This window comes from Galactobacter caseinivorans (genome assembly GCF_003640665.1).
GTDB classification, from domain to species: Bacteria; Actinomycetota; Actinomycetes; order Actinomycetales; family Micrococcaceae; genus Galactobacter; species Galactobacter caseinivorans.
In genome coordinates this window covers 225,772-282,036 of sequence record NZ_QQXL01000005.1, presented here as the reverse complement: position 1 = coordinate 282,036, position 56,265 = coordinate 225,772, and the positions used below count along the sequence as shown (strand labels likewise).

The window sequence follows — 56,265 nt, the reverse complement described above, 5'->3', positions numbered from 1 at the left end:
CAGGGCGTCGAAGGCCTTCTGATCCATGGTGCGGGCATCCTCACCCGCCTCCACGTCCGGTCCGGCGCCCATCTCGCCCATCTCGCCCATGCCAAGGAGTTCCCCCTGCCCGGTCGGCTCACTGCGGCCCACGTTGTCAGGGCTTGAATCGGGCTCAGTTGTGGGGTCAGGGGCTGGTTCCTTGCGGCGTGGTGAGGTGTACGCATCCAGCACGGCGCGGATCGCAGCGCCCTCTAGCTCTGGGGCGAACCCTGTCATCCGCCACCCACCACCGCGGGCCATGCTGATCTTGAACGATCGAGCCTTCACCTGCTTCTCGTAGTCCGGCTCCACCCCATCCGGGTCAATCGCGTTAGCCCACGCCCTAGCGACCTGAGCCAGCGCAACACTCTCAAGACGCCGACCACCCCAAGCATCCACGGCAAACTCCACCCCGGACTCACACCCAAACCCCGGCTCACCCTCCACCGGGAGCACCCGCCCTCCACTGGCCTGAGCCACGAGCGAGGCCTCGGCGAACTCCAACATCCCCGCCGTTTCAGGGTCCTCGGAAGTGTCAGGCACCTCCTGCGGCAGTTCCCGGTGAATGGTCAACGCCTGCTCAGCGGACACTTCCCCGGCCTCCAACCCCCGAGCAATCCCCGGCCGCAACGGCGCCAACACCCCAGAAGAGAAACCATTCCTAGGGGTAACGGCTCCGGCCACGGCGATCCACCCCTGCGCCGTCTGAGCCGGGACCCCAAAGAGCTGCATCAACAACGCCTTGGACCCGCGCGCACCCACCCGGTGAGCCAACGAATCCGGACCGGCCCTGCCCACACCACCGTTCAAACCCTCAGACCTAGACACCACCGCAGCCGCGGCACGCACCCGCAAAGCATCCACCACCACCGAAAGCCCAGCCAGCTCACCCAACACCGCCACCACCTCAGCATCGCTGGCTTCCTCAACCCACCGCACCGAATCAGGCAACACCGTCCCCCGCAGCACTCTGACCACGGCAGCGAGCGCCCCGCCGGCATCATCAACGTTTAGATCCACGACCGCTCACCCCCCCAGGCGACTGGCGTTCCCCCTTGAACACCTCAAGCGTCTCGTGACCCCCTGACACTTTGCTCCGCTTTTGAACCGTTTTCGGCCAGATCCACCAAAGAATATTTCAGACCCACAGAAACAGGGTTTATCCACAGGTCCCGTCCCTCACAGGCCACCCAAAAACACCACACCCACCCGCTAGCCTTATTCCATGCCCTCCACTGACCACACCCCCTACCGCATCATGACCGTCTGCACCGGCAACATCTGCCGCTCCCCCATGGCCCACTACGTGCTGGAACAGGCCCTCAAGGACGCCGGGCTGGCCGCCGCCACGGAGGTCACGAGCAGCGGCGTCAGCGATGAGGAAGCCGGCAACCCCATGGACCGGCGCGCATCCGCGGAGCTGGACCGCCTGGGTTACAGCAACCACCACGATCACCAGGCCCAGCCCTTCCCGGATCTCGCGTGGGAGAACACCGACCTCTTCCTGGTGGCAGATCTCAACCACCTGCGCACCCTGCGCCGCTGGGCCCCCACCCCGGAGCACCGCGAGCGTCTGCACCTGCTCCGTTCCTTCGACCCCGCCTCAGCGGAGCTCCCCGAGGACCAGCAGGGCATGGCGGACCCCTGGTACGGCGACGATTCCGACTTCGTCATCACACGGGATCAGGTCCTGGCCTCGGTCCCCGGCGTCGTGGACCACGTCCGCGCCCAGCTCACGCCATGACGCGTCCCCTGCTCCTCGCGATCGACGGCCGCTCCGGCGCGGGCAAGACCACCCTCGCCCAGCGCCTCCTCGAGGACCTCACGGCCCAGGGCCACGAGGCCACTCTGTTCCACCTAGAGGACCTCTACCCTGGCTGGCACGGCCTCCGTGCCGGCATCGACGCGTACGTGGGCACCGTCCTCGCCCCACTCAGCCAGGGCAAAACCGCTCACTGGACCCCCTGGGACTGGACCACCGACGCACCCGCCGCGCAGACGCGGCAGACCCCCGCCACCGACGTCGTGCTCTTGGAAGGTGTGGGCGCCGCGGACCCCGCCGCGCTCCCCTACCTGTCCGCGAGCCTGCGCCTGCGCGCTTCCCCGGAGCAGCGGCGTCGGCTCGCTTTGACGCGCGACGGCGCCAGCTACGAGCCGTGGTGGGACATTTGGGCGGCGCAGGAGGCGGCACTCACAGTGCCCGACGACGCGCCTTGCGACCTGTCGCTGCAGGTCACCGATCCGGCGGATCCGGCGCTGCGCGCTGCCGCTGTGGCATGGGCGCAGCGGGCGCTCGCCAAACGCGCTACTGAAGCACAGCGGTAAGCCGTCCCACGTTATCCAGCCAGCGCTGACCGCGCGTGCGCTGCTCCCACACCTCTGAGGTGAGCAGGGTGGATTCCTCTTCGTAAGAGTCCATGACCTTATTGAGCTCTCTCACGGAAGCGGATCCCAGCAGCATGGTGGTGATTTCCGCGTTCAGGGAGAAGGAGCGCATATCGAAGTTGGATGAGCCAAAAATGGCCACTTCATCATCCACGGTAAAGCACTTGGTGTGCAGCACCATGGGCGAGCGGTAGCGGAAAATCCGCACCCCGGCATCCAACAGCGACTTGTAATAGGACTGCTGCGCGTGGTTGGTCAGCGCATGGTCCCCCGCCTCGCAGACGTACAGATCCACCCGCAGCCCGCGCTGAGCGGCGGTGGTGATGGCATACAGCAGCGAGTCATCCGGGACCAGATAGGGGCTGGTCATGCGCAGGGAATGCTGCGCGCTGTAGATGAGCGTATTAAAGAGGCGCAGGTTGTTCTCCTCCGGGAAACCGGGGCCGGAGGGCACCACCTGGCCAACCACCGTGCCCGGGCGGTCCCGGGTGTCCAGCTCCAGCTCGGAGAACAGGTTCTCGTTGGCCTCCAGCATCCAGTCGGTCGCGAAGACCAGGTCAAGGTGGTCCACGAGCGGGCCCTCGATGCGCGCCAGCAGCTCCACCCACTCACGGCCTATCTTGCGACTCTCTGCGCGTTTGTAGCCGGGCTCAATGAGGTTTTGCGAGCCAGTAAAGGCCACTCGCCCATCCACCACAACGATCTTGCGGTGATTGCGCAGATCCGGGCGGCGCCAGCGCCACTGCAGCGGCGCCAGCGGCAGCATGCGGTACCACTCGATACCCGCGTCCGTGAGGTCCTTCTTGAGTTGGGCGTAGCCGGGAATGCGCCAAGAGCCCATCTGGTCAAAGAGGAAACGCACGTGCACGCCGCGCGCGGCGGCCCGCTTCATGGCCTCAATGACCGGGCCCACATACTCGGGATCGTTGCCCACAATGTAGAACTGCACGTGCGCGTAATGCTGCGCGTCGTCGATGGCGCGCGCCACGCTGTGCAGGCCCTCGCCGTAGTTCGTATAGAACTGCAGGGCGTTCCCGGTGGTGGGCGGGAAGGCGCCCAGCTCGCGATTCAGGCGGACGGCGGAGTGGATCCACTCGGGATAATCCTCCGGAACCAGATCCGGGTGGTCGTCATCGCGGGTGGCGTGAAGGATGTCGTCATTGATCAGCAGCTGGCGTTTGCGACGGCGGCTATTGAGCTTGTTGGAGCCAAAGAGCAAGAAGATGGCCAGGCCAACATACGGAATGAAGAAGATCGTCATGAGCCATGCCATGGCGGTGGTGGGGCGCCGGTTACCGGGAACAATGCCGAGCATCAGAATACGAATGCCAATATCCACCACAAGGAAGAGGGTGGAGACCCACGCGGGCCAGCCGTCAAGCAGACCAGTAAAGTCGATCATTCATTTCCCTTCCGCAAACCCCGTGGTGCCCGTCCTGAGTCTATCCGGGAGCGGTAATCTGGCCGCATGAGTCCCATTGCCGTGATGCTGACCCCCGAACACCCCGAGGGCATCGAGGTGGATCCCACCCAACCACAGTTGTTGCTGACGGATCAGGCGGCAACCCGGGGCGACGGCGTGTTTGAGACCCTGCTGTACCGTCACGGCCGCCTGCGGGAGGCGGAGGCGCACCTGCGCCGCCTGGACGGTTCTGCGGAGGCGCTGGGTTTGGTGATTCCTCCGCAGACGCGGTGGGAAACCGCGATCAGGCTGGGGTTGGGCGCGTTCTTGGCTCAAACGGGCGACGACGCGGAGGCGACGGTCAAACTGGTGGCCTCGCGTGGCCCCGAGGATGGGCCCGGGAGCTTCTGGGTTTTTGTCTCCCCCGTTAAGCGCACCGCAGCCACGGCCCACGGGCCGGAGAACGGGCTGCGCGTGCTGCTGCTGGATCGCGGGTATGACTCGGGGGCCGCGGACCGCGCGCCGTGGCTGCTGGCCGGGGCCAAGACGCTCTCTTACGCCGTGAACATGGCCGCCCAGCGGTGGGCCAAGACCCACGATGCGGACGACGCCATCTTCATCACCAGCGACGGCCGCGTGTTGGAGGGCCCCACGTCCTCCGTCCTGCTGGCCCGCCGCGGCCCCGACGGCACGGTCACGTTGCTCACGCCTGAGCTGGAAACCGGCATCCTGGCCGGCACCACGCAGGCCGCCGCCTTCGATGTGGCCCGCGAGGCCGGATGGGAGCTTGGTTATGGACCGCTCACACCCGCCCACCTCATGGAGGCGGACGCGGTGTGGCTGGTGTCCTCCGTGCGGCTGGCCGCGGCCGTGACCATGATCGACGGCCAGCCGGTGGCAGCGGACCCCGAACTGCACCAGATCCTGGTCAGCGGACTGGACGCGCAGCTGTAGCTTGGCCGGTGCCCTTCAAGGGGCCCTCGCCCGCTACAGCGTGAGCAACACCTTGGTGGCCCGGCGCTCATCCATCGCCTGGTAGCCCTCCGCAGCTTCCTCCAGCGGAAGGGTCAGGTCAAAGACCTTGCCGGGATCAATCTTGCGATCCCAAATGAGCTGGATCAGCTCCGGCAGGAAGCGGCGCACCGGGGCGGGCCCGCCGTGCAGGTGAATGCCGGTGAAGAACAGCTCCAGGCCGTTCAGCTCCACTCCATGCCCCACCCCCACGTAGCCCACGTAACCCCCGGGGCGGGCGGAGTTGATGGCCTGCCACATGGATTCCTGCGTGCCAACGGCCTCCACCACACCGTGCGCGCCGTAGCCGCCGGTCATCTCCTTGATGCGAGCCGCACCCTCCGCGCCGCGCTCCTCAACGATGTCAGTGGCGCCAAACTCTCGCGCCAAAGCCTGCCGCTCCGGGTGGCGGCTGAACGCGATGATGCGCTCGGCTCCCAACTGCTGTGCCGCCAGGATCGCGCTGAGTCCCACCGCGCCGTCGCCCACGACAGCAATGGTCTTCCCCGGCCCCGCCTCCGCAGCGACGGCCGCAAACCAACCTGTACCCAGGACGTCGGACGCAGCCAACAGCGACGGAATGAGGTCCTCATCCGGCTGCCCCGGGGTCGCCACCAGCGTGCCGTCCGCCAGCGGAATGCGCGCATACTCGGCCTGCGTGCCGATGCCACCCATCATGACGTTGTGGATGCAACGCGACTGGTAGCCGGCCTGGCAGATCTCGCAGCTGTTGTCTGAGGCAACGAACGAGCCCACCACAAAGTCACCCACGGCCACGGTCTTCACGTCCGCGCCAATCTGCTCCACCACGCCCACGTACTCGTGGCCCATGGGTGCGTGATCGGCGTGCTCAATGCCGCGGTACGGCCACAGATCGGAGCCGCAAATACACGTGGCGCTGAGGCGAATGATCGCGTCGCTCGGCTCAATGATGCTCGGCTTCTCGCGCTGCTCCACCCGGACATCGCCGGGCGCGTGCATGATGACTCCACGCATGTGGGTCCTCCTTCAAATAGGTGATTGATGCCATTTAAGTACGCATCTTTCACAGCAGGAAGCCCCTCCTGAGAGGTGTACCCGCAGGGCACCCCACCGCCCGCCCACGCCACGTAGGGTCTGTGGCATGGCCATTGACAACCAAGCCGACGTGCGCGAATTCCTGATGACCCGCCGCGCCAACGTGAGCCCCGAGCAGGCGGGGCTGCCCTCCGGACCCCACCGCAGGGTACCAGGATTGCGCCGCAGCGAGGTCGCCACCCTGGCCGGCGTCAGCGTGGAGTATTACGCCAAGCTGGAACGCGGGGCCATCGCTGGCGCGTCCTCCTCCGTCCTTGACGCCCTGGCCAGCGCCCTTCAGCTCAACGACACCGAACGCACCCACCTCTTTGACCTGGCCCGCGCGGCCGACGGCGTACCCCTTTCCGGGCGCCCGCGGCGCCGCTCAAGCAAGGCCACCACCAGCCGCCCCAGCCTGCAGTGGATGCTGGATTCCATCACCGACGGCGTGGCCATGGTGCGCAATCAGCACCAGGATCTGGTGGCCACGAACCGCTTGGGGCGCGCCTTTTACTCACCGGTTTTTGGAGAGGGCGACGGCGGCCGCACACCAAACCTGGCCAGGTTCCAGTTCCTGGACCCGGCGGCACGGGATTTTTACCCCGATTGGGAGCGGTTCGCGGGGATGTGCGTGGCGATCATGCGGGCGGAGGCCGGCCGGGACCCGCACGACAAGGACCTCCAGGACCTGGTCGGGGAGCTCTCCACCCGCAGCGAGGTATTTAGGCAGCTGTGGGCGGCGCACGATGTGCGCACGCACGGCTCCGGGACCAAGCGCTTTCACCATCCCGTGGTCGGTGAGCTCACCTTGGCTTACGAGGAGCTGGCGATCACCGCAGAGCCCGGCAGCGTGCTGCTGGTCTACACGGCGGAACCCGGGTCCCCCAGTGCGGAGCGGTTGCGGTTGCTGGCGAGTTGGGAGTTTGCCGCGCGCAGGACCGAGTCCACCTTGGCCTGATGCTCTGCGGCCCACTCATCCAAGGACTGGGCCGCCTCCTGGCGAGCCTTGTTGTCCACCGCCTCCATCACGTCCTCGATGTCCGCAGCCGGCACCGCGACGATTCCTTCCTCGTCGGCGACCACAAAGTCACCAGGGCCCACCAGGACCCCGCCGCAGGTCACTGGCTCCTGCAGCGGCAGCACTACTTCCTTCACTCCCGGCTTGGGCACAATGGCGCGGGCAAACACCGGGAAGCCCAACTCGCGGATCTCTTGCACATCGCGAATGGCCCCGTCCACGATCAGCCCGGCGATCCCCCGCCGGTGCGCCACCGCACAGACATTGCCGCCGGCAATCGCGTGAGAGGCATCGCCGCCGTCCACCACCAACACGGAGCCGGCGGGCGCGCGGTGAATGGCCGCGTGCAACATCAGGTTGTCCCCCGGCGCACACCGCACCGTGTAGGCGGGCCCACTCAAACGGGCTCCCTCCCACAGCGGGCGTAGCTCGGCGGAGAGGATCCGCGAGCGCGCCACCTGCTCGGCGACGGCGGTGGGAGAGACGAACTGCGAGGTGGCTGACACGTGGGCTCCTAGTGGCTGTGGTTACCCGGCTATCCTACGAACCCTTCCAGACACCTACCAGACCAGATTCCACGCCCCACTTCCGACCGAAAGCGCCACGGCGCCCAAGGCAACAGCAACAGCGCAAGCCACCAGCACGACGTCGGGCGCTGAGCCCCGCACCGGCCGCGCCCAGGTGCGCCCCGGGGCCCCAAAACCCTTCGCGTCCATCGTGACGGCAAGCCGCGTGCCGCGGCGGATGGCCTGGACCAGCAGCGCAAACAGGGCAGAGAACACGCCCCAGCCGCCCAGTCCGCGGGCTCGGCGGGCGCTCGCGAGCACGCGCCATTCCTCCATGAGGACGCCGCCCAGGCGCATGGCGCCCAGCGCCCCGAGCACAAAGCGCGCGGGCAGGCGCAGGCGTACGGCCAGGGAATCGGCCAGGCGGGTGGCGTCGATGGAGCCAAGCAGCACCACGGCGGGCACGGCGACGGCGAGCGCGCGCAGGCCCACGAGCAGGCCGGAGCCCAACGAGCCCTGCGACACGGTGTAGGCGCCAAAGGAGAAGAGAGTGGCCCCGGAATCTTGCGCAATGAGCGCCGTGCCCCAGATGGTCAGGAGCCCACCCAGCAGGAACACCCCCACACAGGCGAGCAGCCGCCGGGCCGGAACAGCGGAGAACGGCGCAAGAATCAGGGCGGCCAAGAGGACCACCCCGCTGGTCACCGGATCCAGCGACACCACGATGGGCACGCTGAGCACAAGGGAGGCAAGCGCCACGGCGAGGGGGTCCCGCCGGCCAAGCCAGGCACGCGCGGGCAAGGCCGGGAGCGCATCCGCCGGAAGGGAGTGCGCCACCAAGGGTGCGCTCATGCTGCCGCCCCCTTCAGTTGGGCCCGGCCGCCATCCACCAGCAGGGCCCGTGCACCCAGCGCCTCCACGAAGGCGTGATCATGCGTCACGGCCACGAGGCAGGCGCCGCGCTCCAGTTCCTCGCGCAGCAACTTCACGAGCCCCACCCAAGTGACAGCATCCTGTCCAAAGGTGGGTTCGTCCAGCACCAACACCCGCGGCTGGGCGGCCAGCGCCGTGCCGACGGAGAGCCTGCGTTGCTGCCCTCCGGAAAGCGAATACGGGTTGGCCTCCGCCAGCCGTTCCAGGTGCAGGCGCCGCAAGAGCGCCCCCACCCTGGCCTCAATCTCTTCAGGCTCCACCCCGGCCCGGCGCGGGCCAAAGGCCAATTCCTCCCGGACGGTGCGCGCCACGAATTGGTGCTCCGGATCCTGAAAGACCATGCCGATGCGGCTCACGAGTTCGCGCGGACGCAACGCCCGCGCGGTGCCGCGCGGGGACCCGCCACGCAAAGCTGGCAAGAGCTCCACCGTTCCGTCCACGGGGCGCGCCAGCCCGGCCAGAGTCAAGGCCAGCGCCGTTTTGCCCTGGCCGTTGCGCCCCATGAGGCACGTGGCCTCCCCGCCGGTCAGCGTCAGCTCCACGCCACGCACCGGCACCACATCGGGAAGGGCCAGCATTCGGGCGCGGGCCCCGGCGCCGCGCGGGACCGCGTGCCGGGTGGCGGCCACGCCGCGCGCGGCCAGCAGCGCCTCGCCGGCCGGAGCCCCGGGGAACCGCGCCCCGGGGAACGGTTCCAGCGCGGGACGGTGCCCAGGCACCCACACGCCGTGTTCCATCAGGGACTGCACCACCTCGCTGTGGCTGAGCAGGTGCCCAGGCGCGCCGTCCGCGACGACGGCGGCCGGAGCGCCCCCGGTACTGGCGGCAGCGGCACCCAACACCACCATGCGATCGATCCCACCGACCCAGAGATCCAGGCGGTGCTCCACCACAATGACGGTGGCCCCAGTGGCACGTGCGGTCTCCAGGACCACGTCCCGCACCTGCTCGGCGCCCTCCGGGTCCAGATTGGCGGTGGGCTCATCCAACAACCACAGCCCGGGTTCCATGGCGAGCAACCCCGCCACGGCCAGGCGCTGCTTCTGCCCACCGGAGAGCGCAGCGGTGGGATGGTTCAGCGGCAGCTCCCCCAGCCCCACGGCGCTCAGAGCGGCGCGCACCCGCGGCCAGATCAGCTCCGGATCCACGCCAAGGTTCTCCGCGCCAAAGACCACGTCGTCGCCAATGCGCTGCAGCACCACCTGCGTCTCCGGGTCCTGCTGCACCAGCCCTGCACGCCCGGAGACCTCCAGCTCACCCCACGTGCGCAGGCCGTCCCCCGAGTCCTCGTCCTGCGCCAGCAGCCCAGCCAGCGCGTGCAATAGCGTGGACTTACCCACCCCGGAGGGCCCGGTCAGCAACACCACCTCTCCGGGTTCCACGCTCAGGTCAAGCCCATCCAGCACAGCCTCGGTGGCCCCGGCCGGGCGCAGCCCAAAGCCACGCAGCGCCACTGCCGCGCCACCGGCCTGACGCACAGCGCCGTCCGCCATCACGCCCTGAGGTTGCTTGCCCACCGAGGCCGCCGCGCTCACTTGCCGGAGACCGACTCGCGGTTGGCGCCGCGGGAACGCAACGGGCCAAGCACGCCGGTGGCGGCCAGGCCGCGGGTCACGAACCACATGAGAATGCCGATCACCAGGCCGGAGAGCGAGACGCAGGCGACGTACGCCCAGAGCCAGGCGTCCGTGTACTCGGGGTACCAGCGCATGATGAACGCGTCGTTCACGGCGCCGAAGAAGCCGGTCAGCGTGCCTGCGGCGATCGCGACGGGCAGGCCAAAGCGGCGGTAACGGCCAAGCAGGGCCGCGCCCAGCTCGGCGCCGAGCCCCTGCACCAGCCCGGAGAGCAGCACCGTGGCGCCAAAGGAGGAACCAAAGATGGCGGAGATGACCGCGGCGACCATCTCAACAAAGAGCGCGGCGCCGGGCTTGCGAATGACCAGCGCGGCCAGCACACCGGGGAAGAGCCACAGCCCAGTGATGAGCCCGGAGCTGGGCGGGAAGCCAAGGAAGAGCGGATCAAGGACGTGATAGGTCCAGTTGACGATGGCGAAGATGACGCCACCGACCACCGCAAGCACGGCGGCGATGACAATGTCCACGGTGCGCCAACGCAACGAGGTGCCGCCGGATGTGGCGGGCTGGGGCGTGCGGGGGGTGGCTTCTGTAGCCGACATGCTGTTCCTCCTTGAGCGCATCCAACGGATGCCCAGGAGGGGAGGTGCGCGGCGCGCACCCGAGAACTCGACTCCCTAGCGCCGGAATGACCCGGATCAGGTTCGAGGGTCTGCGGCCAATTCGCCGCACTCTCAGCACCATGGCGTGACCGCCCGGGTGCTCCCCTGTCGTTAATGTGATGCCTAGCCTAGCCGCACTGCGCACTCCGGAGCACATCCGCGCCACTTCCGGCATAGGCTGGGGCAAGCACGTCATCAGTTTTCGACACCCAGGAGTCCGTAGTGAAGCCGTTGGTCAAGATCCTCTCCACCGTCGTCTCCCTTGTTGCGGGCATCGTCGGTTCCAAGGTCCTGGACTCCACCTGGAAGCAGGTGACCGGTCAGGACGCGCCCAAGAAGAAGAACAAGGAGGCCCGGGAGGATCAGTCTGTGGTCCGTGTGGCCACCTTCGCCGCCATCTCCGCCGCCACCGCAGCACTGATCAAGATCGCCACCGAACGCGGCGCCAACAAGCTGGTCAACCGCACCAAGTCACGCCCCGAAGAGGTCTAAGCACCGCCTTCACCGGCGCGCTGGGCCGCGGGGCTTCCAGGCAGGCCTGACCAGCAGGCCTCACGACGGGGGTCGTCATGGGCATGGATGTGTACGTGGGACCGCTGCGGCGCTACTTTGCCCGCGACTGGCTCACGGCGGCGCAGCAAGCAGACGCCGCCGCGGGACTTTCCGTGACCGCGACGCGGGCCCCGGCGGGCCGGCTGGCTGGCCGCCCAGCGGATGAATCCACGCCCAGTCCCGCGCAAGTGGAGGAGGCGGTGATGGCCTGGCAGGCCTCGCTGTTGGCCTCGCTTGGCCGCGACGACGCCTGGCCGGAGGACCCCGCCCTGCCGTACTGGACGGACAAGCCCGGCTGGGACGGCTTCGGGGCGCTGGTCCTGCTGGCCGCCTACGACGAATGCCCCGAGCTGCGCCCGGCCAAACGCGGCCTGTTCAGGCGCGCGGGCACCCCGGACGGCCCTCGACATTACGCCTCCGCGCCCGCGGTGCGTGAGGCCGCCAAGAATCCGCGCCGCTACCCCAGCCTGCTGCTCGGCACCGAATGGTGGCTTCCGCTGCCCGGAGCCCCCAGCCTCTTTTCCGGCCGTCTGCCCACGGGGCAGGAGACGGTCCTGAGCACCGTGGAGCAGCTGCGCACGGAGCTGGGCACCCTGGCCACAAACCTAGGGCTCGACGCCGCTGGGTTGGCTTCCCTGCGCCACGCCGGGCCACCGCTGCAGGCGCCACGGGACGAGGACCAGCTGGCGCCTGCCCCGGATGTGGACGCCTTGGGGCGCAGCGGGCTGGCCATGCTCAGCGCCCTCGCGGAGCGGGCTGGCCACTCCCACCAGCCGCTGGTGCTGGACTACTAGCGGCCGCCTTTCCGCGGCCTGGGCTACTTGTCCTGCACGCCGTGCTGGCGCTCGGCAAATCCCTCTGCGGCGCGCGCGGCCTCCGCTGCCTTGACGATGTCCGCCAGGTCATCTTGCACCAGCAAGCCGGACTTGAGGTGCTTGGAGCGGTAGGCGGCACGGCCCACCATGTGCGCGCTCACCGGCGCGGTCAGTAGCTGGAATACCCAGATCAGCACCAAGAGCGGCACCCACATCCACTGCCCCGTGTTCAGTGCCACGGCGAGCAGCAGGCACAAGAGTCCCAGGACCTGCGGCTTGGTGGCCGCGTGCATTCGGGAGAGCACGTCCGGGAAGCGCAGCAGGCCAATCCCCGCGGCCAGGCTCATGAAGCAACCAAGGATGAGCAGCACCGCAACAGCGATGTCCTTCACGAGGAACCAATCCATCCCGTTCACCCCTGTTCCCGAGCCGCGACGGTGCGGGCCACAGTGACGGCGCCAAGGAAGCCGACCACGGCCACAATCAGCACAAAGACCAGGTCAATCAGGTCACCGGTCAGCGCCGCGCGCAGCAACAGCGCGGAGGCGATGATGATCAGCAACACGTCAGAGGCAAGCATGCGGTCCAAGAGGCTTGGCCCCTTCACGATCCGCACCACGGCCGCGGCGCCCGCCAACGAAAGCAGCACCCCACACACCCACGCCACGATGGTCATCATCATGAATCCCTCCCACGGCGATCCCCGGGCAGGTCCCAGCCGTCTGCCCTGCGGCGTGCTGCCACGTTTTCTTGGGCCACGCGCAGTTCCTCCGAGCGCAGCAACTGAATCTCTTCCTTGTTGCCCATCACGTGGATCAGGCGGCGCTCAATCTCCAGCACATCCGCGCGGAAGCTATCCGCACCCTTGCCGTCCCTGACGTTGAGCACGTGCAGGTATAGCGTGCCGTGGCGCCGGTCCACGTCCACCACAAGCGAGCCCGGAATGAGGGAGGCAACGTGGCCAATCGCCGTCATCATGAGGTCCTCACGCGTGCGCAGCGGCACCTCGATCACCGCGTTGTGCACGTGCGGTCCCTGGCGCAGCGCCACCCAGAGCACCTGGAAGGAACCGCGGACCACCTGCCACACGAACCAGAGGAGGAAGGAGACGCCGCGGGCCAGGTCAAAGCGGCCGGAGAGGCGCACGGGCGGCAGCCGGAAGGCCCGGACCAGCACCATCGCCAGGACCAGCCCAAAGATCAGGTTGGCTGCGGAGAAGTCCTGCCACAGCGCACCCCAGACCAGCACCAGCCACACAATCAGCGGCAGTTCAATCCAGAGCCGGCGCCATGCGGCGCGGGTTCCGGCTCGTTGCGCGGCGTTCACTTGGCCTCACCCCCATGGGTGCTCGGAACCTCGTGGTCGTGGCCCAACACGGCTTCCACATACGGCGTGCGCTCGCGCAGCTGCGAGGCGGCCTGATCGGCGAGTTGGAAGAGCGGGCCGGCAAACACGGTCAGGGCGATACCCACGGCGACCAGGGCGCCGGTGCACCAGACCATCACGTTGGGCAGCACCTTCACGTCGCCGCGATCCGAGTACTTGGAGTCGGGGAAACTGGCCACCGCCTCGTAGGTGCGCACCGTCACGCCGTCGTTCATCTCTGCCAGCAGCATGGGATCAGCCGCCTCCGCGTCCTCAGCCCGGCGCCAGAACGCGCGGTTCCACACGCGGGCCACGGCCAGCAGCGTCAGCAGGGAGGTCACCATGGACGCGGCGACCAGCACCCAAGCCAGCCACCCGCCGTCGCTCACGCCCGCCTCCAGCAGCCCCAGCTTGCCCAGGAACCCGGAGAACGGCGGGATGCCGGCCAGGTTCATGGCGGGGATGAAGTACAGCACGGCCAGGATGGGCGCCAGCTTGGCCAGCGAACCCAACTTGTCCAGGTGGGAGCTGCCCGCGCGGCGCTCAATCAGGCCAACCACCAGGAAGAGCGAGGTCTGCACCACGATGTGGTGGGCCACGTAGTAGATGGTGGCGGCCAGGCCAAGCTGCGAGTTCAGCGCCAGCCCAAAGACCATGAAGCCGATATGGCTGGTGAGCGTGAAGGAGAGCATGCGCTTGATGTCGTTCTGCGCCACCGCACCCAAGATGCCGACCACCATGGTCAGCACCGCCACCCACATCAATAAGGTGTCCAAATCATCCTGCGGGAAGAGCAGGGTCTCCGTGCGGATGATGGCATAGACGCCCACCTTGGTCAGCAACCCGGCAAACACCGCGGTGACGGGGGCGGGGGCCGTGGGGTAGGAGTCCGGCAGCCAGAAGGACAGCGGGAAGACCGCAGCCTTAATGCCAAAGGCAATGAGCAGCATCAAGTGCAGCACCGTCTGCGTGCCGTGTGGCAGCTCCCCCAGCTTCACGGCCAGGTCCGCCAGGTTCACGGTGCCAGCGGCCCCGTAGATCATGGCGATGGCGGTCAGGAAGAGCAGGGAGGAGATCACGGAGACCACCACGTAGGTGGTTCCGGCGCGGATGCGCTCCGGGGCGCCGCCCAACGTGAGCAACACGTAGGAGGCGGTCAGCAGGATCTCGAATCCCACGTAGAGGTTAAACAGATCCCCGGCCAGGAAGGCGTTGGAGACGCCGGCCACCAGGATCATGTACGCCGGGAAGAAGACCGAGACGGGCCCGTCCGAGTCCCCGTCCGCGCTGCCCTGCGCCGTGGCATAGATGAGCACAATCAGGGAGACCACGGAGGAGACCACGAGCATCAGCGCACTGAACTCGTCCACCACCATGGAGATGCCAAAGGGCGGCGCCCAGCCACCCAGCAGCACCGCGCTGGCGCCGTGCTGCCAGGAGGCGGCAAGCATGAGGCACTCCAGCAGCAACACCACGGAGAGCGTCACGATGGAGATGGTGCGCTGCGCCACGGGATGGCGACGCAAAACAAAGGTGAAGGCCGCCCCAAGGAAGGGGAGCATCACGGCCAGTGGTGCCAGTTGGGTGATCTCCGGGCTCACTGCGTGCCTCCTTCCTTGTTCTCAGCGTCGGGCTCTGCAGCGCCACCGGGACCTGGCCCTCGGCGTTCCTGCAGCTCACGGATGGCCTCGGCCAGGGCTCCGGCGTGGGCCTCAGAGGCCCGCCGCTCGGCGGCACGTTTGGCCAACGCGCCCGCTGGGGTGGTGCAGCTGGGGTCCTCGCCCAGCCCTCCGTCGTCGTCCGCTGCGACCTCGGCGGCCGTAGCAAACTCGGAGGTCTCCGTGGGCAGATCCGCGTCATCCTCCGCGTCCCAGGCCACCGCCTGGCCCACGCGACGATCCTCGTCATCATCCTGGACGTCGTCCTTGCGAGAGAGCCACCAGGAGCGGTAGATGATGCCAAGCATGAAGGCCGTGACGGCGAACGTAATCACGATCGCAGTGAGGATCAGTGCCTGGGGTAAGGGATCGGAATAGTCCTCTGCCGCCACACCGTCCGTGACCATGGGCGCCTTGCCAGGCGGGCCGGCCATGGCCAGGATCAGCAGATTCACGGCGTTGCCCATGAGGACAATGCCCAGGAGCACGCGGGTGAGCGAGCGCTCCGTCAGCAGGTAGATGCCACAGGCAAAGAGCACGCCCATGATCACCAAGAGGGTGATGTTCACGCTCATCCCATGGCCTCCCCTGCGTGTTCGCGGACGGCTCTCGGGGCGGTGTCCCACCGCCGGTCAAGCTCGGCGCCAAGGGAGGTCAGCACATCCAGCACCAGGCCAACCACCACCAGATACACGCCGATATCGAAGAACGTGGAGGTCACGAACTTGTGCCAGCCAAGGAACCAGAAGTCCACGGCCAGGGACTGGAAGACCGCTCCGCCAAAGAACACGGGCGCCAGGCCAGTGATCGCGGCAATCGCCAGGCCGGAACCAAGCAGCGTGCCCGGGCCAAGCCGGATGGACTCGAAGAGCTCAATGCGCCCGCCGGCCAGGTAGCGAAGCGTCAGCGCCAGCCCAGCGACCAACCCGCCGGCAAAGCCGCCGCCCGGGGTGTTGTGGCCGGCCAGGAGCAGGTACACGGAGAGCAGCAACAGGGTGTGAAAGAGCAGGCGGGTGACGACCTCGATGATGATGGAGCGCCGCTCCGGTGCCAGCGTGCGCCCGGCGACCAACCAGTTATCCCGCGGTGCGTCCCGGGAGATGTCCGCGAACGCCGCCGCCAGGCGCTGATGCGAGCCGTGCACTGGGCGCTCCACGGTGCCCGGGTCAAAGTCGGCGACGTCGCCGATGTTGCGGATGCGATCCCCGCGGCCCACCACAAAGATCAGCGAGGCAACGCCGGTCGCGGCCGCGGCCAGCACCGTGATCTCACCGAAGGTATCCCAGGCGCGGATGTCCACGAGCGTCACGTTGACGATGTTCTTGCCGTTGCCGCCCTCATAGGCCAGCTCCGGGAAGCGCAGGGAGACGGGCTCCGCGCTGCGCGAGGCCATGGCGATGGCGGCAATCGCCATCATGGACACCCCAAATCCGATGGCCACGATCAGGCGCACGGCCTTCTTGCCCACGCCGCTGGAGTGGCCAAGCCGGGAGGGAAGCACGCGCAGCGCCAGGAAGAAGGCGACCAACACGATGGTCTCCACCAACACCTGAGTCACGGCCAAGTCCGGCGCGCCCTGGAAGGCGAAGATGGCGGCCATGCCGTAGCCGGTGATGGAGACCATCAGCACGGCCATGAAGCGCTTGCCCGCGCGCACGGCGCCGATGGCGCCCACGATCATGGCGACGCCGATCACCGCTTGGGCCGGGGAATCCGCGAGCAGCAGCTGATCCCAGCCGGGCCACGGCGTGCTCAGCAGCAGCGCCGCGAGGGCCGGGACCACCAGGGCGGTGATCAGGATGACCATGAGGTAGTAGGAGAGCTGGCCGCGCTGGATCAGGCCCGTGAGGCGCACGGCCACCCAGTCGATCCCCGCCATGACGGAGCGGTAGGAGCGCTCCGCGTCCACCAGCGGGTACACCTTGTCCTGCCACGCCTCCACACGGCGCCGGGCCAGGAAGAGCGCAACACCCACGGCGATGGTCAGGGCGGTGAGGCCAAGGGGCAGCTTGAAGCCGTGCCACAGCGCCAGGTGCTCCAGCTTGCCCTCATGCGGCAGCGTCAACGCGTAGGGCCCAATGATCCACTCGACGGCGCCCGGGAGGAACCCGAGCACCAGCGTGAGCGCGGAGAGCACGACCGGCGCGGCCGCCATCTCCCAGGAGAGCGGGTGGCTCGGCGTAGGCTCGACGCCCGGCTTCAGTGCGAAGGCACCCCACACAAAGCGCGCCGCGTAGGCGAAGGTCAGCATGGAACCGATGACCACGCCTGCGGTGACCCACGCGGCCAGCGCGCCGGGCAGCTGCAGCGTGGCCCCCAAGACGGACTCCTTGGCCACAAAGCCGAAGACGGGTGGCACGCCGGCCATGGAGGCGGCGGAGATGAGCGCTGCGGCAAAGAGCACCTTGTGCTGGCGCCACAGCCCGGAGAGCTTGCGCAGATCACGCGTGCCGGTGCCGTGGTCAATGATGCCGACGATCAGGAACAGCGCCGATTTGAAGAGGCCGTGAGAGACCATGAGCGCCAAGCCGGCCATAGCGGCGTCGCCCGTTCCGAGGCCCGTGATCGTGACCAGCAGTCCCAGCTGCGAGACCGTGCCGTAGGCCAGGATCAGCTTGATGTCATGCTGGCGCAGCGCGCGCCAGCCGCCCACGAGCAGGGTCAGCAGGCCAAAGCAGATGATGAGCGGGCGCCAGGGCTCCGCCTCCGCAAAGCCCGGCGCCATGCGGGCCACCAGGTAGATGCCTGCCTTGACCATGGCGGCGGCGTGCAGGTACGCGGAGACGGGGGTGGGCGCGGCCATGGCCCCGGGCAACCAGAAGTGCAGCGGAACCAGCGCGGACTTGGAGAAGGCGCCGATCAAGATCAGGACCACCGCGGCGTCTATCACGGGGTTGCCCAACAGTTGCGGCGCGGCGGCCAGCACCTCGGAGAGCCGATAGGTGCCAGCGGTGACCCCCATGGCCACAAGTCCCACCAGCATGGCCAACCCGCCGGCGGTGGTGACGATCAGGGCCTGCAGCGCGGAGCGCCTGGCAAACATGCGTGAACGGGAATATCCGATCAGCAGGTAGGAGAGGATCGTGGTGACCTCCCAGAAAACGAACAAAATGATGAGGTCATCGCTCATCACCAGGCCAAACATGGCGCCGGCAAAGGCCGTCAGCTGGGCCGCGAAGGGGCCAATGCTGGCGTCCTCGCTCTTGAAGTAGCGGGCGCAATAGGCCAGAACCAGCGCGCCAACGCCGAGCAGAAGCAGGCCTAGGGTGGCGGAGAGTGCGTCGAGCCGGAAGGCGAGCTCCACGCCCAGCTGCGGGATCCAGGCCACCTCTATGCCCGGCGGGGCATCTACGGATCCGGTCGGGGCGGTTTGGTTGGCCTGCACGACGGCGGGTAGTTGCGTCAGCAGCCATACGAAGCCAGCCGCGGGGGCCAGTGCCAGGACGTAAAACGCGCTGCGACCGAACCAACGCACCAGGAGCGGCGCCACGAGGGCCGTCGCGAAAAGGGCGGACAGCACGATCAGCACGGGCGTGTTCTCCTCACGTCGGGTTGCAACCACGACATGACTGCAGAGCGTCACGTCCCGGCGGGGAGATTCCATTCTACTGGACGCCGGTTAACCTCAGAACATGAGCACCCACGGGTCCGCGGCTCCTGCCGCCCGGCCGCACCTCAAAATGGACCGTAAAATTTTTGCCTGGGCCCTGTGGGATTGGGGCTCGGCGGCCATCAACGCCGTGATGACCACGTTCGTCTTCACGGTCTACCTGACCTCCTCCCTCTTTGGGAACAAGGACGAGAACGCCGCCGCGCTGGCCGCCGGCCTTGGCATCACCGGCGTCGCCATCGCGCTGGTGGCCCCCGTGCTTGGCCGCCGCGCCGACTCTGGCGGGCGCCGCAAGCTCTGGCTCGGCATCCACACCGGCGTGATTGTGCTGGCCTCCGCTGCCTGCTTCTTTGTGCGTCCGGAGCACGAATACCTGATCCTGGGCATTGTCCTGCTCTGCGTGGCCACCTTTGGCGCGGAGCTGGCCAGCGTGAACTACTTCGCGATGCTCCCCCAAATCTCCACCCAGGCCACCATGGGCCGCGTCTCCGGCTTTGGCTGGGCCTGCGGGTATCTGGGCGGCATTGTGGCCCTGGCGCTGGTGCTCTTTGGCTTTGTGCAGCCCATCATCCCCTGGGCAGGTTCCAGCGACGTGGACGGCCTCAACCTGCGCCTGGTCGCCGTCTTCTGCGCCGCGTGGACCCTGATCTTTTGCCTCCCGGTGCTGTTCGCGATTCCTGAGCTCCCGGTCCAGCGCGCGGCCAAGGTCAGCGTGCTGGATTCCTACAAGGAACTCTTTGCCCGCATTGGACGCATGTGGCGTGAGGATCGGGACACCCTGTGGTTCCTCATCTCCTCCGCCGTCTATCGGGACGGGCTGGCGGCCGTCTTCACCTTTGGCGGCGTTATTGCCGGGGCGGTCTTTGGCATGAGCGCCACCCAGGTGATCCTCTTTGCGATTGCGGGCAACGTGATTGCCGCGGCCGGCGCCCTGCTGGGTGGCTGGCTGGATGACAAGGTGGGCCCGCGCAAGGTCATCCTGGCCTGCCTCATCGGCCTGCTCTGCACCGGGGTCGGCATCTTCCTCTCCCCCGGGGCCGCCGGCTTCTGGGTCTTTGGCCTCATCATGTGCGCCCTGGTGGGACCGGCGCAGTCCGCCTCCCGCTCACTGCTGGCACGCCGCGCCACCCCAGAGAATGCCGGCGAGATCTTTGGGCTCTACGCCACCACCGGGCGGGCCGTCAGTTTCCTGGCCCCCAGCCTCTTTGCCCTGTGCACCTCGCTTGCGCTCTCCGCCGGCATCGCCGGGGGCGAGGAAGGCGGTGCGGCATCCCGCTACGGGATCGTGGGCATCATGCTAGTGGTCGCCGTCGGGCTGGTGCTCTTTGTGCTGGGACGCGACCGGCGCACGGTGCCGGCCCCGCGCTAGCTCTCCAGCGTGGTGCGGTGAAAGTTCAGGTGGCTGCGAGAGGCCGTTGGCCCGCGCTGGCCCTGATAGCGGTTCAGGTACTGACCGCTGCCGTAGGGGTGCTCCGCCGGGGAGGACAGCTGGAAGAAGCACAGCTGGCCAATCTTGGACCCAGGCCACAGCAGGATCGGCAGGGTCGCCACGTTGGAGAGCTCCAGCGTGACGTGCCCGCTAAAGCCCGGATCAATGAAGCCGGCAGTGGAGTGCGTCAGGAGGCCAAGCCGGCCCAGCGAGCTCTTGCCCTCCAGCCGCGCCGCCACGTCGTCCGGCAGAGTGACCTTCTCAAAGGTGGCGCCAAGCACAAACTCCCCCGGGTGCAGCACAAACGGCTCCGTGGGGTCCACCTCCACCAGGCGGGTCAGCTCAGACTGCTCCTGCGCGGGATCGATGTGCGCGTACTTGTGATTGTCAAACAATCGGAAGAATCGATCCAGGCGCACGTCCACCGAAGAGGGCTGGACCATGTCTTGTTCCAGGGGCTCCAGACCAATGTGGCCGGAGGAGAGCGAGGAACGAATGTCGCGATCAGAGAGAAGCACGTGCTACACGGTATACGCTCTTGCCTATATCACTCGCAGATCATCCTTTGGGGAGGATACTTATGACGTCTCTTACCGTGGCATCACGTGAGCAGCGCCCTGCCCTGCTCCGCCTTGGCACTCTCCTTGCGGCCATGCTCTTTGCCTTCACGCTGGTGCTCGCCGGCTCCGTGAGCGCGGAGGCAGCACCCAAGGCGCCCAAGGACCCCAAGAACATTGGCGTCCTGGTCAACAAGAACCGCCCGCTGAAGCCCAAGACCTACGTGCCCAGGGACCTGACCAAGATCGGCTCCGCGAAGATCCGCAAGGAGCCGGCCCGGCACATGCGCTCCATGATGTCCGCGGCGAAGAAGGCAAAGAAGCCCGTGACCATCGTGTCCAGCTACCGCTCCTACAAGAGCCAGAAGACGCTGTTCTCCCAGTACAGCCGCTGGTACGGGGCCAAGTACGCCTCCACCGTCGCGGCGCGCCCGGGCTACAGCGAGCACCAAACCGGCCTGACCGCTGACCTGGGCACCCCCGGCGGCGGCTGCGCGCTTGGCAAGTGCTTCGGCAATACGAAGGCCAGCAAATGGGTTGCCTCCAACTCCTGGAAGTACGGCTACATCATCCGCTACCCCAAGGGGTACACCAAGGTGACCGGCTACGCCTACGAGCCCTGGCACGTGCGCTACGTTGGCAAGAAGATCTCCAGCAAGATGCACCACAAGAAGATCCGCACGCTGGAGCAGTACTACGGCCTCAAGCGCTGATTCACTGCGCCACTGCGAGGCATCCTTCCTGGACGGCCTAAGATAGTGAGCCGCTCGTCTTCACGGGCGCCCACTTCGTCGCACACACCAGGAGAACTCGCGTGCCCGTCCCAGCACCGCCACGGCCCGTCATGAGCCGTGGCGTGCTGGGACGCCTTGTTGTCACGGCCGCCATTGTGGTGATCATGCTGGCCGTCGCGGTGATTGCCCTGAAACTGGGGGTGCGGGACGAACCGGACCCCACGGCGTCGGGCACCGGAACCGCCGCCGCATCCGCGCCGCCCGCCGCTTCCGCACAGGCCAACTCCGCCCAGGCCAACTCCGGACAGGCCACCCCCGCGCCGCCAGCGAGCGCCCGGATCCAGGCGCCCGTCACCTCCGCCGCTCCCAAGCCGCGGGATGATTCCCCGCAGATCCCTCGGGACCCGGCGGATCTGGGCGTGCTGGTCAACAAGGACCACGGCCTGGAGCCCACCAGCTACGCCCCGGAGAACCTGCGCACCCTCAACGGGCAGCAGTTGCGCGCAGACGCTACCGGCGCGCTGGAGAAGCTGATGCGCGGCGCGGCCAAGGACGGGCACAACCTGAAGCTGCTGAGCGGCTACCGTTCCGCTGCCGAGCAGGACGCGCTTCGCAATAGCTACGAGCAGCGCTATGGGACCAGCTACGCCAACACCATCTCCGCTCCGGCCGGTTTCAGCGAGCACCAGACCGGCCTGGCCGCTGACGTCGGCAACGGGCGCTGCGACCTGGAGAAGTGCTTTGGCCAGACCCCGGCAGGCAAGTGGGTCGCCAAGAATGCCTCCAAGTACGGCTTCACGGTGCGCTACCCGCTGGGGCAGGAAGAGAGCACGGGCTACGCCTACGAGCCGTGGCACCTGCGCTACCTGGGATCAAAGACCTCCAAGGACCTGGTCAAGTCCAAGGCCAAGACGCTGGAGCAGTACTACGGGCTCAAGCCGTAGCTTCGCGGTAGCGTGGAGGTGCAGGAGCCTGAGCACATCCAGCCAACAACCAGCAGGAGCACCATGAGCGAGCAGCAGCCCGAGTCCACCCTGGGAGAGAACCCCAATGAGCCGTTTAATGACGTGGAGCGCGCCATCGTTGACGGCGCGGAGGGCAAGCTGGGCAATAACGATGTGCTCTCCAAGATCGTGACGTCCTCGCTCTTTTTCCTCACGGCGGAGGAGGTCACGGATGATTCCAAGGTGGTGCAGCCGCTGATCCTGCAGGGCCCGGATGAGAAGCCGGTGCTTGCGGTCTTCACGCACCCGGCGCGCGTGGCGCAGAACTTCATTGACTCCGCCCCCTACGCGGTGACGATCAGCGGCGGCGAGGCGCTGCGCCAGGCGGAGGGCCTGGGCGTGGCGATCAATCCCGGGCACCCCATTGGCTTGGTCCTTGACGAGGAAAACGTCAAGGCTCTGAAGGAGCTCTTGGAGGAAAATTAGGCCCGACGCCGCCTGGTGCGGGTGGGGTGCGCGCGGCACGGTTGGCGCGGGGAGGCCTCACAAGCGGTTATGCTTGTTCAGGTCGAAGCGGCTCCGGTCGGAACGGCGCAATGCGGGCGTAGCTCAATGGTAGAGCGCCAGCTTCCCAAGCTGGACACGCGGGTTCGATTCCCGTCGCCCGCTCCAAGAAAAGGTCTCTCACGCGAGTGGGAGGCCTTTTTATATGTGAGGAGGACTCTTTGTTTGGCGTACTAGAAGGCTTTGCCGCCATCTGGGTCGTGATCGGCGTGGGCTACTTTGTGGGCCGCCGCGGCGTCCTTGGTCCGCAGGGCCGGCAGGTGCTGAACAAGCTGACCTTCAACGTGGCCTCCCCCGCCCTGCTCTTTGTCACGCTCGCCACGGCGGATCCGTACTCGGTGCTTGGCGAGCAGCTGGTCGTTGCCGGCGTCTCCGCCTTCCTTGTCCTGGGGATCTTCTGGCTCGCCACCCGCTGGTGGCTCAAGCGCGACGCCGCCGAGCGCACCATCGGCGCCATGGCCGCCTCCACCGTCAACTCCGCCAACCTTGGCCTGCCCATCGCGACGTTCGTGTTGGGGGACGCGTCGCTGGCCGCGCCGGTGTTGCTCTTCCAGCTGGCGGTCTTCACGCCGCTGAACCTCTCCCTCATGGACGCCGCCACCGCCCGCGCCGGATCCGGCGTGGTGGGTGTGCTCAAGGGCCTGGTCACCAACCCCATGATCATCGGCTCCCTCCTGGGGCTCGCGGTCTCGCTTGTGCACGTGAGCGTGCCGGAAATCCTCATGACCCCGCTGAACCTGCTGGCCGGCGCCTCAGTGCCCGCCATGCTCCTGGCCTTTGGCATCTCCCTGGTGGGCTCGCGCCCGCTGCGCAAGGAGGATGCCCGCCGCTCCGACATCCTGTTCGCCACGGGCCTCAAGCTGATCATCCACCCGCTGATTGCCTGGGCGCTCGCGGTTCTGGTCTTTGGGATGGAGGGCACGGCGCTGTACGCCGCAGTGGTGCTGGCGGCCCTGCCCACGGCACAAAACATCTTCGTCAACGCGTCCCGCTATGACGCCGGCGTGGTGATCGCCAAGGACACGGTCCTGGCCACCACCGTGCTGGGGATTCCGATCATGTTCCTGGTCGCCGCACTGCTGGGATAGCCCCCACGAGCCACCCGGCCTGCATACACTGGCGCCATGACCCAGCAGAAGTCCGCAGAAGAGCGCGTCGCCACCATCCGCGACGGCTACGCCAATGACGCCCCCACGCTCACCCTCGGCGCGGCCGTGGTGGACGGGACCACGTACGCGGACGCCCCGGTGCGCCTGCCGCTTGGCATGATGAACCGCCACGGGCTGGTGGCCGGCGCCACGGGCACCGGCAAGACCATCACGCTGCAGGTCATGGCGGAACAGCTCTCCGACGCCGGCGTCCCCGTCTTTGTCTCTGACATCAAGGGGGACCTGACCGGCCTCATCACCGCGGGCACCGCCAGCGAGAAGCTCACCGCCCGCACGCAGAGCGTGGGCATGGACTGGAAGCCCACCGCCTACCCGGTGGAGTTCTTTGCCCTGGGCGGGGACGGCAAGGGTGTGCCCATCCGCGCCTCCATGACCTCCTTTGGCCCGCTGCTGCTCAGCCGCGTCATGGACCTGAATGAGACGCAGGAGTCCAGCCTGCAGCTGATCTTCCACTACGCGGACCAGAAGGGCCTGCTGTTGGATGACCTGAAGGATCTGCGCGCCGTCATCTCCTTCCTCACCTCGGATGAGGGCAAGCCGGAGTTGAAGAGCCTTGGCGGGCTCTCCTCCGCCACCGCCGGCGTGATCCTGCGCGGCCTGGTCAACCTGGAGGCCCAGGGCCTTGATCAGTTCTTTGGCCTGCCGGAGTTTGATTCCGCGCAGCTGCTGCGCACTGCCCCGGACGGGCGCGGCGTGATCTCCGCCCTTGAGCTGCCCACGCTGATGCAGAAGCCGCTGCTGACCTCCACCTTCATGATGTGGCTGCTCGCGGATCTGTTCTCCGAACTCCCCGAGGTGGGGGACGCGGACAAGCCCAAGCTGGTCTTCTTCCTGGACGAGGCCCACCTGCTCTTCAACGGCGCCTCCAAGGCCTTTTTGCAGCAGATCGCCACCACGGTGCGTCTGATCCGTTCCAAGGGCATTGGTCTGTTCTTCGTGACGCAGAACCCCACGGATGTCCCCACCGAGGTGCTTGGTCAGCTCGCCAACCGCGTGCAGCACGCCCTGCGAGCCTTCACTCCGGACGACGCCAAGGCCCTGCGCGCCACCGTCTCCACCTACCCCACCTCCGACTACGACCTGGAGGCGGCCCTCACCACCCTGGGCACCGGCGAGGCCATCATCACCGTCATGAATGAGAAGGGCGCGCCCAGCCCGGTGGCCTGGACCAAGCTCTGGTCGCCCAAGTCCACCATGGGAGCGTCCGACGCCGCGGCGGTGGATGCCGCTGTTGCGGCCAGTTCGCTGCTGGCCACCTACGGGACGGCCGCGGATCGCGAGTCCGCGTTCGAGCGGCTTCAGGCCACCGGCGGGGCCGGCGGCGCCGGCTCTGCGCCCGCCGCGCCCAGCACCGGCGGTGCGGCCGCCCCGAGCGGCGAGCCAGCGGCGTCGGGCAGTGCCCCCGGCGGCCCGCTTGACCTGGACGCCGAGGCCCGGCGCATCGAGGAACAGATCCTGGGCCGGCCAGCCGCAGGGGCGCCGTCCTCCCAGGCGCCAGCCCCCAGCCCCGAGGAGCGGGAGGAGCCGCCGCTGACGCTGCCGCCCACCCGCGAGCCGGCGCGCCGCACGTCCTCCGGCCCCACCATGGGAGATCAGCTGGGCAAGGCCGCCGTCTCCGTGCTCACGACCCTGGGCAACCAGATTGTGCGGGGGATGTTTGGGACCTCGCGCAGGCGCCGCCGGCGCTGAGGCGCCGGCCAAGGAAGCGGCCCAGGCCATGAAGGTGGATCTGAAGAGGGACCTGAAGGCGCTCTACCAGCCCGGAACCGCGGACTTTGTGGAGGTGGATGTTCCGCAGGCGCGCTACCTGGCGTTTGACGGTCACGGGGATCCTAATGTCTCCGCGGAGTACGCGGCAGGGGTGCAGAGCCTCTACACGGCCGGCTACACCCTCAAGTTTGCGCTGAAGGCCCGCACCGGGGAGGACTTTGTGGTGGGCCCGCTGGAGGGGCTCTGGACCAGCGCGGACCCGGCGGACCTTGAGGCAGGCAACAAGGCCGCCTGGGACTGGACCATGTTGATCCCGCTGCCCTGGCTCGTGAGCGATGCGGACGTGGCGGCGGGCCTGGCCGCCGCGGCCGCCAAGAAGCCGCAGCTACCCCTTGACCGGGTGCGGCTGCTGCGGCTGTCCGAGGGGCGCTGCCTGCAGATCATGCACGTGGGCTCCTACGACGACGAGGCGCCCACCCTGCACCGCCTACACCACGAGCTGATGCCAGCCCGCGGGCTCACCTTCAACGGCCCGCATCACGAGATCTACCTCAGCGACCCGCGCCGGGTGGCACCGGAGCGGCTCAAGACGGTGCTGCGCCAACCGGTGCGGGAGGGCCAACCGGTGCGGGAGGGCAGCCGCTGAACTACGCGGCGTCCGGCTCCGGGTCGTCCTTGCGCGGCAGGCGCACGCGCTGGCGCATACTGCCGCCGTACTGGCGCAGCCGCGTGCCCAGCTCGCCGCGGTGGTGGCGGGACCAATAGAAGATGCCCCAGACGGCCACCAGCACGGTGAGGACGCCGGCCACGGTCAGGGAGGCGCGGGCGCCGTAGTGCTCCGCGATCCAGCCCATGAGGGGCGCCCCGAGCGGCGTTCCACCCTGCAGCACCATCATGTAGAGCGCCATGACGCGGCCGCGGAAGGCCGGGTCAACGCTCATCTGCACCGTCACGTTGGCGGAGTTCAGGAAGGTGATGGAGGCCAGGCCGGTGGGGACCAGGAGGGCCGCAAAGACCCAGAAGGAGGGGGCCCAGGCGGCAGCGATCATGAAGGCGCCGGCCAGCAGCGCCCCGGCCACGGCGTACTTGACCCGGGAGCCCTGCCTGCGGGCGGCAAGCAGCGCCCCCGCCAGCGTGCCAATCGCCATGATGGTTCCCAAAATGCCGTAATCCGCCGGGCCCCGATGAAACACGGTCGTGGACATGACGGCATTGAAGATCTGGAAATTCAGCCCAAAGGTGCCCACCATAAAGGCCATCACAAAGATGAGAATCAGGGTGGGACTGGCCAGGACGTACGCGATGCCCTCGCGCACCTGCCCCTTGGCCCGCGGCGTGCGCACCCCGGTGCCAAAGAAGGTCTTCTCCTTGAGCGCGGCCAGCGCGATGAGGACGGCGACGTAGCTGGCCGCGTTGATCAGGAAGAGCCACCCGGTGCCCACGGCCGCGATCAGCAGCCCTGCCACGCCGGGACCGGCCAGGCGCGCCAGGTTAAAGCTCGTGGAGTTGAGGGAGACCGCGTTGGGGACCAGGGAGCGTGGCACCAGATCGTTGACCAGGGCCTGGCGCGGCGGGCCGTCAAAGGCGGCCACGATGCCGAGCGCCGTGGCGATGACGTAGACGTGCCACAGCTGCGCCGTGTTGGTCAGAACCAGCACACCAAGCAGCAGGGCCAGGAACATGGAGCCGGCCTGCGTGATCTTGAGCAGGCGCAGCTTGGACATGCGATCCGCGATGAGCCCGGCGTAGGGGCTGAGCAGGAGGATGGGCAAGAACTGCAGGCCCGTCACCAGGCCGGTCGCGGTGCCGGAGTGATCAGTGAGCTGCGTCAGGACCAGCCAGTCCTGGGCAATGCGCTGCATCCAGGTGCCCACATTGGAGACCAGTCCCCCCGCAAACCAGACGCGGTAATTGCGCTCCGACAGGGAGGCAAACATGCGACTCATGCGCGCCTCCCCGCTACACGGGCTCCGGTCGATGGTGAGATCGCCGGCGTGCGCATGGTCTGGCCGTCCTTTGTCAGGAGAATAGGGAGGTATCCCCCATACTGCCACTCACGCCGCGCGCTGTCAGTTCATTCCTCGCAGATCCAGGTCAAGCCGGTCCTCGCCACCCTGGCCCTGCACCACCGGAATGCCCCAATCCTGCTGGTACAGGTGGCAGGCGGCGTGATCCGGAATGGGCTGGCCCAGCTCTCCGTCGCAGGAGGCCGCGCGGGCGGAGATGTGCAGCACGCCCTCCGGGACCGCGGGGTTGAGCACCAGCGTCCGGGTGAGCCCCTGGCTGGTGCCGCCGCCGGAGAGGATCAGCTCCTCCGGGGAAGCGGAGACCTTCAACTGCGTGGGATCCCCCCAGCGCTCATCCAACTTCTGCCCTGCCGGCGCGCTGAAACGCACGGCGATGCTGTGCTCCCCCGGGGCCACCGTGGTGCTGGGGCGCTGGGACTGCGACGCCCCCTCATCCACCACCGCCACCTCGCGGGGCAACGGGATGCGCACCAACTGGTGCTGATTGGTCTCTACGACCACCAGCACCGGGTCGCCCTCGACGGAGGTATCCACCAGCACCTCGGATGGCTCAGCGAGCCCCTGCGCCAGGGTCGCGACCACGCCGGTGGCCGGGTCGTAGCGGCGCACGGCGCCGTTGTAGGTGTCCGCGATCGCCAGCGAGCCATCCGGGAGCACCGCGGTGCCCAGCGGGTGCTGCAAGCGCGCCTGGGCGGCATCGCCGTCGCGGAAGCCAAAGTCGTAGAGACCCTCGCCCACGCCGGTCTCCACCGCGGCCACCGTGCCGTCATCGGCCAGGCGCAGCACGCGCAGCGCGGAGGTCTCCGAGTCCGCCAGCCACACATCCCCCGCGCGGTCCAGGGCCAGGCCGGAGGTCTGGGCAAACATCGCCTCATGGGCCGGGCCATCCAGCAGGCCCTCCACGCCGCAGCCAGCCTCCAGCGTGACCTCACCCGTCACCGGGTCAAAACCAAAGATCTGATGCGTGCCCGCCATGGCCACAAAGGCCCGCCCGGCCTTCTCCGAATACACCACGTCCCACGGGGAGGACAGGCTGGTCTCCAGCGGAACCGAGCCCACCGCGCGAGTCCACGCGCCCGCGGTACGCGCGTTCTCGGCGTCGAGCAGCCTCTGCACCCCGTTACCGGCCACGGTGCGCACCTGACCGGAGGCCAGGTCCACGCCGCGCAGGCGGTGGTTAACCGTGTCCGCGACCAGCACGTCGTAGCCGACCTTCGCCGCGACCTCCGCGGGCAGCAGCGTGGCGCCCTGCGGCTCGTCAAACTGCGCCACCTCCGCCGGGCCGTCCACGTGCCCCTTGCCGCCGGCGCCGATCACGCGCTCCACCGTCGCGGCGTCGTTGCCCAGCACCACCAAGCGGTGGTGACCCGTGTCCAAAACCAAGAAGCCGCCGTCGGGCAGCTGGATCGCGGACCCCGGGAAACGCAGATCACCCTCCCGTGCGGGCGGGGCCACATACGGGCCGTCGCCGCGGTGCAGCGTGCCCTTGGACTCGTGCTCAGCGATGAGCTCCTCCACCAGCGAGCGCAACCCGGCCACGTGCCCCTCGCCGGAGAGGTGAGCCACGATGTAACCCTCGGGGTCCAGGACCACCAGCGTGGGCCAGGCGCGGGCCGTGTAGGCCTGCCAGGTGCCCAAATCCGGGTCATCCAGGATGGGATGGTGGATCTCGTAGCGCTCCACGGCCGCGGCCAACGCCACCGGATCCGCCTCATGCTCAAACTTGGGCGAGTGCACGCCGACCGTCACGAGGACGTCCTTGTACTCCGCTTCCAGCGGGCGCAGCTCGTCAATCACGTGCAGGCAGTTGATGCAGCAGAAGGTCCAGAAATCCAGCAGCACAATCTTGCCGCGCAGCGATGCCAGATCAAGCGATGCGTCCCCGGTATTGAGCCACCCGCGCCCGGTGAGCTCAGAGGCGCGCACGCGCACGGCGGAACGGAGGGTGGTGGGGGTCTGAGTCACTGCTGGTACCTCATCGCTGTCGGCTGACGTGTAGCTGATGCAACCATTTTAGGGCCAGCTCTTGTTCCCGGCAGGGTCCGTGACGCCGTGCGGCGGCGGCCGACTGCCTACCGCCGCGGGCCGCGCTGCGCGTTCTTCTCCGCCGCGGCCAGCTGGGCAAACATGTCGTTGTAGGCGTTGAGCTCCGCCTCGCCGGTGCGGTCCGCCTCGCGGTCGCGGCGCTTAGACTCGCGGGCGTCGGAACGGGACCAGCCAAGGGCCACGCCGAGGGCCAGCATGAGCGTGGGGATCTCTCCGATGCCCCACATGGAGCCCGCGCCCACCTTCTGGTCCTCGATGGCGGAGCCGCCCCAGTCCCGGCCCATGTTCCCAAACCAGTCCGGCTGAATGAGCACCTCTGTGGCCATGAGGCTGGTGGCGTAGAAGGCGTGGAAGACCATGGTGGCGAGGAGCATCACCAGGCGCATGGGGTAGCTGGCCCGGCGCGGCATGGGGTCAAGGCCAATCATGTTGGCCGCAAAGATGTATCCGGTGACCAGGAAGTGGAAAATCATGAGCTCGTGGCCCACGTGGTACCGCATGGCCAGGCCCATGATGTCCGTGTTGTAGAACAGGATGATGGAGCCGGCAAAGTTCACCGCGGCAAAGATCGGGTTAGTCACCAGCGACGCGAAGCGGGAGTGGACCACGGCCAGCGTCCACTCGCGCGGCCCCCGCGAGCCGTCCTGACGCGAGCCCATGGCCCGCAACCCAAGCGCGATCGGCGAGCCAACCACCAGGAAGAACGGCGCCACCATGGTCAAGGCCATGTGATCCACCATGTGCATGGAGAAGAGCACCATGCCGTACACGGCGGGGGCACCGGAGGTGATGTAGAGCAGCGCAAGCAGCCCCACGTAGAAGCTGATCAGGCGCCACACATTCCAGCGGTCCCCGCGCCTGCGCAAGCGGATAAACCAGCGGGTGTAGGCCACGGCCAGGAACACGATGACGGCGACCCAGAGCCAGTCGAGGCGCCACACGGTGAGCCACTCGCTACCGCCAAGCTCCGGGGGCAGCTCGTAGCCGGTGAGGCGGCGGGCCGGGGTCATCTCCGCCGGCGGCTCCGTGGAGACGGGCGGGGAGGTGCGCGCAAGCACGGCCGCCAGGCCCATGACCGCGGCCATGATGGCGACCTCAACGGCCACCACGCGCCACGCGGCGCGGCGCGCGCTCAACTCCCCCTCGCGCAAGCGGGGAATGATGTTGCGGCGGTGGACGAGTCCAAGCATGCCAAGGACCAGCGACAGGAAGAGCTTGAGGAGCAGGAGCGAGCCGTACGGGCTGCCCAGCTGCTCCCAGTGATTCACGCGGATCAGGGAGCTCACGATCCCGGAGCCGATCACCAGGACGATGCCCGCGGTGGCCAGGCTGGAGAAGCGGGCCAGCACGTCCGCGGCCATCACGTTGCCCTTGCCGCCGCGCACGGTGGGGGTGCGCTGGCCCAGCAGGCCGGCCACCACACCGAGGGCACCGATCCCTCCGGCCCAGGCGGCCACGCCGCCCAGGTGCAGGGCAATGCCATTCACGGCCCCCCAGTGGTCATCGCCACCGGCGGAGTGCCCCACCAGGGAGATGGGGATGATGACGCCGAGGGAGAGCGCGGTCGCCACCGCCAGCCCCGCCGGGGTGCGCAGCGCAAACGCCAGGGTCGTCACCAGGGCGGCGAGCAGCGTGACCGCCGCCCAGGCCTTGCCCTGGTCAATATTGGTGAGGTAGTCCCCCAGCGCCTTGGTGAAGGCGCTGTCGGTGCTGATCTTCAGCCCCGAACCGGTGGAGAAGGAGAAGACGGCCACGCCTGCAGCGGCCAGGGTCCACACCCCGGCGGAGGCGGCGGCCACGTTCAGCGCGCGCACAAAGGCGGGCTGAGGCGTGCCGCCGTCGGTGCTGTGTCCGCGACCCGTGGCCCGTCGCGGCGCGGTGGTGCGCGGCAAAATGGCGGTGGCAAAGATGAGGCAGCCGATGGTCAGCGTCATGCTCAGGTCGTGGATGAGGCGCACGAGCGGCGCACCCCAGCGACTCAACGTGCCGGCGTCGCTCAGCGAGACGGAGGCCGCAGAGCCCGTCAACCAGAGCGCCACCAGGGCGACCGCTAAAGCAATCGGGACCGCCGGCAGCATGAGCAGGCGCGCCAGCTTCGGTCGATCCTCGGCGCCGACGCTGATCATGCTGCGGGTCCCTTCGTTTACTGCGATGGTGCCCGCCTGTTTCGGGCGCGCTACTCCTTAGTCTACGGCGTGTAGAACTGGAGCCAAATGCTGAAACGACCAGGCCCGCCGCACCCAGAAACGGGGACGACGGGCCTGGTCGAGGCGCCTTAAAAAGGCAAGGGCCTTACTTCTTGGCGACAGCAGCCTTCAGCTTGGAGCCGGCGGTCAGCTTCACGGAGTGACCGGCCGGGATTTCGATGGTGGCACCGGTCTGCGGGTTGCGGCCCGTGCGGGCGGCGCGATCGGTGCGCTCAACGGCGAGCCAGCCCGGGATCGAGACCTTCTCGCCCTGGGAGACCTGCTCGGTGAACGTGGCGAAGAGCGCATCCAGCACGTCATTCACAACGGTCTTGGCGGCACCGGACTTGTTGGCGACCTCGGCGACGAGCTCACTGCGGTTCATAGACACGTTTTTGTCCTCCTGGATTGGGATCCACCCTTGCCAACGGGGCCAAGGGTTCGCCCCGCTGACCGGGGCGTTCCGAACGAAACTAACAGCTTCCGGGCCCTGAGCGAGTGCCGATCGGCGTGTTTTCAGGGATTTTTCCGCTAGGAGCGTCACTTCAGTCACATCAGTCACTTCTGCCCCATCCGTTCGGTGCCGGGTAGCGTTAGTCACCTTCTGAGCGGAAGGACCGGCATGAGCACCCACGATGGCCCGGAGGATCCCCGAATCCGTGCGGCGCGGTACCAAGATGGGCTCGATGTTGAGGCCCTGGCGGCGCTGGCCGGACGGGATTTGTCCCACGGAGTGGGACAAACGGCGCGCGAAAGGCAACAGTCGGCGGCGTCGGACAACTGTGATGCGCCTGCCGGCGATCATGCGGCGCAGGACGACCCACTCATTCCTTCCCGCCCAGGCTCCGAGGCCATGCGGCTCTCCTCCACGGTGGAGGCCGTGGCGCGGACAGCCGTGGAACGCGCCATCGCGGACGGGCACTTTGATCACCTAGCGTATGCGGGCAAGCCGCTCCCCGATCTGGCCGCATCCACGGACCCGGACTGGTGGACCAAGTCCCTCATGCGCCGCGAGGAGGTCCACGCGACGGAGGGTTTGGGACCGGAGGCGCTGCTGCTGCGCGTGGTGGACGCCGGGCTCAACGACGAGCTGGACGCCCTGGGCCGCGAGACCGAGGTCCGCGAGACGCTGGCGAACTTCAACCGCCGGGTCATCGAGGCCAGACGCCAACTCCTCGGCGGGCCTCCCGTCATTACGCCCACCCGCGAGGTGGAGTCCGAGGTGCTCGCGTGGCGCGAGCGGGCGCGGGAGCGGGATCGTCGCGCTGCTGTGCTGGAACGGGAGCTTGAGTCGGCACGGGGTTCCACTGAGCCAGGGCGTGACGGCAAGTCTGACCCGCGTGACCCGCGTGGCCCGCGCGGGTGGCTCCGGCGCTTGCGGTCTGCGAAGTGAGACACCGCCGCCAGACGCCGGCTCCCCGGACGCCACCTCCAGGCGTCGCCGCCAGGCGTGACTGACCTGGGGGCTCCCGACGATGCCGGGCTTGAGCTGAACCCATAGGGCCGCGACCCGGTTGCAGCAACCCAGTTGTAGCTACCCAGCTATGTCTACCCAGTTGCAGGGACCCAGTTGCAGGGACCCAGTTGCAGCGACCCGCTTGCCGAGACATCGCGGACGCAGACACGTAGTAATCCCTTTCTTTCTCTCCCGTCGCGCTTTCCAGCTCGCGACACGACCGTTCCCGCACCCCCCCACCACTGGACATCGGCCCTCACCCCGCTTGGCTCGCCCGTCCCCCACAGGGGGCGATTGGCGGCCGCCTGTGAGGGACGGGGCCTGTGGATAAACCCTGTTTCTATGGGTTTGAAATATTCTTTGGTGGATCTGGGCGAAAACGGTTCAAAAGCGGAGCAAAGTGTCAGGGGGTCACGAGACGCTTGAGGTGTTCAAGGGGGAACACCAGTCGCCTGGGGAGGTGAGCGGTCGTGGATCAGAAGCATGGTCAGTCAGGGTCGGGGGCTGCCGCCGGGGCCCTGGCAGGTGTGGTCGGAGTGTTGCGGGGCACGGTGTTGCCTGACTCGGCGCGGTGGGTTGAGGAAGCTACTGATGCTGAGGTGGTGGCCGTGCTGGGCGAGCTGGCTCAGCTTTCGGTAGTGATGGATGCTTTGAGGGTTCGTGCCGCTGCTGCGGTGGTGTCGCGGTCTGAGGGTTTGAACGGTGGTGCGGGCAGGGCAGGTCCGGACTCGTTGGCGCACCGGGTGGGTGCGCGCGGGTCTAAGGCGTTGTTGATGCAGCTCTTTGGTGTCCCTGCCCCAACGGCTCAGGGGTGGATCTGTGTGGCCGGAGCCATCACCCCGCGCAATGGTTTCTCCGCCGGGGTGGTGGCACCGTTGCGGCCCGGGATTGCGCGGGCGGTGGACGCTGGGGAGGTGTCCGCCGAACAGGCGTTGACCATCCACCGGGAACTGCCGCAGGAGGTGCCCGATACTTCTGAGAATCCCGACGTGGTCGCGGGGATGCTGGGGTTCGCCGAGGCCGCTCTCGTGGCTCAGGCCAGTGGAGGGCGGGTACTCCCCGGGGAGGGCGAACCCGGGTTTGGGTGCGAGGCCGAGGTGGAGTTCGCCGTGGACCCTTGGGGTGGTCGACGGCTGGAGAGCGCAGCCCTGGCCCAGGTGGCTAGGGCGTGGGCGAACGCGATTGACCCCGATGGGGTGGAGCCTGACTACGAGAAGCAGGTGAAGGCTCGCTCGTTCAAGCTCAGCACGGCCCGCGGTGGCGGGTGGAGGATGACAGGGTTCGCCCCAGAACTGGAAGGTGCCGCGATCCGTGCCGTGCTGGACGCCTACACCTCACCCCGGCGCAAAGAACCAGCCCCAGACCCCGATTCAGGCTCTGACCCAGTTTCGAGCGATGCGGGGGAGGTGGAGGCGGGAGAGGACTCTCGCACTATGGATCAGAAGGCCTTTGACGCCCTGGCCTCGCTCTTCGCTTCCCATGCCAGCTCCGGGAACGCTCCCACCAACCACGGCGCCGCTCCCACGCTGCTGGTGACTGCGACCCTGCCGGCCCTTCACGCTTTCCTCAACACCGCCGCCGCCCAGCAGCCCACAGCCCAGCAGTCCGTCGCGACTCCTCGCCGGGTTCTGACCGCTGCGCCAGTGGCGACCGCCGACCGGGATTTCGGCCAACGGGCCGGGACTGACGGCCCGACGGTCGGCATGGATGTGTTTGCGGACCTTCGTTCGGCGGGCCAAGGGTGGGGCGGCCCACCGGATCGCCCGGAACCACGGCAGGAACCGCGCAATCCGTTTGAAGGGATGCGCACCCCCTTCGGGGCGCCGCCACCAGAACCACCGCCAGCACCAGCAACACCGCCACCACCACCACCGCCGCCACCCGTGCTGGTGTCGCCTCGCGGGCTGGGCGCGATGGCCGGGAAAGATCCTCAAACGCTGGTGGATGAACGGTTTGCGAGGGTGGCGCGGTCGGACGCTGCTGTGCCTGTGTCTCAGGTGATGAGCATGCTCTGTAGTGCCGATGTGCAATTCATGCTCACCGACGAGGCGGGCCTGCCACTGAAACTAGGCCGAACCAGGCGCCATTTCAGCGTTCACCAACGCCGAGCGTTGATGGTCCGTGACCGGCACTGCAAGGCACCCGGCTGCGGCGCGCCCCCAGGCTGGTGCGAGGCCCACCACGTGATCCCGTGGAATGAGGGCGGACCCACCGACGTGGACCACGCCGTGCTGCTGTGCAACTTCCACCACCACGAGGTGCACCTGGGCCGCCTCGTCGTGGAATCCACCACCGAGCCCGCCGCAACACCAACCGCCAGGACGGGCATGGCGGCCCGGCGCCCCTGGACCGTCGTCAACTCCTGGACCACCCGCCAACGCCAACGCCGCCGCTAGCCCACCCTTCGGCCCGCTGGCGATCCTCGGGACAGACGCCGCAAGCAGGCTGAACCTTCCGGGGAGAGCCCAAAACCGATGTGAAAGACTGACGCGCAAAGCCAGCCCTAACAACCAAGGAGTGCTCGATGACTGACATCCCAGGCCCGCAAACACCCGGCCCGCCCCCTGGCGGACTCGCCGAGGAGCGCCTCCTCACCGAAGACGTCCTGCTGCTCCTGTTCCAGCCGGCATCAGGCTCCATCGCAGGGGAAAACACGCTGTACTACGTACTGGGCGGCGCCGCTCTGGGCGACCTGGCTCTGATGGGCCGGGTGGAGGTGGCCAAGGCGACCCTCCTGAGCACCAAGGTGCAGACCGTGGGCAAGGGCGAACCCAGCGACCCCCTCCTCGACTCGGCGTGGAACTACCTAGAGAAGAAGCCGCGGGACGTGCAGACGGTGCTCGCCGCGGTGGGCCCACCCCTCCGCGCGCAGGTCATTGACCGCCTGGTGGAGCGGGGAGACCTGAACCGCAAGAAGGCCAAGATGCTGGGGATCTTCCCCTCCTCCAAGCTCAGCCTGGGAAGCGCCCGCCGGGAGGAACTCATCACCCAGGTGCGCGCCGCACTGCTGGATGGGCAGACGCCCAGCCCACGGATCGCCGCGAGCATCGCACTGCTCTCCGCCAGCGGCACCCTCCCCCAGTTCCACAAGGAGATTCCGTGGAGCGGCCAGGTGTATCACCGCGCCAAGGAGATTGAGCGTGGCGATTGGGGCGCCAGCGCCACCGCCGAAGCCGTGGCGAGGACGATGGCCGCCATCGTCTCGAATTCGCTCTTCGTTGGGTCCGTCCTGCGCAGCGAGTAGCGGGACAAACAACAACAGAGCCCGCCCCACCACAAGGTGGGACGGGCTCTGAAAGGCTTCACCGGTTCAAGAACCGAATGGGCTCACCAAGAAGACTTGGTGATGCCCGGCAGTTCGCCGTTGTGCGCCATGTTGCGGAAGCGGATACGCGAGATGCCGAACTTCTGGAACGTGCCGCGCGGGCGGCCGTCGATGGCATCGCGGTTGCGCACGCGCACCGGGGAGGCGTTGCGGGGCAGCTTCTGCAGACCCACGCGTGCTGCCTCGCGGGCATCATCAGAGGCGTTGGGGTCAACCAGCGTCTTCTTTAGTTCAGCACGACGCTCGGCGTAACGCTCCACGATGAGCTTGCGCTGCTCGTTCTTGGCAATCATTGACTTCTTCGCCATATCAGCGCTCCTCGCGGAATTCGACGTGCTTACGGGCCACCGGATCGTACTTCTTGAGCACGATGCGGTCGGGGTTGTTACGACGGTTCTTGCGGGTCACATAGGTGTAACCCGTGCCGGCCGTCGACTTCAGCTTGATGATCGGGCGAACATCCTGAGACTTTGCCATATCAGAGCTTCACACCCTTTGCCTGCAGCTCGGCGACCACGGCGTCAATGCCGCGTGCGTCGATGGTCTTGATGCCCTTGACCGACAGCGTCAGCGTGACGTTGCGGCCCAGGGACGGCACGAAGTACCGCTTCTTCTGAATGTTCGGATCGAACCGACGCTTATTGCGACGGTGCGAGTGGGAGATGCTGTGTCCGAATCCGGGCACTGCACCGGTCACCTGGCAACGTGCTGCCATGATCACTCCTCCAGTGTTGGTCAGTGTGTATTGCGGTTCCCATCAGGGATGTCGACGGCAGGGTTAACCGACGCCTACGTCACCCTTGAGTCCCGCTACCCAGTTGGGGCACCGTGCAATCAGCCACATGGAGGCACCAGGCTGGGTGAGAACCAGCCGAAGCCCTCGAACGCTTCAAACAGCGGTGATCCAGATGCCGGTCGGGTATTTTTCCCTACCCGGCGGCATCCTGTCTTCCGTGGATACGGGCCGAACGCGTCCAGAGGATTGATGCCAGGCACCAACCATGAACGCACGCGGAACGCCGTCTTATCCTAAGTCATCCAGGCCCCTGGACTCAAACCGAGTTCCCGCTACGCCTGAGGCTGCTCGTCCTGGAGGATCCAGTCCTCCGGATCGCTTGCGGCCACGATCTTGCGCCCCACCCGCGCCAGATCGGCGACATCGCGCTCATCCAGCCAGTCAAAGAAGATGGCCCTGACATCCTCCAGGTGCGCCGGGGCGATCGATTCAATCAGCGTGCGCCCCTCCGGCGTGAGTTTAACCACTGTCACGCGCGCATCCTGCGGGTCATGCGAGCGCTGCACCCAGCCACGCTCCCCCAACTTTTTCACGACGTGACTCAGACGGGACAGGGAGGAATTGGTGCGCTCAGCCAGGCGACTCATGGGCAGGGTGTCCGTCTGCGCCTCGGAGAGCATTGCCAGCACGTGGTAATCAAAAAGCGTGATCTTGGCGAGCGCCTGCATCGCAGTGTCCAACTGGGCCGGCAGCCGCGTGGTCACCGCCATCACGGCGAGCCAGGCCCGCCGCTCCTCCGGGCTCAGCCAGCGCGTCTCACTCATGGCTCCATGCTCTCACGATTGCTTTGACCTTCAAGGGAACAGGAAACGCCAAGGTGCCCGACGCCGTGTGGTGACCACACGGCGTCGGGCACCTGGGGTGCGGCTCAAGGCCCTATTGGGCCGCCAGCGCCTTGCGGCGCCGGTAGGCGAAGACCTGAGTGATGATGACGATCAGGAGCGCCAGGATGAACATGGCGGAGCCGATGACGTTGGCCTGCGCCGGGATGCCGCGGGCCGCGGAGACGTACACGAACTTGGGGAAGGTGGAGAACGTTCCCGAGTTGAAGTTCGTGATAATGAAGTCGTCAAAACTCATGGCGAAGGACAACAGCGCGGCAGCCACGATGCCCGGGAGCAGCATGGGGAAGGTGATCTTCCAGAAGCGCTGCATGGGCCCCGCGTAGAGATCTGCCGCAGCCTCCTCCAGCCGCCCGTCCAGGCCGGAGACGCGCGCCCTGACCGTGACAATCACAAAGGACATGCAGAACATGACGTGGGCAATGATCACCGTCCAGTAGCCCAGGTCCCAGCCCAGGTTGAGGAATTGCGCCAGGAGGGAGGCGCCGAGCACCACCTCGGGCGTAGCCAACGGAAGGATGATGAGCAGGTCAGCGGTGGCGCGGAATCGGAAGCGGTACCGCACCAGGCCAATGGCCACGGCAGTGCCAAGGACGGTCGCGATCAGCGTGGCGATGGCACCCACGGAGAGCGAGCTGCCCAGGGATTCGCAGGCGCCTGGCGCGCCGCACGGGTTAGCCCAGTTGTTCCAGGTGAAGCTCTTCCACTGCAGATTAGATTTGCCGCCATCATTAAAGGAGATGACAAAAATGTAGGCGATCGGCACCAGCAGGTAGACGAAGGCGAGCCCGCCGACGACGGGAATGAACCACTTCCCGAGTTTGGTCTTGTACATGGGTCCGCTCCTTCCTAGAACAGGTCTTTGGTGCCGAAGCGGCGGATGTAGATGAGCACCAGAATCAGGATGCAGATCATGAGGATGACGCTCAGCGCCGCCGCCCCCGGGTAGTCGATCACCTTGAAGAAGCGGGAATCGATGACCTGCCCAATCATGGAGGTATCGCGGTTGTTGCCCAGGATCGCGGCGTTGACGTAGTCGCCGGCCGCCGGGATGAAGGTCAGCAGCGTGCCGGCAAAAACACCCGGCATGGCCTGCGGCAGCGTGACCTTGGCGAAGGTGCGCACCGGGGAGGCGTACAGGTCCCCCGCCGCCTCAAGCAGGCGTACGTCCAGCCGCTCAAGGCTCGCGTAGATGGGCAGCATCATGAACGGCAAGAAGTTGTACGTGAGGCCGCAAATCACGGCGAAGGGGGTGGCGGTGAGTGAGGCGTCCTGCGGCAGGATCGCCACGGCCTTCAGGGTCTGGGCGATGAACCCCTCGTCCGCCAAGATCTGTTTCCAGGCCTGCGTGCGCAGGATGAAGCTGGAGAAGAACGGTGCCACCAGCAACACCAGCAGCACGCCCTTGAGCAGCGGCTTGCCGCGCAGGCGCACGGCCACCAGGTAGGCCATGGGGAAGGCGATGATCAGCGCGGCGATGGTCGCGATGAGCGCAAAAACAAACGAGCGCACCAGCACGGGCCAGTAGTGGCCCAACATGTCCCCGTAGGCCGCCCAATTCCAGCCGGGCACAAACTCGCCAATCTCCGCACCCTCCGGCTTCACGAAGAGGGACATGCTCAGCAGCACCACCACGGGGGCCGCAAAGAACAGCGCCATGTAGGCCATGCCAGGCAGGATCAGATACAGGCCCATGCGGCCCTTCTTCTTCTCCACCTTGATCTCTTCCGCGCTGCGCAGATCGCGCGGCTTCTTGGGGGCCGGCCCGCGCGGCTTGTCCAGGCTCACGCTCATGACGCGTCCACCCCGGCGCTCAGGTCATCCTCGCGGTCAAGCCCAAAGGTGTACTCCGGCTCCCAGGACATGCGCACCTCATCCCCCGGCTTGGCCGGGTCCTGACCCAGGTTCTGCGTGAACGTCCCCACGGTGCCGATCCCGGGGACCTCCACCAAGTACTCGGTGCTGACGCCGGTGAAGGAGGCGTCAAGAACGGTGCCAAGGAGCTGATTGCCCGCGTGCTCAAAGCCCTGCATATGGACCTCTGCGATGCGCATCTTCTCCGGGCGCACGCCAAGCACAATCTGCCCCTCGGTCTTTACCGCGCGGGACTTGGGCAGCTCCATACGCTGGCCTGCCACGTCCACCACCACGGAGTCCCCCGCGTCCGCCACCACGGTGCCCGGCATCAGGTTGGACTTGCCAAGGAAGTTGGCCACAAACGCGGTGCGGGGCAGCTCGTAGAGCTCGCGCGGATTGCCCATCTGCTCAATGCGGCCCTGATTCATGACCGCGACCACGTCCGCCATGGTCATGGCCTCCTCCTGGTCATGCGTCACGTGGATGAAGGTCAGCCCCACCTCCATCTGGATCTTCTTGAGCTCCACCTGCATCTGGCGGCGCAGCTTCATGTCCAGGGCGCCCAACGGCTCATCCAGGAGCAAGACCCGGGGCCGGTTCACCAGCGCCCTGGCCAGCGCCACGCGCTGCTGCTGCCCGCCGGAGAGCTGGGCCGGCTTGCGATTGGCCAGGTGCGCCAGCTCCACCATCTCCAGGCCAGCCTTGGCCTGGGCCATGGCATCGCGGACCTTCTTCTGCTTCAACCCAAAGGCCACGTTGTCGATGATGCTCAGGTGCGGGAAGAGCGCGTAGGACTGGAACACCGTGTTCACGGGGCGCTTGTGGCTGGGCAGCTTGGTTACATCGTCACCGCCGATGCTGATGGTCCCGGCCGTGGGCGCCTCCAGCCCCGCGATCATGCGCAGGGTGGTGGTCTTGCCGCAGCCGGATGGCCCCAGCAGCGCGATGAATGTGCCGGAGGGGATGGTGAGATCCATCTCCTCCACGGCCGTGAAGTCCGCGAAGTGCTTGGAGATGCCGCTCAGGACCAGGTCGGCGCCGCTGCCGGGAATCGGAGCCGACGGCTGGGCCTGGTGGGTGGTGATGGTGGTCATGTCAGCTTCCATTCACTTCGTGGAACATGTTTAAGAGATCAGGCCCCGATGGCCGTCTGGAACTTGAGCGTGTAGTCGCTCTCCTCCGGCGGGGTGAGAGACCTGAAGACGTGCGCATGACTCAGGTCCTGCTCCGAGGGGAAGATGAGCGGATTGTTGACGAGCTCGGGATCCAGCTTCTCCATGGCCTCCTTGGCGCCCTTCACCGGGCAGATGTAGTTCACGTACTGGGCCACCAACGCGGCTACCTCTGGCTCGTAGTAATAATTCATGAGCTTCTCGGCGTTGCCCTTTTGCTGGGAGGCCATGGGGACCATGAGGTTATCGCTCCACAGGGTGCCGCCGGATTCCGGGACCACAAACTCCCACTGGTCCCCGTTCTCCGCATTGAGCTGGGTGATGTCCCCAGACCAGACGATGCCCGCCAGCGCATCACCGGAGATGAGGTCCTCCTTGTAGGAGTTGCCCTGCACCTTGCGGATCTGTCCGTCCTGGATCTGTTGGGTCAGGGTGTCTAGGGCGGTGTCGAACTCCTGATCCCCCCAGGTCCGGGCAATGTCCACGCCCTGATCCAGCATGATCAGCCCCATGGTGTCCCGCATTTCATCCAGGGCGGTGACGCGGCCCTTGAGCTCCGGGGCCCACAAGTCAGAGACGCTCTTGAGGCCCTTGGGGTACTTGGCCTTGTTCCAGCAGATGCCGCCGTAGCCGGTCTGCCAGGTCACCGAGTGCTTGCGCCCCAGGTCAAAGTCCACATCCTTGAGGTTCTGAAGCATGTTCTTGTCCACATTGGGCAGCTTGGAGTGATCCAGTTCCTGGACCCAGCCCTGGCGGATCAGGCGGCCGGCCATCCAGTCCGTCAGCGTGATGATGTCCCGGCCCGTGTTCAGGCCCCTGGAAAGCTGGCCCTGCACCTTGCCGTAATACGTGTCGTTGCCGTCCACGTCCTCTGAGTAGTTGACCTTGATGCCGCTGCGCTTGGTGAAGGCGGCAAGGGAGGGGTACTTCCCGTCATCATCCGCATCGAGGTAGAGAGTCCAGTTGGCCCAGTTCAGCTCCTTCTGGGACGCCGACAGGTCCTGAGCCGGGCTGAGTTTGGCGCCGGCGCCTTTGGGTTTGGTTCCGCAGGCCGCAAGGAGGGCCGCGAGCCCAAGGCCACCGGCCCCGGCCAGCACGCGGCGGCGGGAGACGGCGTTTCGGGCCAGGCGTTGGCTGGCCAGTTGAGCGGTGATCAGCTCACGCACCAGCGGGTCCCCGGGCAATTCCTGGGGCATAGCGCGGCGTCCGCTCATGGTTCCTCACTCTCCCGATACAGGTCTGGCCCCCTGAGGGATCACAGCGATCATGGCAGAGACGTGCGTCACAACTCAATAGCAATCGTCGTAAATGTTTGGAGTCAGAAATGATTCCGTTGTGAGTCACGGGTTCCGCAACTGATTGCACTGGGCTAGGCTCGGTGGTGTGCCCCATCACATCCAGTCGGGGCTGCAGGAGGTAGATCACAGATGTCCCATCCGCCCGCGCCGCACTCCGGCTCCGAGCTCGCCTTCGTGGACACCACCAATAAGGCGATCATCGAGCAGTTGCAGGAGGACGGCCGCCGCTCATACTCAGCCATTGGCAAGGCCGTTGGCCTGAGCGAGGCGGCAACACGGCAGCGGGTACAGCGTCTCATCGAGGCGCAGGTGATTCAGGTGGTGGCCGTGACCGATCCCACGCAATTGGGGTTCGCACGGCAGGCCATGATCGGGATACGCACCCGCGGCGACATGCGTGCGGCGGCGGATCTCATTGCGCAGTTCCCCGAAGTGGATTACTGCGTGGTGGTGGCTGGCCACTATGACGTCCTGGCAGAGGTCGTGGCGTCGGATGACCAAGACCTCCTACGCATCATCAACCACATTCGTAGCGTCGACCAGGTGGAATCCACCGAGACGCTGCTTTATCTCTCCCTTCGTAAACAGACCTACAACTGGGGTACAAGATGACACTGACCAACGGTTCCAACAACCTCACTCCGGCCGGCACTCCTCGCCACGAGGCGGCTCGCGATCACCTGTGGATGCACATGGCACGCCACTCCAACATCGTGAACAACAACGCCAAGATCCCCACGATTGTGCGCGGCGAGGGCCACCACATTTTTGACGACGCGGGCAAGAAGTACATTGACGGCCTGGCCGGCCTCTTTGTGGTCCAGGTGGGCCACGGCCGCAAGGAGCTGGCGGAGGCCGCTGCCAAGCAGGCGGAGAAGCTGCCCTTCATGCCGCTGTGGTCCTACGCCCACGAGCCGGCCATTGACCTGGCCGAGCGCCTGGCCAACTACGCTCCCGGTGACCTGAATCGCGTGTTCTTCACCACCGGTGGCGGTGAGGCCGTTGAGTCCGCCTTCAAGCTGGCCAAGCAGTTCTGGAAGCTGCAGGGCAAGCCGGGCAAGACCAAGGTCATCTCCCGCGCGCTGGCTTATCACGGCACCCCGCAGGGCGCCCTGGCCATCACCTCCCTTCCGGACATGAAGACCCCGTTTGAGCCGCTGGTTCCGGGCACCTTCCGCGTCCCCAATACCAACTTCTACCGAGCCCCGGAGGCCTTCTCTGAGAACGAGGAGGAGTTTGGGTACTGGGCCGCTGAGCGCATCCGCGAGCAGATCGAGTTTGAGGGCGCGGACTCCATCGCCGCCGTCTTCCTTGAGCCGGTGCAGAACTCCGGCGGCTGCTTCCCCCCTCCCCCCGGGTACTTCCAGCGCGTGCGCGAGATCTGCGACGAGAACGACGTGCTCCTGGTCTCCGACGAGGTCATCTGCGCCTTTGGCCGCGTGGGCTCCATGTTTGCCTGCCAGGACTTTGGCTATACGCCGGACATCATCACGTGCGCCAAGGGCATGACCTCCGGGTACGCACCCATCGGCGCCATGATTGCCTCCGACCGTCTCTTTGAGCCGTTCACGAAGGGCGAGACGACCTTCTACCACGGCTATACTTTTGGCGGTCATCCCGTCTCCGCTGCTGTGGCGCTGGCCAACCTGGACATCTTTGAGCGCGAGAACCTGAACCAGCGCGTGAAGGACAACGCCGCTGCGTTCAAGTCCACGCTCTCTCAGCTCCTCGACCTGCCCATCGTGGGAGACGTGCGCGGTGCCGGTTACTTCTACGGCATCGAGCTAGTCAAGGACAAGAACACCAAGGAGACCTTCAACGAGGACGAGTCCGAGCGCCTGTTGCGCGGGTTCCTCTCCACCGCCCTGTATGACGCCGGCCTGTACTGCCGCGCTGATGATCGCGGCGATCCGGTGATTCAGCTGGCACCGCCGCTGACGATTGGTCAGCCGGAGTTCACGGAGATCGAGTCCATCCTGCGCTCGGTCCTCACAGAGGCTCAGAACCACATCTGATCCATGCAACACCTGCCGGGTTCCGGTGCAGCCCTGCTGCACCGGTTCCGACCCCGGCACACCATCCGGACTCTCCCGGAGCATCGCAAAGGACGCGATAGCCATGCCCAGCGGCCACAACACTCCCGACCGCGAGCACGCCACGACCTACGACAGGGTGGAGGCAGAGATCCCCACGGGGCGTATCGACGCCTCACTCGAGGCCGTCTCTCACACCCCCTACTGGCTGGATGACCCCGGCCGCCCGGCGCCGCTCCCGGCGCTGGAGGGTGAGGTCAACACAGACCTTGCCGTGGTGGGTGGGGGCTTCGCGGGCCTGTGGACCGCACTGCGAGCCAAGGAGCGCGACCCGCACCGCGGCGTCGTGCTCCTTGAGGGCCAGCGGATCGGCTGGGCCGCCTCAGGGCGCAACGGCGGCTTCTGCGATGCGTCCCTGGTGCACGGCGAGGCCAACGGCCTCAAGCACCTGCCAGAGGAGTACCCGCTCCTGGCGCAGCTTGGCCTCAAGAACCTGGAGGAGATGGGGCAGAGCATCGCCCGCTACTCCATGGATTGCGATTGGGAACGCGTCGGAACGCTCAACGTGGCCGTCAACCCCCACGAGGTGGAGTGGATCCACGAGATGGCCCAGGGCCCCCAGGACCCGGATCTGCTGGACGCGGAGGGCGTGCGCGCCCAGATCAACTCTCCCCTCTTCCTAGCCGGGTACTGGGACCGGCCGGAGACGGCGGTGCTGAACCCGGCCAAGCTCGCCTGGGAGCTGCGCCGGGTCTGCCTTGAACTTGGCGTGCAGATTCACGAGTACTCCCAGGTCACCTCCATGGAGGAGGACAGCGAGGGCGTGGTGTTGGCGGCGGCCAATGGGCGGGTGCATGCCGCGCGCGTGGCGCTGGCGACCAATGTGTTCCCCTCGCTGATCAAACGCAACCGGCTCTTCACGGTGCCGGTGTATGACTACGCGCTGATGACGGAGCCGCTCACCCAGGAGCAGGAGGATGCGCTGGGGTGGGAGAACGGGCAGGGCCTGGCGGATCTGACCAATCGCTTCCACTACTCCCGCACCACCCGCGATGCGCAGGGGCGCCTGCGCATCCTGTGGGGCGGCTACGACGCCGTGTACCACTTTGGCCGTCAAGTGCGCCCGGAGTATGACCATCATGAGGAGACCTACCGCAAGCTCGCGGCGCACTTCCTTGGCACCTTCCCGCAGTTGGGTGAGGTCAAGTTCTCTCACGCGTGGGGCGGCGCCATCGATACCTGCAGCCGCTTCTTCTCCTTCTTTGACACCGCCTTGCACCAGAAGGTGGCCTCGGTGGCTGGCTTCACCGGGCTGGGGGTGGGCGCCACGCGCTTTGCGGCGGACGTGATGCTTGACCTGCTCTCAGGCCAGGAGACGGAGCTGACGCGCCTGAAGATGGTGCGCAAGAAGCCGTTGCCCTTCCCCCCGGAGCCGGTGGCGTGGATGGGCGTGCAACTCATGACGCGCGGCCTGATCAAGGCTGACCGGAATGAGGGCAAGCGTGGGCCGTTCCTGAAGGTGATGGACGCCGTGGGCATGGGGTTTGACTCATGAACCCCGGCAACGGCCACCTGAACGGTCAGTTGGTGGTGGACGCCAATGCCTGCCCCGTGCAGTTGGAGGCGCTGCCCCCCGAGGAGATCCTGACCGGCGCTCCCCAGGCGGGAATCGCCGAGTTGGGCACCCTGGGCGGCGCCGAATACGGCCTCTGGGAGATGAGCGTGGGGACCGCCACGGATGTGGAGGCGGACGAGGTGTTTGTGGTCACCGCTGGAGAGGGCACGGTGCTGATTGCGCCGTTCGGGGGCGCGCCGGCGCGCACCCTGCACCTGATCCCCGGGTCCATCGTGCGCCTGCACGCTGGCATGCACACCACGTGGACGGTGACGTCCGCACTGCGCAAGGTGTGGTTCGCGCCGCACACCCCTGAGATGGCCTAACCTCTGACACTGCTTAACCACAGGAGCATCACCATGACCTACAGCTTTGATCAGGGCCACCAATTCATCAACGGCGCCTGGCGCGTCGGCGGTGGCGAGGGCGGGGATCGGGTGAACCCGGCGACCGCCCAGGTGGCCGAATATGTTGACTACGCCTCGGAGCAAGACGTGAACGACGCCGTTGCGGCCGCCAAGGCGGCCTGGCCGGCGTGGGCGGCGCTCACCCCGGGCGAGCGCAGCGCGCACGTGGCCGCGCTGGCCAAGGAGTTGGACGCGCGGGCGGAGCTGCTGGCCGCGGTGGAGACGGCGCAGACCGGCAAGACCCTGCGCATGTCTGCGGAGTTTGATGTGCCGGGCACCGTGGACAATGCGGAGTTCTTTGCCGGGGCCGCGCGCCACCTGGCCGGCCTGGCCGCAGCGGACTACGTGGGCAATACCACCAGCTTTGTGCGCCGCGAGTCCATCGGCGTGGTGGGCTCCATCGCGCCGTGGAACTACCCGCTGCAGATGGCGGCGTGGAAGATCCTGCCCGCCATCGCGGCCGGGAACACCATTGTTCTGAAGCCGGCGGAGATTACCCCGGGCACCAGCCTGCTCTTTGCGGAGGCGGCCACGGCTGCCGGGTTGCCAGCCGGCGTCGTGAACGTGGTGGTGGGCCGCGGCACCCTGGTGGGCGCGCAGCTGGTGCGCCACCCGGATGTGCGGATGAGCTCCTTCACTGGCTCCACCGCGGTGGGCCGCCAGATCATGTCCATGGCCTCAGAGAAGGGCATGCGCGTGCACCTGGAGTTGGGCGGCAAGGCCCCGCTGGTGGTCTTTGCGGATGCTGACGTGGAGGCTGCGGCGCAGGGGGCCGTGGGTGGCTCCACCATCAACGCGGGCCAGGACTGCACGGCGGCCACCCGCGCCTATGTGCACTCCTCCGTGTTTGAGAAGTTCACGGCGCGCGTGGCGCAGCTGATGGACGCCATGGTGGTCGGTGACCCGCAGGATCCTGACACGGACATGGGCTCGCAGGTCTCCCAGGTGCACCGCGACAAGATCGCCGGGATGGTGGACCGTGCCCGCGAGGCCGGCGCCACGGTCCTGGCCGGCGGCACTATCCCGGAGCTGGACGGCTACTTCTACCGCCCCACCCTGATCGTCGATTGTGCGCAGGACTCGGAGATTGTGCAGGACGAGGTGTTTGGTCCAGTCCTGGTGGCGCTGCCCTTTGAAACGGAGGAGGAAGCCTACGAGTTGGCCAATGACACCCCGTACGGCCTGGCCGCCTCCGCCTGGACCCGCGACGTGAACCGCGCCATGCGCGCCTCCAGCCGCATCCAGGCCGGTTGCGTGTGGATCAACGACCACATCTCCATCCTCTCGGAGATGCCCCACGGCGGGTACAAGGACTCCGGCTTTGGCAAGGACATGAGCATGTACTCCTTCGAGGAATACACGCAGGTTAAGCACGTCCTGATCAACCAGGAGGAGGGGCCCCGCCGCGCCTGGCAGGACACCGTCTTCACCGACCGCACCGCCAAGTAGGGCCTCGCCATGCGCAACGGGGAGGTCTCCTTCTGGTTCTCCCAACTGGATCCGGAGCCGCCCCGTCCCGCCCTCGACGGGGACCTAGACGTGGACGTGGCGATCGTGGGCGCCGGCTACACAGGCCTGTGGAGCGCCTACTACCTGGCCAAGGCGGATCCCGCTCTGCGCATCGCCGTGCTGGAGGCCCATCATGTGGGCTACGGCGCCTCCGGGCGCAACGGCGGCTGGGTGGCCAACTCCATCACCGGCGGGCGTGAGGATGACGCCAAGCGGGTGGGGCGCGCCACGGTGGGCCGCTTCCAGGAGATCTTTAACGAGGCCGTGGACGAGGTGGGCCGGGTCTGCGCAGCCGAGGGCATCGACGCGCACTACGTGAAGGGCGGCGAGCTCCTGGTGGCCCGCAATCCCGCCCAGCTGGGGCGCCTGCTGGCGGAGGCCAAGCATGAGGAGTCATGGCCGGAGGATGAGGCCGTGCTGCTCAGCGCGGCGGAGACCAATCAGCGCGTCAGGGTCGCGGGAGCCCTGGGCGGCATGTACGTTCCCCACTGCGCCCGCATCCAACCCGCGCGTTTGGCACGCGGCCTGGCACACGCCGTCGAGCGCTTGGGTGTCACGATCTATGAGGGCACCACCGTGCTCTCCCTGGAGGGCCGCGCGGCGGGCCAGCCCGCCGGAGCGCTCACCGCCAGGGCAGTGACGGATCGAGGTACGGTGCGCGCGGCGCAGCTGCTGCGCTGCACCGAGGGTTTCACCGCGTCCATCAAGGGCCTCAAGCGGGACTGGCTGCCCATGAACTCCTCCATGATCGTCACCGAGCCGCTCGGGGACACGCTGTGGGAGGAGATGGGCTGGCAAGGCGCGGAGACGCTGGAGGACATGGCCCACGGCTACGTGTATCTGCAGCGCACCAAGGACGGGCGCATCGCGATCGGCGGGCGCGGCAAGCCGTACAAGTACGGTTCGGCGACGGACCTGGACGGGGATACTCCCCCGGAGACCGTAGCGGCGCTGAGCCGCCAACTGCACTCCATGTTCCCGGGCACCACTGGCGTGGGGATTGAGCACGCGTGGTCCGGCGTGCTTGGCGTGCCGCGCAATTGGAAATCCACCGTGGGCCTGGATCCTGCCACGGGGCTGGGCTGGGCCGGCGGCTACGTGGGCACCGGCGTCACGGCCACGAACGTGGCCGGGCAGACGCTTGCGGACCTGGTTTTGGGCTGGGACACTGAACGGGTCCGCATGCCGTGGGTGAACCGCACAGTGCGCAAGTGGGAGCCGGAGCCGCTGCGCTGGATCGCGGTGCATGCCATGTATGCGCTCTTCTACGGCGCGGACAGATCAGAGGACAGGCGCGGCTCGACGACGCGTTGGTGGGCTCACGCTGCCAACGCCCTGTCGGGGCGCGGGCACTAAAAAAACCACCACCCTTTTTGACGAAAGCGGGATCCCACCATGTACGCAACCCCCACCCGTCCCATGACGCAGGCCGAGCTTGATCTGATCTGCCAGGTCTGGGCAGACAACGGCAGCGATGACCCCACGGATCAGTGGCTGGAGCTGTGGGACGGCGGGGACGCCGACGAGTACCCTGAGCAGCGCGACGCCATCCTGGCGGTGGCCACCGCGGTGGGCCTGGAGACGTCCATGAAGAAGGGCGTGCTCATGGTGCAGAAGACCCAGCAGTTGCACGACGAAATCGGTCAGAAGTGGGCCTAGCCGCCGTAGCGCCTCGCGGGCCGGGCTTCTTCCACGCCGCGGTCGCCGGGGCTACCGTGGAAGCATGAGCAACCCCGAGCACCTCGAGTACGCCGTGGAGTCCGTCACCATGGATGGGCGGGCGGTGCGAACCGGCCAGTGGACGTTTGTGCAGCTGCCCGCCCACCCGGCGGCCGGCGCGCTCATTGTGCCCAACGGGGTCAGCAATAACCCCCGTTTCCGGATCCTGGCCGTGGACGGCCCGGTCTGGAGCACGGAGGACACCGGCATTCGAACCATGGAGTGGAGCGCCGATGAGGGCGCCCGCGCCGTCACCGACCTCACGGTGGACTGCTTTGCCGGGGAACTGGTGGTGCGCACCGACGGCCCCGTCACCACCGTGACCAACCGCGGGGTCGTCACGACCCTGCGCCGCGCGGCGCCCGCCGTCGTGCAGGTCTAAGACCCGCTCAGCACTCCACGATGTTGACGGTCAGCGCGCCGTTGGTGGCCAGGCCGCCGCGCGCGGTCTCCTTGTACTTCTCGCTCATGTCCTTGCCGGTCTCGCGCATCGTGATGATGACCTCGTCCAGGCTGACACGGTGGTCGCCGTCTCCCATCATGGCCATGCGTGAGGCGTTCACGGCCTTGGCGGAGGCAATGGCGTTGCGCTCGATGCAGGGGATCTGCACCAGCCCGCCGATGGGATCACAGGTCAGGCCAAGGTTGTGCTCCATGGCGATCTCCGCGGCGTTGGCCACCTGCTCCGGCGTGCCACCAAGCACCTCCGCCAGGCCGGCTGCGGCCATGGAGGACGCGGAGCCGACCTCGCCCTGACAGCCCACCTCCGCGCCGGAGATGGAGGCCTGCTTCTTATACAGATTGCCGATCGCGGCGGCGGTGAGCAGGTAGCGGCGCACCTGCTCGCGCTGCACACCCTCCTCCTTGCCGCGGCAAGCCTTGGCGTAGTGCGTGGCGTAGAAGCCCACCGCGGGGATGATGCCGGCGGCGCCGTTGGTGGGCGCGGTGACGATGCGGCCGCCCGTCGCGTTCTCCTCGTTGACGGCCAGCGCCACGAGGTTGACCCACTCCTGCCAGTACTCAAAGTCGCGGTTGGTGTCCTCCGCGAGCAGGCGGGCGTGCCATTCCGGTGCCCGACGGCGCACGTTGAGTCCCCCGGGCAGCGTTCCGGTCCTGCTCAGGGCAGATTCCTTGCAGGCCTCCATCACGTCCCAGAGGTGGTCGATGCCGGCCTCTACTTCCTCCCGCGTGCGGGAGGAGGTCTCGTTGGCCATCGCGACCTCGGAGATGCTCAGGCCATGGCGGGTGCACTGCTCCAGCAGCTCCACACCGGTGTTAAAGGGATAGGGCTCCGCAACCTCGAGGTGGCCGCCCGTCTGCGCGGCGCCCTCACCCTGACGCTCAATGAAGCCGCCGCCGATGGAGAAGTAGGTCTCGTCCGCCAGCACGGCACCGCTCGCATCCAAGGCCTGGATGCGCAGGCCATTGGTGTGGCGCGGCAGCACCGTCAGCGGGTGCTGGATCATGTCAGCGACGCGATAATCCAAGGCGACGCCCGCGTTCTCGGTCACCTGCGCGCCGAGCAGCAGCGGTTCCCCTGCGTCCCACGCCGCGTAGCGGGCCTCCGCCTGCTCCGGACCGATCTCCTCCACCTTGTACCCCTCCAAGCCAAGCAGGATGGCCGGGAAGGTACCGTGGCCGCGGCCAGTCGCGGACAGGGAGCCGTAAACGTCCACCTTGAGGCCGGCGACGCTGGGCAGGGTGGCCTCCTGTGCGAGTCGCTGGACAAAGTCCGCGCCAGCGCGAAGGGGGCCCACGGTGTGGGAGGAGCTGGGGCCAAGGCCCACGGAGAAGAGATCGAAGATGCTCAGGTACACGGGGTGCACTCCTTGCCTAACGGGGTCCGAACACCGATCGGTGCCGGGAGAAACGCCCCGAGGTGGTTGTCCCCGGGGCGTTCTGGCGATGACGGTGCGGCCGGGGCCGCGCCTCACCTGGTCAATCAGTCGACGACGTTGCCGCCGTTGGCGGAGGCGTACTCGGAGGCCGTGAGCAGCGCGCCCTCGGTCTCTACCTCCACCGTGAACAGCCAGCCGGCGTTGTACGGATCAGAGTTCAGCAGCGCCGGATCATCGATCGCGGCCTGGTTGACCTCGACGACGGTGCCGGAGACGGGCGAGTACAGATCCGATACCGACTTGGTGGACTCCACCTCACCGCAGGTGGTGCCGGCCACCAGCGCGTCGCCGACGGCGGGCAGGTCGACGTAGACCACGTCGCCCAGCGCATCGGCTGCGACCTGGGAGATGCCGACGCGGGCGGGGGTGGACTCGTCGATCCACTCGTGCTCTGCGGAATAGCGAAGGCTGGACTTAACGGCGCTCACGATGGGGCTCCTGACTTCAGGTATTGGGGGCTGGCTGAAACGGGTGGGCTCCGGGGCGGAACACCCCGTTGCTGAAAAGACTACTTCTGACGCGAGTAGAACGGCAGTGCGACAACCTCGAAGGGCTCTGCCTTGCCGCGCAGATCCGCATCAACCACGGTGCCGGGCTCGGCGTGCTCCACGTCGAGGAAGGCCATGGCGACCGGGTAGCCGAGGGTGGGCGAGGGCTGCCCTGAGGTGACCTCACCGATCACCACGCCATCCTTGGAGACGGCGTAGCCCTGGCGCGCCGCGCGGCGGCCCAGGCCCTTCAGGCCCACCAGCTTGCGGCCGGTGGTGCTGCCGTGGCCCGCGGCCTTGGCGGCCTCGAAGGCCTCCCGGCCCACAAAGCGCTCCTCCTTCTTCAAGGAGACCACGGGGCCAAGCGAGGCCTGCAGCGGGCTGATGCTCAGGCCAAGCTCGTTGCCATAGAGCGGCATGCCAGCCTCCAGGCGCAAGGAATCGCGGGCGGCCAGGCCGGCCGGGATGAGGCCGTTTTCGGTGCCCGCAGCCAGGACGGCGTCCCAGAGGGCGCCGGCCTGGGCGTTGGGCACGTACAGCTCAAAGCCGTCCTCGCCCGTGTAGCCCGTGCGGGCCAACAGGATGGAGAGGCCAGCGATGCTCACCGTGGCGGCCGCGTAGTACGGCATGTCCCGAATGGCGTCCTGGTCGCTCTCCGGGGCAAGCCCCAGCAGGAGGGCCTCCGCGGCCGGGCCCTGCACCGCGACAAGCGAGGTCTCATCAGACTCGTTGACGACCGTCACGTCGAAGCCGGCCGCGCGCTCGGTGAGTGCCTCAAACACCACGGGGGCGTTGCCCGCGTTGGGAACCACCAGGAACTCGGTCTGGTCCAGGCGGTAGGTGATCAGGTCGTCGATGATGCCGCCGTCCTGGGCCAGGATCATGGAGTACTTGGCCTTGCCGACCTTGACCAGGGCCAGGTTGCCTGCCAGCGCGGTGTTCAGGAACGCCGCGGCGTCCGGCCCGCTGACGCGCACCTCTCCCATGTGGGAGAGGTCAAAGAGGCCGGCGGCCTCGCGGACGGCCTTGTGCTCCGCCAGCTCGGAGCCGTACCGCAGGGGCATGTCCCAGCCACCAAAGTCGGTGAAGGACGCCCCGAGGGCCTCGTGCTGCGGGTGAAGTGCGGTATGACGGGAGATGGTGCTCATGTGCTGCTCCTCAGGCTCAGGTCTGGTGGTCTTGGAGTGGCGGCGCTTAGGCGCCGGCTTCCTCGAAGGCCTCGGGCGGGGGGCAGGAGCAGATCAGGTTGCGATCTCCCGCGGCCTGGTCAATGCGACCCACCGGCGGGAAGTACTTGTCCTGGCGCTTGGTGTGACCTGGGAAGGCCGCCTGCTCGCGGGTGTAGGAGCGCTCCCACCCGGAGTTGATGACCGTCGCGGCGGTGTGCGGAGCCTGACGCAACGGTGAGCCCTCCAGCGTGTGCACGCCGTCGGCCACCTCATCGATTTCCGCACGAACCGCGAGCATCGCGTTGATGAAGCGATCCAGCTCCCCCTTGTCCTCTGACTCGGTGGGCTCCACCATGAGGGTGCCGGCCACCGGGAAGGCCAGGGTGGGGGCGTGGAAGCCAAAGTCCACCAGGCGCTTGGCCACGTCCTCCGCCGTCACGCCGGTCTTGGCCGTGAGCTCGCGCAGGTCAAGGATGCACTCGTGTGCCACCAGGCCGTCCTTGCCCGTGTACAGCACGGGGAAGGCCTCGGTGAGGCGGCGGGCCACGTAGTTGGCGCCAAGCAGCGCGTTCTTGGTGGCCTCCGTCAGGCCCTCGGCGCCCATCATGGCCACGTAGGCCCAGGAGATGGGCAGCACGCCGGCGGAGCCAAAGGTCGCGGAGGCGACCGGGGCGCCCGTGCGGGAGTCCATCTCCTCAGAGGAGCGGTGGATGGAGGACCCGGGCAGGAACGGCAGCAGGTGCTCCGCCACGGCCACCGGGCCCACGCCGGGGCCGCCGCCGCCGTGCGGGATGCAGAAGGTCTTGTGCAGGTTCAGGTGGGACACGTCCCCGCCAAATTGACCCGGCTGGGCCAGGCCAACCAGGGCGTTCATGTTGGCGCCGTCGATGTAGACCTGCCCGCCGGCGGCGTGCACCTTGGCGGTCACGTCCACCACCTCCTCCTCATACACGCCGTGCGTGGAGGGGTAGGTGATCATGATCGCTGCGATGCCGTCGTGGTGAGCGGCAATCTTGGCGTCCAGGTCCGCGGTGTCGACGGTGCCGTCATCCGCGGTGGCAACCACCACCACGCGCAGGCCTGCCAGCACGGCGGAGGCCGCGTTGGTGCCGTGGGCGGAGGCGGGGATGAGGCAGACGTCGCGCTCGGTGTCGCCGTTGGCGATGTGGAAGTCGCGGATGGCCAGCAGGCCCGCGTATTCACCCTGCGAGCCGGCGTTGGGCTGCAGCGAGACGCCGGCGTACCCGGTGATCTCCGTGAGCGCGTCCTCCAGGTCCGCGATCAGCTCGCGCCAGCCCATGGTCTGCTCGGCGGGAGCAAACGGGTGGATGCCCGCAAACTCAGGCCACGTGATGGACTCCATCTCCGCGGCGGCGTTGAGCTTCATGGTGCAGGAGCCCAGCGGGATCATGGTCCGATCCAGCGCCAGGTCGCGATCGGAGAGGCGGCGCAGGTAGCGCATCATCTGCGTCTCTGAGCGCATGCTGTGGAAGATCTGGTGGGTCATGAACTCGGAGGTGCGCTCCATGCCGGCCTGGGAGCCGGTTTCAGAGCGCACGACGGCGTTCGCGGCCTGGGCGGCTGCGTCGCCTTCCGCACCGAGCACCTGGGCGATGGCGCGCACCAGCGCGTCCACGTGGGCGGCCGTGGTGGCCTCGTCAGCGGAGACGGACACCGTGTCGGCGTCGATGCCACGGATGTTGATCCCGGCGGCGTCCGCGGCGGCGACCAGCGCGGCTGCCTGACCCGGGGCGCTCAGGCGCACCGTGTCAAAGAAGGAATCGGTGAAGAGCGTGGCGCCCGCGGCCACGGCGCCGGCGGCGATGGCCTCTGCGCGGCCGTGCACGCGCTGGGCAATCGCCTTGAGGCCGCCCGGCCCGTGGTAGACCGCGTACATCGAGGCCACGACGGCCAGCAGGGCCTGAGCCGTGCAGATGTTGGAGGTGGCCTTCTCGCGGCGGATGTGCTGCTCGCGGGTCTGCAGGGAGAGGCGGTAGGCGGGCAGGCCCGTGGCGTCCTTGGAGACGCCCACCAGGCGGCCGGGCAGGTTGCGCTCCAGGCCGCTGCGCACCGCCATGTAGGCGGCGTGCGGTCCACCGAAGAAGAGCGGGACGCCAAAGCGCTGGGTATTGCCCACGGCCACGTCAGCGCCCTGCTCGCCGGGAGGCGTGATCAGGGTCAGGGAGAGGATGTCCGCGGCGACGGTGACCTGGGCCCCGCGCTCGTGGGCTTCCTTGATGAGGGCGGAGTGGTCCGCGATGCGGCCGGAATCGCCGGGCTGCTGCAGCACAATGCCGCTCAGCTCGCCCTCCGGAAGGCCCTTGGACAGGTCCGCAACCACCACCTCAAAGCCCAGGGCCTTGGCGCGGCCCTGGACCACGTTGATGGACTGCGGGTACAGGTCCGCGTCCAGCACCGTGATGGCGTTCGGCTTGGCCTTGGTCACGCGGCGCATGAGCAGCACGGCCTCTGCCACGGCGGAGGCTTCGTCCAGCAGGGAGGCGTTGGCGATGGGCAGGCCCGTCAGGTCCTCCACCATGGTCTGGAAGTTCAGGAGGGCCTCAAGGCGGCCCTGGGAGATCTCCGGCTGGTAGGGCGTGTAGGCCGTGTACCAGGCAGGATTCTCCACGACGTTGCGGCGGATCACGGCGGGCGTGAGGGTGTCGAAGAAGCCCTGCCCAATCATCTGTGCGCGCTGCACGTTGCGGCCGGCGTACTCCTTGAGGCGGGCCAGGGCCTCGTCC

General features: G+C 67.4%; 54 protein-coding genes, 1 tRNA gene and 1 riboswitch (2 of these 56 cut by a window edge). Of the genes, 25 read left to right on the top strand and 30 right to left on the bottom strand.

The features are described 5' to 3' along the window. A protein-coding gene (locus tag DWQ67_RS10005) for a DUF222 domain-containing protein (RefSeq protein WP_121485445.1) crosses the window boundary here: on the bottom strand, nucleotides 1-1,041 show its 5' portion. 939 nt of this gene lie to the left of the window's left edge; only the first 1,041 of its 1,980 coding nucleotides appear in the window; its start codon is at nucleotides 1,039-1,041; its stop codon lies beyond the left edge, outside the window. 205 nt (nucleotides 1,042-1,246) lie between these two features. On the opposite strand from DWQ67_RS10005, the gene DWQ67_RS10000 reads away from it, so the two are divergent. Further along, nucleotides 1,247-1,765: a low molecular weight protein-tyrosine-phosphatase gene (locus DWQ67_RS10000; protein ID WP_121485444.1), complete on the top strand. Its 519-nt coding sequence runs from the start codon at nucleotides 1,247-1,249 to the stop codon at nucleotides 1,763-1,765. After that, complete coding sequence (locus DWQ67_RS09995; RefSeq protein ID WP_121485443.1) at nucleotides 1,762-2,346, top strand: nucleoside/nucleotide kinase family protein; 585 nt, start codon at nucleotides 1,762-1,764, stop codon at nucleotides 2,344-2,346. The genes DWQ67_RS10000 and DWQ67_RS09995 overlap by 4 nt, the downstream gene beginning before the upstream one ends. Here the strand turns inward: DWQ67_RS09995 and cls are convergent. Beyond that, nucleotides 2,327-3,808 carry a cardiolipin synthase gene (gene cls / locus DWQ67_RS09990; protein ID WP_121485442.1) on the bottom strand — a complete coding sequence of 494 codons (1,482 nt, stop codon included), beginning with the start codon at nucleotides 3,806-3,808 and terminating at the stop codon, nucleotides 2,327-2,329. The genes DWQ67_RS09995 and cls overlap by 20 nt on opposite strands. Nucleotides 3,809-3,874: 66 nt before the next feature. Between cls and DWQ67_RS09985 the strand changes: the two genes are divergently transcribed. After that, nucleotides 3,875-4,762 carry an aminodeoxychorismate lyase gene (locus DWQ67_RS09985; RefSeq protein ID WP_121485441.1) on the top strand — a complete coding sequence of 296 codons (888 nt, stop codon included), beginning with the start codon at nucleotides 3,875-3,877 and terminating at the stop codon, nucleotides 4,760-4,762. 33 nt (nucleotides 4,763-4,795) lie between these two features. On the opposite strand, the gene DWQ67_RS09980 is transcribed toward DWQ67_RS09985, so the two are convergent. Further along, the gene (locus DWQ67_RS09980; RefSeq protein ID WP_121485440.1) at nucleotides 4,796-5,815 is read right to left on the bottom strand and encodes a zinc-dependent alcohol dehydrogenase family protein; all 1,020 of its coding nucleotides are present in this window, start codon (nucleotides 5,813-5,815) and stop codon (nucleotides 4,796-4,798) included. Nucleotides 5,816-5,948: 133 nt separating this feature from the next. Here DWQ67_RS09980 and DWQ67_RS09975 point away from each other — a divergent pair, with 133 nt between their 5' ends. After that, nucleotides 5,949-6,833, top strand: a complete 885-nt coding sequence (locus tag DWQ67_RS09975; protein ID WP_121485479.1) for a helix-turn-helix domain-containing protein — start codon at nucleotides 5,949-5,951, stop codon at nucleotides 6,831-6,833. Here DWQ67_RS09975 and DWQ67_RS09970 read toward each other — a convergent pair. Genes DWQ67_RS09970 through DWQ67_RS09955 form a run of 4 tightly spaced genes read right to left on the bottom strand, consistent with a single transcriptional unit; the run spans nucleotide 6,737 to nucleotide 10,511 of the window. Then, entirely contained in the window at nucleotides 6,737-7,399 is a 663-nt protein-coding gene (locus tag DWQ67_RS09970; RefSeq protein WP_121485439.1) for an RraA family protein, read from the bottom strand. The two genes, DWQ67_RS09975 and DWQ67_RS09970, sit on opposite strands and share 97 nt — an antisense overlap. A gap of 54 nt (nucleotides 7,400-7,453) precedes the next feature. Then, complete coding sequence (locus tag DWQ67_RS09965; RefSeq protein WP_121485438.1) at nucleotides 7,454-8,251, bottom strand: energy-coupling factor transporter transmembrane component T family protein; 798 nt, start codon at nucleotides 8,249-8,251, stop codon at nucleotides 7,454-7,456. Further along, nucleotides 8,248-9,849, bottom strand: coding sequence for an ABC transporter ATP-binding protein (locus tag DWQ67_RS09960; RefSeq protein WP_233556034.1), 1,602 nt, complete (start codon nucleotides 9,847-9,849; stop codon nucleotides 8,248-8,250). The genes DWQ67_RS09965 and DWQ67_RS09960 overlap by 4 nt, the downstream gene beginning before the upstream one ends. A 14-nt stretch (nucleotides 9,850-9,863) precedes the next feature. Beyond that, nucleotides 9,864-10,511 carry an ECF transporter S component gene (locus tag DWQ67_RS09955; protein ID WP_121485437.1) on the bottom strand — a complete coding sequence of 216 codons (648 nt, stop codon included), beginning with the start codon at nucleotides 10,509-10,511 and terminating at the stop codon, nucleotides 9,864-9,866. 55 nt (nucleotides 10,512-10,566) lie between these two features. Further along, nucleotides 10,567-10,688: riboswitch (TPP riboswitch) on the bottom strand. Between the two features lie 105 nt (nucleotides 10,689-10,793). Between DWQ67_RS09955 and DWQ67_RS09950 the strand changes: the two genes are divergently transcribed. Beyond that, a complete protein-coding gene (locus tag DWQ67_RS09950; protein ID WP_121485436.1) occupies nucleotides 10,794-11,063 on the top strand; it encodes a DUF4235 domain-containing protein in 270 nt (89 codons plus the stop codon). Nucleotides 11,064-11,140: 77 nt separating this feature from the next. Then, nucleotides 11,141-11,917: a hypothetical protein gene (locus DWQ67_RS09945; RefSeq protein WP_121485435.1), complete on the top strand. Its 777-nt coding sequence runs from the start codon at nucleotides 11,141-11,143 to the stop codon at nucleotides 11,915-11,917. A 23-nt stretch (nucleotides 11,918-11,940) separates the two neighbouring features. Here DWQ67_RS09945 and mnhG read toward each other — a convergent pair whose 3' ends face one another. Genes mnhG through DWQ67_RS09915 form a run of 6 tightly spaced genes read right to left on the bottom strand, consistent with a single transcriptional unit; the run spans nucleotide 11,941 to nucleotide 18,490 of the window. Continuing rightward, a complete protein-coding gene (mnhG, locus tag DWQ67_RS09940; RefSeq protein ID WP_121485434.1) occupies nucleotides 11,941-12,345 on the bottom strand; it encodes a monovalent cation/H(+) antiporter subunit G in 405 nt (134 codons plus the stop codon). Nucleotides 12,346-12,350: 5 nt separating this feature from the next. Further along, on the bottom strand, nucleotides 12,351-12,620 hold the full coding sequence (locus DWQ67_RS09935; protein ID WP_325049626.1) for a monovalent cation/H+ antiporter complex subunit F: 270 nt from the start codon (nucleotides 12,618-12,620) through the stop codon (nucleotides 12,351-12,353). Continuing rightward, the gene (locus DWQ67_RS09930; RefSeq protein WP_121485432.1) at nucleotides 12,617-13,264 is read right to left on the bottom strand and encodes a Na+/H+ antiporter subunit E; all 648 of its coding nucleotides are present in this window, start codon (nucleotides 13,262-13,264) and stop codon (nucleotides 12,617-12,619) included. The genes DWQ67_RS09935 and DWQ67_RS09930 overlap by 4 nt, the downstream gene beginning before the upstream one ends. Continuing rightward, nucleotides 13,261-14,865 carry a Na+/H+ antiporter subunit D gene (locus DWQ67_RS09925; protein ID WP_121485477.1) on the bottom strand — a complete coding sequence of 535 codons (1,605 nt, stop codon included), beginning with the start codon at nucleotides 14,863-14,865 and terminating at the stop codon, nucleotides 13,261-13,263. The genes DWQ67_RS09930 and DWQ67_RS09925 overlap by 4 nt, the downstream gene beginning before the upstream one ends. Before the next feature lie 35 nt (nucleotides 14,866-14,900). Beyond that, the gene (locus DWQ67_RS09920) at nucleotides 14,901-15,536 is read right to left on the bottom strand and encodes a Na(+)/H(+) antiporter subunit C (protein WP_121485431.1); all 636 of its coding nucleotides are present in this window, start codon (nucleotides 15,534-15,536) and stop codon (nucleotides 14,901-14,903) included. Further along, a complete protein-coding gene (locus DWQ67_RS09915; protein WP_121485430.1) occupies nucleotides 15,533-18,490 on the bottom strand; it encodes a Na+/H+ antiporter subunit A in 2,958 nt (985 codons plus the stop codon). The genes DWQ67_RS09920 and DWQ67_RS09915 overlap by 4 nt, the downstream gene beginning before the upstream one ends. Before the next feature lie 103 nt (nucleotides 18,491-18,593). On the opposite strand from DWQ67_RS09915, the gene DWQ67_RS09910 reads away from it, so the two are divergent. Beyond that, nucleotides 18,594-19,940, top strand: coding sequence for an MFS transporter (locus DWQ67_RS09910; protein WP_121485429.1), 1,347 nt, complete (start codon nucleotides 18,594-18,596; stop codon nucleotides 19,938-19,940). On the opposite strand, the gene dcd is transcribed toward DWQ67_RS09910, so the two are convergent. Continuing rightward, a complete protein-coding gene (gene dcd, locus DWQ67_RS09905) occupies nucleotides 19,937-20,518 on the bottom strand; it encodes a dCTP deaminase (protein ID WP_121485428.1) in 582 nt (193 codons plus the stop codon). The two genes, DWQ67_RS09910 and dcd, sit on opposite strands and share 4 nt — an antisense overlap. A 62-nt stretch (nucleotides 20,519-20,580) precedes the next feature. Here dcd and DWQ67_RS09900 point away from each other — a divergent pair, with 62 nt between their 5' ends. From DWQ67_RS09900 to DWQ67_RS09870, 7 genes are all read left to right on the top strand, one after another. Continuing rightward, a complete protein-coding gene (locus DWQ67_RS09900; protein ID WP_121485427.1) occupies nucleotides 20,581-21,270 on the top strand; it encodes a M15 family metallopeptidase in 690 nt (229 codons plus the stop codon). A 101-nt stretch (nucleotides 21,271-21,371) separates the two neighbouring features. Beyond that, nucleotides 21,372-22,235, top strand: a complete 864-nt coding sequence (locus DWQ67_RS13900) for a M15 family metallopeptidase (RefSeq protein WP_233556033.1) — start codon at nucleotides 21,372-21,374, stop codon at nucleotides 22,233-22,235. 63 nt (nucleotides 22,236-22,298) lie between these two features. After that, nucleotides 22,299-22,721 (top strand): SseB family protein, encoded by a 423-nt coding sequence (locus tag DWQ67_RS09890; RefSeq protein WP_121485426.1) that lies wholly within the window; start codon nucleotides 22,299-22,301, stop codon nucleotides 22,719-22,721. A gap of 112 nt (nucleotides 22,722-22,833) precedes the next feature. Then, a tRNA-Gly gene (locus DWQ67_RS09885) sits at nucleotides 22,834-22,907 on the top strand. Nucleotides 22,908-22,960: 53 nt separating this feature from the next. After that, nucleotides 22,961-23,887 (top strand): AEC family transporter, encoded by a 927-nt coding sequence (locus tag DWQ67_RS09880; protein WP_121485425.1) that lies wholly within the window; start codon nucleotides 22,961-22,963, stop codon nucleotides 23,885-23,887. Between the two features lie 36 nt (nucleotides 23,888-23,923). After that, nucleotides 23,924-25,657: a helicase HerA-like domain-containing protein gene (locus DWQ67_RS09875; RefSeq protein ID WP_121485424.1), complete on the top strand. Its 1,734-nt coding sequence runs from the start codon at nucleotides 23,924-23,926 to the stop codon at nucleotides 25,655-25,657. 28 nt (nucleotides 25,658-25,685) lie between these two features. Continuing rightward, nucleotides 25,686-26,324: a GyrI-like domain-containing protein gene (locus DWQ67_RS09870; protein ID WP_121485423.1), complete on the top strand. Its 639-nt coding sequence runs from the start codon at nucleotides 25,686-25,688 to the stop codon at nucleotides 26,322-26,324. 1 nt (nucleotide 26,325) lies between these two features. Here the strand turns inward: DWQ67_RS09870 and DWQ67_RS09865 are convergent, their stop codons facing one another. From DWQ67_RS09865 to DWQ67_RS09850, 4 genes are all read right to left on the bottom strand, one after another. Further along, nucleotides 26,326-27,624, bottom strand: a complete 1,299-nt coding sequence (locus tag DWQ67_RS09865) for an MFS transporter (RefSeq protein ID WP_233556032.1) — start codon at nucleotides 27,622-27,624, stop codon at nucleotides 26,326-26,328. Nucleotides 27,625-27,747: 123 nt separating this feature from the next. Next, nucleotides 27,748-29,670 carry an NHL domain-containing thioredoxin family protein gene (locus tag DWQ67_RS09860; RefSeq protein ID WP_121485421.1) on the bottom strand — a complete coding sequence of 641 codons (1,923 nt, stop codon included), beginning with the start codon at nucleotides 29,668-29,670 and terminating at the stop codon, nucleotides 27,748-27,750. Between the two features lie 107 nt (nucleotides 29,671-29,777). Further along, nucleotides 29,778-31,877: a cytochrome c oxidase assembly protein gene (locus DWQ67_RS14240; RefSeq protein ID WP_121485420.1), complete on the bottom strand. Its 2,100-nt coding sequence runs from the start codon at nucleotides 31,875-31,877 to the stop codon at nucleotides 29,778-29,780. A 166-nt stretch (nucleotides 31,878-32,043) separates the two neighbouring features. Continuing rightward, nucleotides 32,044-32,328, bottom strand: coding sequence for an HU family DNA-binding protein (locus DWQ67_RS09850; RefSeq protein WP_121485419.1), 285 nt, complete (start codon nucleotides 32,326-32,328; stop codon nucleotides 32,044-32,046). 231 nt (nucleotides 32,329-32,559) lie between these two features. On the opposite strand from DWQ67_RS09850, the gene DWQ67_RS09845 reads away from it, so the two are divergent. From DWQ67_RS09845 to DWQ67_RS09835, 3 genes are all read left to right on the top strand, one after another. Beyond that, complete coding sequence (locus DWQ67_RS09845; protein WP_233556031.1) at nucleotides 32,560-33,330, top strand: DnaJ family domain-containing protein; 771 nt, start codon at nucleotides 32,560-32,562, stop codon at nucleotides 33,328-33,330. 533 nt (nucleotides 33,331-33,863) lie between these two features. Continuing rightward, complete coding sequence (locus DWQ67_RS09840; RefSeq protein WP_121485418.1) at nucleotides 33,864-35,789, top strand: HNH endonuclease signature motif containing protein; 1,926 nt, start codon at nucleotides 33,864-33,866, stop codon at nucleotides 35,787-35,789. 128 nt (nucleotides 35,790-35,917) lie between these two features. Then, nucleotides 35,918-36,637 (top strand): GOLPH3/VPS74 family protein, encoded by a 720-nt coding sequence (locus DWQ67_RS09835; protein ID WP_121485417.1) that lies wholly within the window; start codon nucleotides 35,918-35,920, stop codon nucleotides 36,635-36,637. Between the two features lie 83 nt (nucleotides 36,638-36,720). Here DWQ67_RS09835 and rpsN read toward each other — a convergent pair whose 3' ends face one another. From rpsN to DWQ67_RS09795, 8 genes are all read right to left on the bottom strand, one after another. Continuing rightward, entirely contained in the window at nucleotides 36,721-37,026 is a 306-nt protein-coding gene (gene rpsN, locus DWQ67_RS09830) for a 30S ribosomal protein S14 (RefSeq protein ID WP_121485416.1), read from the bottom strand. Between the two features lies 1 nt (nucleotide 37,027). Beyond that, on the bottom strand, nucleotides 37,028-37,195 hold the full coding sequence (rpmG, locus tag DWQ67_RS09825; protein WP_121485415.1) for a 50S ribosomal protein L33: 168 nt from the start codon (nucleotides 37,193-37,195) through the stop codon (nucleotides 37,028-37,030). A 1-nt stretch (nucleotide 37,196) separates the two neighbouring features. Next, nucleotides 37,197-37,433: a 50S ribosomal protein L28 gene (gene rpmB / locus DWQ67_RS09820; protein ID WP_119425386.1), complete on the bottom strand. Its 237-nt coding sequence runs from the start codon at nucleotides 37,431-37,433 to the stop codon at nucleotides 37,197-37,199. 353 nt (nucleotides 37,434-37,786) lie between these two features. Next, entirely contained in the window at nucleotides 37,787-38,278 is a 492-nt protein-coding gene (locus DWQ67_RS09815; RefSeq protein WP_121485414.1) for a MarR family winged helix-turn-helix transcriptional regulator, read from the bottom strand. A 112-nt stretch (nucleotides 38,279-38,390) separates the two neighbouring features. Then, nucleotides 38,391-39,191, bottom strand: coding sequence for an ABC transporter permease (locus DWQ67_RS09810; RefSeq protein ID WP_121485413.1), 801 nt, complete (start codon nucleotides 39,189-39,191; stop codon nucleotides 38,391-38,393). Between the two features lie 14 nt (nucleotides 39,192-39,205). Beyond that, nucleotides 39,206-40,150, bottom strand: a complete 945-nt coding sequence (locus tag DWQ67_RS09805) for an ABC transporter permease (protein WP_121485412.1) — start codon at nucleotides 40,148-40,150, stop codon at nucleotides 39,206-39,208. Next, nucleotides 40,147-41,307, bottom strand: coding sequence for an ABC transporter ATP-binding protein (locus DWQ67_RS09800; RefSeq protein WP_121485411.1), 1,161 nt, complete (start codon nucleotides 41,305-41,307; stop codon nucleotides 40,147-40,149). Before DWQ67_RS09800 ends, DWQ67_RS09805 begins: the two co-directional genes overlap by 4 nt. Nucleotides 41,308-41,345: 38 nt before the next feature. Then, complete coding sequence (locus tag DWQ67_RS09795; RefSeq protein WP_121485410.1) at nucleotides 41,346-42,599, bottom strand: polyamine ABC transporter substrate-binding protein; 1,254 nt, start codon at nucleotides 42,597-42,599, stop codon at nucleotides 41,346-41,348. A gap of 213 nt (nucleotides 42,600-42,812) precedes the next feature. On the opposite strand from DWQ67_RS09795, the gene DWQ67_RS09790 reads away from it, so the two are divergent. The 8 genes from DWQ67_RS09790 (at nucleotide 42,813) to DWQ67_RS09755 (ending at nucleotide 50,348) form a co-directional block, all read left to right on the top strand. Further along, nucleotides 42,813-43,295, top strand: coding sequence for an Lrp/AsnC family transcriptional regulator (locus DWQ67_RS09790; protein ID WP_121485409.1), 483 nt, complete (start codon nucleotides 42,813-42,815; stop codon nucleotides 43,293-43,295). Continuing rightward, nucleotides 43,292-44,698, top strand: a complete 1,407-nt coding sequence (locus DWQ67_RS09785) for an aspartate aminotransferase family protein (RefSeq protein WP_121485408.1) — start codon at nucleotides 43,292-43,294, stop codon at nucleotides 44,696-44,698. Before DWQ67_RS09790 ends, DWQ67_RS09785 begins: the two co-directional genes overlap by 4 nt. Nucleotides 44,699-44,801: 103 nt before the next feature. Then, complete coding sequence (locus tag DWQ67_RS09780) at nucleotides 44,802-46,271, top strand: NAD(P)/FAD-dependent oxidoreductase (protein WP_121485407.1); 1,470 nt, start codon at nucleotides 44,802-44,804, stop codon at nucleotides 46,269-46,271. Further along, entirely contained in the window at nucleotides 46,268-46,657 is a 390-nt protein-coding gene (locus DWQ67_RS09775; RefSeq protein WP_121485406.1) for a cupin domain-containing protein, read from the top strand. Before DWQ67_RS09780 ends, DWQ67_RS09775 begins: the two co-directional genes overlap by 4 nt. 33 nt (nucleotides 46,658-46,690) lie before the next feature. Beyond that, nucleotides 46,691-48,187, top strand: coding sequence for an aminobutyraldehyde dehydrogenase (locus tag DWQ67_RS09770; RefSeq protein WP_121485405.1), 1,497 nt, complete (start codon nucleotides 46,691-46,693; stop codon nucleotides 48,185-48,187). A 9-nt stretch (nucleotides 48,188-48,196) separates the two neighbouring features. Beyond that, nucleotides 48,197-49,603 (top strand): NAD(P)/FAD-dependent oxidoreductase, encoded by a 1,407-nt coding sequence (locus DWQ67_RS09765; protein WP_121485404.1) that lies wholly within the window; start codon nucleotides 48,197-48,199, stop codon nucleotides 49,601-49,603. Nucleotides 49,604-49,642: 39 nt separating this feature from the next. Further along, nucleotides 49,643-49,906 (top strand): hypothetical protein, encoded by a 264-nt coding sequence (locus DWQ67_RS09760; protein WP_121485403.1) that lies wholly within the window; start codon nucleotides 49,643-49,645, stop codon nucleotides 49,904-49,906. A gap of 64 nt (nucleotides 49,907-49,970) precedes the next feature. Next, nucleotides 49,971-50,348: a hypothetical protein gene (locus tag DWQ67_RS09755; RefSeq protein WP_121485402.1), complete on the top strand. Its 378-nt coding sequence runs from the start codon at nucleotides 49,971-49,973 to the stop codon at nucleotides 50,346-50,348. A gap of 7 nt (nucleotides 50,349-50,355) precedes the next feature. Here the strand turns inward: DWQ67_RS09755 and DWQ67_RS09750 are convergent, their stop codons facing one another. The 4 genes from DWQ67_RS09750 to gcvP form a co-directional block, all read right to left on the bottom strand. Beyond that, entirely contained in the window at nucleotides 50,356-51,783 is a 1,428-nt protein-coding gene (locus tag DWQ67_RS09750) for an L-serine ammonia-lyase (RefSeq protein ID WP_121485401.1), read from the bottom strand. Nucleotides 51,784-51,908: 125 nt separating this feature from the next. After that, the gene (gcvH, locus tag DWQ67_RS09745; RefSeq protein ID WP_121485400.1) at nucleotides 51,909-52,292 is read right to left on the bottom strand and encodes a glycine cleavage system protein GcvH; all 384 of its coding nucleotides are present in this window, start codon (nucleotides 52,290-52,292) and stop codon (nucleotides 51,909-51,911) included. An 80-nt stretch (nucleotides 52,293-52,372) separates the two neighbouring features. Then, on the bottom strand, nucleotides 52,373-53,500 hold the full coding sequence (gcvT, locus tag DWQ67_RS09740; RefSeq protein WP_121485399.1) for a glycine cleavage system aminomethyltransferase GcvT: 1,128 nt from the start codon (nucleotides 53,498-53,500) through the stop codon (nucleotides 52,373-52,375). A 46-nt stretch (nucleotides 53,501-53,546) separates the two neighbouring features. Beyond that, nucleotides 53,547-56,265, bottom strand: partial view of an aminomethyl-transferring glycine dehydrogenase gene (gcvP, locus tag DWQ67_RS09735; RefSeq protein WP_121485398.1) — the 3' portion only. It continues 173 nt past the right edge of the window; the window shows 2,719 of its 2,892 coding nt (coding positions 174-2,892); the start codon falls outside the window, past its right edge; it ends in the stop codon at nucleotides 53,547-53,549.

Coding starts and splice junctions, on each gene's coding strand:
- DWQ67_RS10000 (WP_121485444.1), top strand. CDS start 1,247: ATGCCCTCCACTGACCACACCCCCTACCGCATCATGACCGTCTGCACC.
- DWQ67_RS09995 (WP_121485443.1), top strand. CDS start 1,762: ATGACGCGTCCCCTGCTCCTCGCGATCGACGGCCGCTCCGGCGCGGGC.
- cls (WP_121485442.1), bottom strand. CDS start 3,808: ATGATCGACTTTACTGGTCTGCTTGACGGCTGGCCCGCGTGGGTCTCC.
- DWQ67_RS09985 (WP_121485441.1), top strand. CDS start 3,875: ATGAGTCCCATTGCCGTGATGCTGACCCCCGAACACCCCGAGGGCATC.
- DWQ67_RS09980 (WP_121485440.1), bottom strand. CDS start 5,815: ATGCGTGGAGTCATCATGCACGCGCCCGGCGATGTCCGGGTGGAGCAG.
- DWQ67_RS09965 (WP_121485438.1), bottom strand. CDS start 8,251: ATGAGCGCACCCTTGGTGGCGCACTCCCTTCCGGCGGATGCGCTCCCG.
- DWQ67_RS09955 (WP_121485437.1), bottom strand. CDS start 10,511: ATGTCGGCTACAGAAGCCACCCCCCGCACGCCCCAGCCCGCCACATCC.
- DWQ67_RS09945 (WP_121485435.1), top strand. CDS start 11,141: ATGGGCATGGATGTGTACGTGGGACCGCTGCGGCGCTACTTTGCCCGC.
- mnhG (WP_121485434.1), bottom strand. CDS start 12,345: ATGGATTGGTTCCTCGTGAAGGACATCGCTGTTGCGGTGCTGCTCATC.
- DWQ67_RS09935 (WP_325049626.1), bottom strand. CDS start 12,620: ATGATGATGACCATCGTGGCGTGGGTGTGTGGGGTGCTGCTTTCGTTG.
- DWQ67_RS09925 (WP_121485477.1), bottom strand. CDS start 14,865: ATGCTCCCCTTCCTTGGGGCGGCCTTCACCTTTGTTTTGCGTCGCCAT.
- DWQ67_RS09920 (WP_121485431.1), bottom strand. CDS start 15,536: ATGAGCGTGAACATCACCCTCTTGGTGATCATGGGCGTGCTCTTTGCC.
- DWQ67_RS09910 (WP_121485429.1), top strand. CDS start 18,594: ATGAGCACCCACGGGTCCGCGGCTCCTGCCGCCCGGCCGCACCTCAAA.
- DWQ67_RS09900 (WP_121485427.1), top strand. CDS start 20,581: ATGACGTCTCTTACCGTGGCATCACGTGAGCAGCGCCCTGCCCTGCTC.
- DWQ67_RS09890 (WP_121485426.1), top strand. CDS start 22,299: ATGAGCGAGCAGCAGCCCGAGTCCACCCTGGGAGAGAACCCCAATGAG.
- DWQ67_RS09875 (WP_121485424.1), top strand. CDS start 23,924: ATGACCCAGCAGAAGTCCGCAGAAGAGCGCGTCGCCACCATCCGCGAC.
- DWQ67_RS09870 (WP_121485423.1), top strand. CDS start 25,686: ATGAAGGTGGATCTGAAGAGGGACCTGAAGGCGCTCTACCAGCCCGGA.
- DWQ67_RS09865 (WP_233556032.1), bottom strand. CDS start 27,624: ATGAGTCGCATGTTTGCCTCCCTGTCGGAGCGCAATTACCGCGTCTGG.
- DWQ67_RS14240 (WP_121485420.1), bottom strand. CDS start 31,877: ATGATCAGCGTCGGCGCCGAGGATCGACCGAAGCTGGCGCGCCTGCTC.
- DWQ67_RS09845 (WP_233556031.1), top strand. CDS start 32,560: ATGAGCACCCACGATGGCCCGGAGGATCCCCGAATCCGTGCGGCGCGG.
- DWQ67_RS09835 (WP_121485417.1), top strand. CDS start 35,918: ATGACTGACATCCCAGGCCCGCAAACACCCGGCCCGCCCCCTGGCGGA.
- rpsN (WP_121485416.1), bottom strand. CDS start 37,026: ATGGCGAAGAAGTCAATGATTGCCAAGAACGAGCAGCGCAAGCTCATC.
- rpmG (WP_121485415.1), bottom strand. CDS start 37,195: ATGGCAAAGTCTCAGGATGTTCGCCCGATCATCAAGCTGAAGTCGACG.
- rpmB (WP_119425386.1), bottom strand. CDS start 37,433: ATGGCAGCACGTTGCCAGGTGACCGGTGCAGTGCCCGGATTCGGACAC.
- DWQ67_RS09815 (WP_121485414.1), bottom strand. CDS start 38,278: ATGAGTGAGACGCGCTGGCTGAGCCCGGAGGAGCGGCGGGCCTGGCTC.
- DWQ67_RS09810 (WP_121485413.1), bottom strand. CDS start 39,191: ATGTACAAGACCAAACTCGGGAAGTGGTTCATTCCCGTCGTCGGCGGG.
- DWQ67_RS09805 (WP_121485412.1), bottom strand. CDS start 40,150: ATGAGCGTGAGCCTGGACAAGCCGCGCGGGCCGGCCCCCAAGAAGCCG.
- DWQ67_RS09800 (WP_121485411.1), bottom strand. CDS start 41,307: ATGACCACCATCACCACCCACCAGGCCCAGCCGTCGGCTCCGATTCCC.
- DWQ67_RS09795 (WP_121485410.1), bottom strand. CDS start 42,599: ATGAGCGGACGCCGCGCTATGCCCCAGGAATTGCCCGGGGACCCGCTG.
- DWQ67_RS09790 (WP_121485409.1), top strand. CDS start 42,813: ATGTCCCATCCGCCCGCGCCGCACTCCGGCTCCGAGCTCGCCTTCGTG.
- DWQ67_RS09785 (WP_121485408.1), top strand. CDS start 43,292: ATGACACTGACCAACGGTTCCAACAACCTCACTCCGGCCGGCACTCCT.
- DWQ67_RS09780 (WP_121485407.1), top strand. CDS start 44,802: ATGCCCAGCGGCCACAACACTCCCGACCGCGAGCACGCCACGACCTAC.
- DWQ67_RS09775 (WP_121485406.1), top strand. CDS start 46,268: ATGAACCCCGGCAACGGCCACCTGAACGGTCAGTTGGTGGTGGACGCC.
- DWQ67_RS09770 (WP_121485405.1), top strand. CDS start 46,691: ATGACCTACAGCTTTGATCAGGGCCACCAATTCATCAACGGCGCCTGG.
- DWQ67_RS09765 (WP_121485404.1), top strand. CDS start 48,197: ATGCGCAACGGGGAGGTCTCCTTCTGGTTCTCCCAACTGGATCCGGAG.
- DWQ67_RS09760 (WP_121485403.1), top strand. CDS start 49,643: ATGTACGCAACCCCCACCCGTCCCATGACGCAGGCCGAGCTTGATCTG.
- DWQ67_RS09755 (WP_121485402.1), top strand. CDS start 49,971: ATGAGCAACCCCGAGCACCTCGAGTACGCCGTGGAGTCCGTCACCATG.
- gcvT (WP_121485399.1), bottom strand. CDS start 53,500: ATGAGCACCATCTCCCGTCATACCGCACTTCACCCGCAGCACGAGGCC.